The organism is Xanthomonas sp. BRIP62409, assembly GCF_003992965.1.
GTDB lineage: Bacteria > Pseudomonadota > Gammaproteobacteria > Xanthomonadales > Xanthomonadaceae > Xanthomonas > Xanthomonas euroxanthea.
Map to the genome: position 1 here is coordinate 1 of NZ_QEZJ01000008.1, position 57,671 is coordinate 57,671.

The following is a 57,671-nucleotide window of genomic DNA, read 5'->3' on the forward strand; positions in this document are numbered from 1 at the left end:
GCGCCAGCCCGCAGTTCGCAACCCGCTTTTCCCGATTCCCGATTCCCGATTCCCCGCCCCACCAATATGCGAAACTGACACGATGACAATCGTTCTCATCGCGTTCGCCTTGTATCTGCTGGCCACGGCGCTGCTCACCCGGTCGGTGCTGCGTGATGGCAACCAGGCGCCTGCACGCTGGCTGATCCCGGCGCTGGCGGCCGTGGCGGTGCACGCCGGGTATCACGTGCTGGTGGCACTGCGCACCGCCGGCGGGCCGGACATGCATTTCTTCGCAGCGCTCTCGCTGAGCGGCCTGGGCATGGCCGCGCTGACGGCGGTGTTCGGCGCGCGCGGACGCATGGCGGCGGTGGGCGTGGTGGTGTTCCCGCTGTCGGCGATCCTGCTGGCCTGCTACCACGCCTACGGCCACGAACCGAGCTCGGACCTGGGCTGGCGGCTGGAACTGCATGCGTGGATGGCGCTGCTGGCCTATGCCACGCTGGGTATCGCCGCGTTGCTGGCGATCATGCTGTGGCTGCAGGAGCGGGCCCTGCGCCGGCGCGACTTCCACACCTGGCTGCGCGCGCTGCCGCCGTTGACCGAGCTGGAGACGCTGCTGTTCCGCACCATCACGGTGGGCTTCGTGCTGTTGAGCCTGACCCTGCTGACCGGCCTGCTGTTCGTGCAGGACTTCCTTGCGCAGCGGCTGCTGCACAAGACCGTGCTCAGCATCCTGTCGTGGATCGTGTTCGGTGCGCTGCTGATCGGCCGCTGGCGCAACGGCTGGCGCGGCACCAAGGCGGTGCACTGGACGCTGACCGCGATGGCACTGCTGGTGTTGTCGTTCTTCGGCAGCAAGTTCGTGATCGAACTGGTGCTGGGTCCGCGCTGATCGGCCTGGCTTCAGGCGCGCCGCGGCTTCACCGTCGCTGCGATCCCTGCGCTCAGGCGTCCAGCGCAGCGCTCACCACCGCCCACGGCTGATCCGGCCCCGGGTCGGCGAAGTGATAGGCGATGCGGCGGCGGTAGACCTGCCCGGGCCGCAGGATCGTCGACGGGAAGTTGGGGTGATTGGGCGCATCCGGGTAGTCCTGCGGCTCCAGGCAGACGCCGCGGCCGAGGCCGGGATGGTGGTCGTCCAGATGCTGGCCTTCGTAGAGTTGCACCGCCGGTGCGTCGCTGCTGATGCGCAGCGCCACGCCACTGTGCGGCGAGTACAGCTCGGCAACGCACTCGGCCCCGGCGGCCAGCACCAGGCATTGGTCGTAGCCCTTGCCCAGCACCACCTGCGGGTGCGATGGGTCGATATTGTCGGCCAGCGCCGCCGCATGGCGGAAATCGAACGGCGTGCCGGCGACCGAGGCGATCTCGCCGGTCGGGATCGATTCGGCATCCACCGGCAGATAGCGATCGGCCGGCACGCGCAGCACCTGCAGCGCGGCGCGCCGATGCGGGTTGCCGGAGAGATTGAAGTAGGGGTGATGGGTCAGGTTCAACGGGGTGGCGGCATCGCATTGCGCCTCGAAGTCCAGCTGCAGGCGGCGTCCTCGCAGCTGCAGCCGCGCGCGCACCTGCAGATTGCCGGGATAGCCTTCTTCGCCGTCGGGCGAGTGGTAACCGAGCAGCAGCTGGTCCGGCGCCTGCTCCAGCACGCTCCACACGCGCCGCCCGAAGCCGCGCAGGCCGCCGTGCAACTGGTTACGCCCTTCGTTGGCGGCCAGTGTGTAAGTGACGCCGTCCAGCGTGTAGCGCGCACCGGCGATGCGGTTGCCGAAGCGGCCGACCAGGATGTTGAGGCTGTCGCCATCGGCGGCGTAGGCCGGCAGATCCGGCAATGCCAGCAGCAGCGGCACCACCCCGCGCGCGGTGGTCAGCCGCAGCGCATGCAGGATGCCGCCGTAGGTGAGCACTTCCGCCTCCAGTCCGGCATCGCTGCGCAGCGTGAGCGCATGGACTTCGACACCGCCTGGCAACTGCCCGAACACTCGCTGCATGGATCGTCCCGCCGATACTGGAAGCTGGCGAGCATAGCGGGGGAGCGCGGTCGACGACCATGCCCCGGCGCACATCCCGGCGCGCGGCGATGGCGATGGCGGCAAGGCATGCACCAGCGTTCGGCGGCTTGATCGCGATGCAGCAATACAAGCCGAGGTTGCAGGCACTAGGCTAGCAACGCGCCCGCCCATGCTGCGGCGTGCGACCACCTCGATCGATCAGCACAGGAGCGCCAAGCCGATGCAGTGGACTCTTCCCGCCTTGCGGATATCGCCCAGACGGCTGTTGCAGGCTGTCGTTGGCGCGGCCTTGGTCGCCAGCGCGCTCGCCGCCTCTGCCGCCGAGGTCGAGGTGACCGGCACGCTGCGCGCGGACCAGCCCGGCGCGCAGGTGTCGCGGCAGCTGTTCGGCCAGTTCGCCGAGCATCTGGGGACCGGCATCTATGGCGGGGTGTGGGTCGGCGAGGACTCGGCGATTGCCAATACGCGTGGCTATCGCAACGATGTGCTGGCCGCGCTGAAGGCGATTGCCGTGCCCAACATCCGCTGGCCCGGCGGCTGCTTCGCCGACGAATACCATTGGCGCGATGGCGTCGGCGCGCCGGCCCGGCGCCCGGTCAGCGTCAACACGCACTGGGGCGGCGTGGAAGAATCCAACCGCTTCGGCACGCACGAGTTCATGGACTTCACCGAACTGCTGGGCACCCAGGCCTATATCGCCGGCAACGTGGGCAATGCGGCGCCGGACGAAATCGCGCAGTGGGCCGAATACATGACCGCACCCACCCGCTCCAGCCTGGCCAACGAGCGCCGCGCCAATGGCCGTGACGCGCCGTGGCAGGTGCCCTACTTCGGCGTGGGCAACGAGTTGTGGGGCTGCGGCGGCAACATGCGCGTGGAATACGCGGCCGACGTCTATCGGCGCTACCAGACCTTCGTCAAGGCACCGGCCAACCAGAAGATCCTCAAGATCGCGCCCGGCCCCAACAACGACGACTACCACTGGACCGAAGTGATGATGCGCGAGGCCGGCACGCTGATGGACGGCCTGAGCCTGCACTACTACACCGTGCCCGGTGGCTGGCCACCGCGCGCCTCCTCCACCGACTTCGACGAAACCGCCTGGATCGACACGCTGTCGCGCACGCTGGTGATGGACGAGCTGATCAGCAAACACAGCGCGATCATGGACCGCTACGACCCGGGCAAGAAGGTCGCGCTGGTGGTGGACGAATGGGGCACCTGGTACGCCGGGCTGCCGGATGCGAACCCGGGCTTTCTGCATCAACAAAACAGCCTGCGCGATGCACTGGTGGCGTCGTTGAACATCGACATCTTCAGCGCACATGCCGAACGCGTGCGCATGGCCAACATCGCGCAGATGGTCAATGTGCTGCAGGCGATGATCCTCACCGACGGCGACAAGATGGTGCTGACGCCGACCTACCACGTGTTCGCGCTGTACAAGCCTTATCAGGACGCCACCCAACTGCCGCTGCAACTACGCACACCCGAGTATCGCCACGGCGATGTCCACGTGCCCGCAGTGCACGGCTCGGCGGTCAAGGCCAAGGACGGGCACGTCTACATCGCGCTGACCAATCTGGCGGCCAACGCAGCGGCGAGCGTGAGCGTGCAGGTAGAAGGCCTGTCACCGAGCAGCGTGGACGGGCAGATCCTCACTGCGCCGGCGATCACCACGCACAACACCTTTGCCCAGCCGCATGCGGTGGAGCCGAAGGCGTTCAAGGGCGCACGGGTACTAGGCAAGACCTTGACGGTGGCCTTGCCGGCGCGTTCGATCGTGATGCTCAAGCTGGAGTGAGTGATGGCGGCGGCACCAGCTGCCGTCGCCGCAGTGGCTGGCGAGCGATGGCTGCGCAAACGGTGTTGCAAGGCGAATGCTCTCGACGCATCGCACGCCCGCCCAGGACGCCTGCGTGCGCCTTGTGGACCAGGGCACGCTACCGGGCGGTCTCCAGATGTCGAATGCCGGCTATACGCCGGTTGCCGCCTGGGCGGGCGCAGGCGCCAGCGTGGGTTCGGCGATACGCCATTGCACGGGCAGGCGTTCGAGCACGTGCTGCATGAAGGCACGCACCTTGGGGGTGAAGTCGCGGCGGTCGGCGACGCAGAGGTAGATCCGCAGCGGTTCCGGCAATGCCTGGGCGCTGCTGCCGAGGGCGGAGACAAACAGCGGCTGCAGCTGGCCGCGCTGCAGATAAGGCTGCACCACATAGGCGGCCAGGCGCGCGATGCCGCCGCCGGCGGTGGCCATGGTAGCGAGCGCATCGATATCGTCGCTGACCATCGCCTTGCCCAGCTCCGGCTGGAAGCGCACGCCATTGCGCACGAAATTCCACGGCAGGCAGCGTCCGTCGACCGGGTAACGCAGCAGCAGGCAATCGTGATACTTCAAGTCGTCCGCGGTTTGCGGCGTCCCGCAGCGCGCCAGATACTCGGGCGCTGCGCAGACCACCAGCGGCACCTGGGCGATGCAGCGCGCCACCAGGCCGTCTTCCAGCTGCGCTTCGATGCGCAGGCTGACATCCACGCTTTCCTGGGCGTGCTGCACAGCCCGGTCGGTACACAGCAGCTCGATCTCCAGCTGCGGATACTGCTGACGCAGGGCCGGCAGCGTCGGGGCGAGCACGTGCCGCGCGAAGGCCGCGGTGCTGGCCACCCGCAATCGCCCCGCCGGCGCCTGCTGCAGCCCGGCCACCGATTGCCGCGCGCGCTCCAGATCGCGCTCCAGCTGCCGCACCTGTTCGAAGTACAGCGTGCCGCGCTCGGTCAGCGCCAGGCTGCGCGTAGTCCGGTGCAGCAGACGCACGCCCAGATGCTGTTCCAGACGCGCGATGTTCTGGCTGACCGCGGCGGCACTGATCCCCAGCAACTTGGCGCCTCCGGCAATGCTGCCGGCATCGACAGTGCTGACAAAGCTGCGGATGGACTGAAGAATGTTCATTGATTAGGCAAGTATTACCAAACGATTCGTAAGTTTTTCTTACGTAAGCCGCAAGGCTACGCGATCTACCCCGGCCGCGGTGGCGTCCCTACAGTGCTGCCCATCGTGCCGATCCGCGGCAACCGAGGCCATTGCATGTCGACATCTCCCTCTTCCTCCCCGTTGATGCGCCCGCGCTGGAAACTCGACGTGCGCACCACCCCGTTCGTGTTCGCGTTCTACATGGCCGCGATCATGGCCCTGCTGATGTGCCTGGTGATCACGGGCGCCAATACCGGCCTGGCTCCCGGCTACCTGTGGCGCGTGCTGGATGCCTACCGCATTGCGATGCCTACCGCATTCTGCTGCGTGCTGGTGGTGCGCCCGCTGGTGATACGACTGGTGGCGTGGACGGTGCACGCCGGGCATTGAGTCAGGCGTGCGCGAGCATTTCCGGAAACGGCCGTACGGCAAGCGTACCGATGCGTCTGCGCAGCCATCGATGCGCAGCAGCATGCGCCTTGCCTGACGCAGTGGCATCCAGGGCGGGGCATTGCGGCAGGTGCTGCACGCGCTCGCATGCATCGTCGACCCGCCATCCCCCCGCTTGAATGTTCCGACCTGGACGCTGCGCATGCCACCTGCCGGCAGCGGACATTCGCAGCCAGCTGCTGCCGCGCAACATCCGGTGCATGCAGTCTGCGACCGCCGTCATGCCAATGCTGGACTATTCCGGAATGAACACCACGGAACTGAAACGCGCCACACAATTGCTTTGACACTGAAGTAGCCGCTGCGCAGCGTCACGTCTCCATGGACATCGGTCCACTTTCTGGAGAAGCACGCATGAACACGCGACGCAGTGCCGCTGTGCAGCTCGCCCTGCTCTGGGCCGTGGCGATGCCACCAGGCGCGCACGCGCAAACCCTGGTGTGGGAGGACAACTTCAATGGGCCCGGCATCGATGGCAACAAGTGGACCTACGATGTCGGCAACGGCTGCCAGATCGGCTTGTGCGGCTGGGGCAATGGCGAGATGCAGTACTACACCAGCCGCGCCGAAAACGCGCGCATCGAGAATGGCCGGCTGCTGATCGAAGCGCGGCGCGAAGCGTTCCAGGGCATGCCGTTCACCTCGGCGCGCCTGAAGACCGAAGGCCGCATGCATTTCAAGTACGGCACGCTGGAAGCGCGCATCAAGACGCCGATGGTGGGCAACGGCCTGTGGCCGGCATACTGGATGCTGGGCACCATCGGCGTGTGGCCAGGTCGCGGCGAGATCGACCTGCTGGAAGCCGGCATGGCCGCGGCGATCGCCAATGGCACCGCCAATCGCCGTATCGGCGCCGCGGTGCACTGGGACTACAACGGCCAGCAGGCCGACTACGACACCAGCTACACCAGCCCGGTGGATCTGCATGCCGACTTCCATGTGTACCGCATGACCTGGGACCCGCAGTTCATCCGCGTGTCGATCGATGGCCAGCAATACTTCGAGTTTGCGATCTCCAATATCGAAGGTGCCTCGCTGCACGAATTCCATCAGCAGCAGTATCTGCTGCTCAATCTCGCCGTGGGCGGCACCTATACCGGCATCACCTCGCCTGCGGCGGTGACCGCGCCGCTGCCGGGCAGGATGGAGGTCGATTACATCCGCCTGTATCAAAATCCCGGTTCGCAGCTGTACGTGGGCGCGCAACATGCCACGCCGGCAGGGCGCTTTGGCGTGTTCACCGAGCAGGCCGACACCAGCGGGCGGCTGCAGTTCGGCCAGGATGCCGAGCTGTATCTGTGGAACAACCTCACCCCGATTGCGCAGGCGCCGTTCGAAGGCAGCAACGTGATGGCGTACCGCGCCAACGCCGGTGCCTGGTATGGCCTGGGCATCCAGACCGACTATCGCAACATGGCCGCCTACGCCGGCGGCGCGCTGAAGCTGCAGCTGAAAACCACCACGCCGTCGACGTTCAAGATCGGCATCAACACCAGCTTCGGCGACAGCTGGGTGGATTTCGCCGCTGGCGGCAATCAATACGGCCTGGTGCGCGACGGCGCCTGGCACGAGGTGAGCATTCCCTTCAGTGCGTTCTACGATCTGGACCTGCAGGCGGTCAAACAGATGTTCATGCTGGTGGCCGATCCACCCGCCGCGCCGGTGGAGATCGCCATCGACAAGGTGTATTACCAGAGCCGTTGAGCGGCATCCATGCAGCAATCCCGGCGAAGGCGCCACACGATGGCCGCGCAATTCCATGCAGCGGCTTCGGCAGCGCGCGACCGGCGCAGCCAGTGCTCAGGCGTTGGCTGCAACGCCTTTCAACACGTCGATCAGCTGACGCAGGCGATACGGCTTGGGCAGGAAATCCACCCGCGCCGGCAGCGGTGGCAACTGCGCCTTTGCGAATCCCGAGGCCAGGATCACCCGCGCCTGCGGCAGCAGTTGCGCTACGTGTTCGCTCAGTTCGATGCCCGACATGCCGTTGGGCATGCGCACATCGCTGAAGACCACATCATAGGGGCCATTCTCGCGCAGCATGCGCAAGGCGCTATGGCCGTCGTCGGCGGTCTCGACGGTGATGCCTGCATCGCGCAGCGCCTCGCCGATCAGTTCGCGCAATTCCTGCTGATCTTCCACCATCAACAGACGCAGGGGTTCAGTCATGCTCAGCCTCCTCGATGGCCGGGAGAAACAGGGTAACGGTGGTGCCGCGGGCGGGAGCGGTGTCCAGCTCGACGAAGCCGCCGGACTGGGAGGCGAAGCCATACACCTGGCTCAATCCCAGGCCCGAGCCCTTGCCCACGTCCTTGGTGGTGAAAAACGGCTCACTGGCGCATCGCGCCACGTGCGCGGACATGCCGGGGCCGTCATCGCGCACGGCGATACTGACGTAATTGCACGGCTGGCCATGCGGATCGGACGGCGCAGCACGCTGCTGTACGGCCGTTTCCAGCACGATATTGCCGCCGCCGGGCATGGCATCGCAGCTATTGAACACCAGATTGAGCAAGGCCGCTTCCAGTTGGCCAGGGTCCACGCGGATATCGGGCAACTGCTCGGCGAACGCCAGCGACAGCACGATCCCGGCCGGGCAGGCACGCCGCAGCAGCTCCAGCGAGCGCGTCACCACCGCGTTGGCGCCATGGCGCTCGGGAATCAGCCGCTGCCCACGTGCGAAGGACAGCAGTTGGCGCGTCAGCAAGGTGCCACGATCGACTGCGGTCTGCGCTGCTTCCACCAGCATGCGCGTGCGTGCATCGTCGCCGGCACGCAGCGCGATCAGATCCAGGCTGGTCACCATCACGGTCAGCAGATTGTTGAAATCGTGCGCCATGCCGAGCGTCAGGCGGCCCAGCGCATCCACCTTCTGCGACTGCAGCAGGGCGTGCTGCGCCTGCTGCAACAGCTGCTGCGCCTGGTGTCGCTGGTCGATGTCGCAGGTGACCTTGGCAAACCCGACCAGGACGCCGAATTCCAGCACCGGTTCGATCGCCACGCTCGCCCAGAAGCGGCTGCCGTCCTTGCGCAGCCGCCAGCCTTCGGTGGCAAAGCGCCCTTCGCGCTTGGCGGTGTCCAGATTCTGCGCCGGCTCGCCGCGTTGCACGTCCTCGGGCAGGTAGAAACGCGAGAAGTGCGAGCCAATGACCTCGGCGGCGGTATAGCCCTTGATGCGCTCGACACCGGGATTCCAGCTGCACACATGGCCGCCCGTATCGAGCATGTAGATCGCGTAATTGGACACGCTCTGCACCAACAGCTGGCACTGCCGGCTGTCGTGAGAAAGCGGCCCCGCACTGTCGACGGCCGTCTCCGCATCCATCGCGCGACTTTTTCCCGGAAAAGCGCGCGACCATAGTGACGGGTGCGTGAAGGCTGCGTGCAAGCCGACCCGACTGCAAAGCGTCAAAATACCGGCGATTTGCGCGTGAAACTTATCGGCTACCATGACCGCCCCCCAGTCAGGTCCGCGCCGTCATGCAGAACATCTCGACCACACGCGACCGCTGGGTGTGGGTGATCGCGGGGGCCCTGATGGCGGGAACACTCGGCGTGGAGTTGGTCACCCCACTCGGCTATGCAGTGTGGCTGACCTACTTCGTCGCAGTGGGCGTGACGGTCTTCCAGAATCGCGTGCAGGCGCCACTGGTGGTCGCCGCGCTGTCGTGCCTGCTGCTGGCAGTCGGTTTCAAGCTGGCGCCGGCCAGTACCAGTTCGAGTTTCTCCTCGATCAACCGCAGCATCGGCGGGGTCTCGTTCCTGGCGATGGCGCTGGTGGTGATGCAGGCCATCCGCGCGCGCCGTCAGGCCGAACTGGCGTTATGGCTGCAGCAGGCCGAAAACACCGTCGAAGCCAGTCTGCGCGGCGACCACAGCCCGGACGATCTGGCCAATGCGGCCGTGCAGGCACTGTGCGACACGCTGGATGCCCAGGTCGGCGCGTTGTATCGCATCGAAGGCGACCGCCTGCGGCTGACCGGCGGCACCGCGCTGCCGGCCGATGTATCCAGGACGCTGCCGACCGATGCCGGCCAGCTCGGCGAGGCCTTGCGTGGCGGCACGGTACGCCGGGTGCGCGGCGTGGACGCCGGACATCTGCAGATCGCCTCCGGCCTGGGCCGCAGCGCCTGCCAGGAACTGCTGCTGGCGCCGGTCATCGCCGATGGGCGGGTGATCGGCATTCTCGAGCTGGGCCGCGCCGCCGCACCGGGCATCGCCCGCACGCGCGAAGAAGAGCTGCTCGCACGCTGCGGCGAAAACATCGGCCTGGCCTTGCGCACGGCATTGCTGCGCGCACAGCTGGTGGCCCTGCTGGAAGAAACCCAGCGTCAAAGCGAAGAACTGCAGACCCAGCAGGAAGAGCTGCGCGTGGCCAACGAGGAGCTGGAGGAACAGAGCCGCAGCCTGCAGCAATCGCAGAGCGATCTGGAGATGCAGCAAGCCGAACTCGAACAGACCAATGTGCAGCTGGAAGAACGCACCCAGGCACTGGAAGCGCAGAAGCAGGCCTTGCTGGTGGCGCAGAATCAGCTGGTGCGCAACAGCAACGAGCTGTCCACCGCCTCGCGCTACAAATCCGAGTTTCTGGCCAACATGTCGCACGAGTTGCGTACGCCGCTCAACAGCGCGTTGATCCTGGCCAAGCTGCTGGCGGACAACAAGGACGGCACGCTCAGCCCCGAGCAGGTGAAGTACGCACAGGCGATCCTGTCGTCCAACAACGATCTGCTGGCGTTGATCAACGACATTCTCGACCTGTCCAAGATCGAGGCCGGGCATGTGGAACTGGCCGACGAAACCATCGCCACCAACTCGGTGGTACAGCGCCTGCGCGAAACCTTCGAGCCGCTGGCGCGCCAGAAAGGCCTGGCCCTGCAGCTGGCTGCCGAATCCGATGCACCAACGCAACTGGTCGTCGACAGCCAGCGCCTGCAGCAGATCCTCAAGAACCTGCTGGCCAATGCGATCAAGTTCACCGAGCACGGCAGCGTCAGCCTGTCGATCCAGGCGCATACGCCGGGCCGGGTGCTGTTCAAGGTCAACGACACCGGCATCGGCATCGCGCACGAACAGACCGAGATCATCTTCGAAGCGTTCCGTCAGGCCGATGGCAGCACCCGCCGCCGCTATGGCGGCACCGGCCTGGGCTTGTCGATCTCGCGCGACCTGGCCCAGCGCATGGGCGGCAGCATCCGCGTGGACAGCCAACCGGGGCGCGGCAGCTGTTTTACGCTGGAATTGCCGATCGACGGCGCACCGGCCGAGCTGGCGATGGCCGCGCCGGCAAACGCAGGCGCAGCACTCGGCGGCACGCCGTCGCCGCAGTTCGCCAGCGGCACGGCCATGGCCTCGCGGCTTGATGGGCGCGCCACGGTGGCCTCCACCGGGATGCCGCTGCCGCTGCCGATTCCGGCAACCGCCACTGCGCCGCTGCAGCGCGCCGACGACGATCGCGACCAACGCACCCGCCCCGGCCGGCTGATCCTGGCAGTGGAAGACGAAGCACGCTTTGCGCAGGCGCTGGTCGACCTGGCGCACGAACTGGATTTCGACTGCGTGGTGGCGCCCAGCGCCGAAGAAGCGCTGCGCCTGGCAGCCGAACTGCGCCCCAGCGGCATCCTGCTCGACCTCGGCCTGCCGGATGCGTCCGGACTGAGCGTGCTCGAACGCCTCAAGCGCGATCCGGCCACGCGCCATATTCCGGTGCATGTGGTATCGGCGCTGGAGCGCAGCCAGATCGCGCTGGAACTGGGCGCGGTGGGCTATTTGATCAAGCCGGCCACGCGTGAGCTGCTGGCAGGTGCGATCCGGCAACTGGAAGACACCAACGCACGCGCGGTGCGCCGCCTGTTGATCGTCGAAGACGACAGCGCCCTGCGTGCGAATCTGCAATTGTTGCTGGCGCGCGACCAGCTGGACATCATCGCGGTGGGCAGCATTGCCGACGCGATGCAGCAGCTGGCCGGCTCGACCTTCGACTGCATGGTCACCGATCTGGCGCTGCCCGACGGCAGCGGCTACGACCTGCTCGAACGCATGGCCGGCAACGACGCGGTGGCGTTTCCGCCAGTCATCGTCTACACCGGGCGCGCGCTCACCCGCGACGAGGAACAGCGCCTGCGCCGTTATTCCAAGAGCATCATCATCAAGGGGGTGCGCTCGCCCGAGCGTCTGCTCGATGAGGTGACGCTGTTCCTGCACAGTGTGGAAGCCTCGCTGCCCAGCGACCAGCAACGCCTGCTGCGCGAAGCGCGCCGCCGCGACGCGGTGCTGGACGGCGCCACCGTGCTGCTGGCCGAAGACGATGTGCGCAACATCTTCGCGCTCTCCAGCGTGCTCGAACCGCTCGGCGTGACGTTGCAGATCGCCCGCAACGGCCGCGAGGCGCTGGAACATCTGGCCAAGCACGAGGTGGACCTGGTGTTGATGGACATCATGATGCCGGAGATGGACGGGCTGACCGCGATGCGCCAGATCCGCGCCAATCGCCAATGGCAGGATCTGCCGATCATCGCGCTGACCGCCAAGGCCATGGCCGACGATCGCGAACGCTGCCTGGAAGCCGGCGCCAACGACTACATCGCCAAGCCCATCGACGTGGACAAGCTGGTGTCGCTGTGCCGTGTGTGGTGCTCGCGGCAATGAACGCGGTGGAGCTGTTCGATCTGGAGCTGCGGGTGCTGCTGGAAGCGGTCTACCAGCGCTATCACTACGACTTCCGCGATTATGCGGTGTCCTCGCTGCGCCGGCGCATGCGCCACGCGATGGCGCGCATGGAGTGCACGCGCGTGGCCGACCTGCAGCACCGCCTGCTGCACGAACCGGACACCTTCGCGCAGGCGATGCAGTTCTTCACCGTGCAGGTGTCGGAGATGTTCCGCGACCCGGCCTACTTTCGCGTCCTGCGCGAACATGTGGTGCCGGTGTTGCGTACCTATCCGTCGATCAAGCTGTGGGTGGCCGGCTGCAGCACCGGCGAGGAAGTCTGGTCGCTGGCCATCCTGCTGCACGAAGAAGGCTTGCTGGAAAAGGCGGTGATCTACGCCACCGACATCAATCCCGAAGCCTTGGGCATGGCCGAAGCCGGCGCCTTCGGCATCGACCGCATTGCGCAGTTCAGCCGCAATTATCTGGACGCCGGCGGCCGCAGCTCGCTGTCCGACTACTACACCACCGCCTACGATGGCGCGGTGTTCGACCGCCGTCTGAAGCGCAATATCGTATTCGCCGATCACAGCCTGGCCACCGATACGGTGTTCTCCGAAGTGCACCTAGTGTCGTGCCGCAACGTGCTGATCTATTTCAACCGCAGCCTGCAGGACCGTGCAGTGGGCCTGTTTTACGATGCGCTGGTGCATCGAGGCTTCCTGGGCCTGGGCAGCAAGGAGTCGCTGCAGTTCGGCGCGCATGCGCAGGCGTTCGAAACCGTGGCGCGCGAGCAGCGCCTGTTCCGCAAGGCGGCCGCATGAACGTCTTGCACACGGCGGCAACTCAGTTCGACGCGATGGTGATCGGGGCCTCGGCCGGCGGTGTCGTGGCCTTGCAGGCGCTGTTGTCCAGCCTGCCTGCGGATCTGCCGATGCCGGTGCTGGTGGTGCTGCATCTGCCGCGCGACCGCACCAGCCACCTTGCCGAGCTGATGGATGCACGCTGCGCCTTGCCGGTGCGCGAGGCCGAAGACAAGCAGCCGCTGCTCGCCGGCAGCGTGACCATCGCCCCGCCCGACTACCATCTGCTGGTGGAAACGCGCGACAGCCTGGCGTTGTCGATGGATGCACCGGTGCTGTTCTCGCGTCCGGCGATCGACCCCTTGTTCGAATCGGCTGCCGACGTGTTCGGGCAGCGCCTGCTGGCGATCCTGCTCACCGGCGCCAGCAGCGACGGCAGCGCCGGGGTGGCGGCGGTGCGCGCGGTCGGCGGCAGCGCCTGGATCCAGCGCCCCGACGATGCCGCCTCACCGCTGATGCCCGCCTCCGCGCTCGCCCATGCCGGCGCCGATGCGGTGCTCACCCTGCAGGCGATCTGCAGCCGACTGGAAACCTTTCACCCATGAACCTCACCGCGACCGGCCTGGCGACAACCAGCAACGATGACGAACCGGCCAAGCTGCTGATCGTCGACGACGTGCCGCAGAACCTGGTGGCGATGGAAGCGCTGCTGCAGCGCGACGGCATCCAGGTGCTGTGCGCCGCCTCCGGTGCGCAGGCGCTGGAGCTGTTGCTCGAACACGATGTGGCGCTGGCATTGCTGGATGTGCACATGCCGGAAATGGACGGCTTTTCGCTGGCCGAGCTGATGCGCGGCTCGCAGCGCAGCCGGCATGTGCCGATCATTTTCCTGACCGCCTCGCCGAACGATCCGATGCGCGCGTTCCAGGGCTATGAAACCGGCGCGGTGGATTTCCTGCACAAGCCGATCGAGCCGCACGTGATCCTGAGCAAGGTCAATGTGTTCATCGAGTTGTACCAGCAGCGGCGCCTGCTCAAGGCACGCAACGCCTCGCTGGAGCGCGCGCTCACGCTCAACGAAACCATGATGGCCGTGCTCACCCACGACCTGCGCACGCCGCTGTCGGTGATTTTGCTGTGCGCCGACAAGCTCAGCCTGGATGTGGACGCCGATGGCTCGGCCGCGCGCACGCTCGATCACCTGGAAAACAGCGCGCGGCGGATGGCGCGGATGGTCGAGCAGCTGCTGGATTTCTCGCGCCTGCGCAGCGACGGGCTGTCGATGCAGTTCGGCCCCTGCAATCTCGGCGACGTCACCCACAGCGTGGTGGGCGAAGTGGCACAGGCCAATCCGCACACCCCGATCGACCTGCGTACCGAGGGCGACCTGCACGGCGATGGCGATGGCGATCGCCTGGCACAGGTGGTCTCCAATCTGGTCGGCAACGCGGTGCTGCACGGTGGCAGCGAGCCGGTGCGGGTGCACCTGGACGGACGCGAACGCGACACGCTGCGGCTGTCGGTGCGCAACGTCGGGCGCATCCCCGACAGCCTGATGCCGCGGCTGTTCGAGCCGTTCAAGGCCAGCTTCCATGCCAGCCAGGGCCTGGGGCTTGGCCTGTTCATCGCCGACCAGTTCGTCAAGGCGCACGGCGGCACGCTGCAGGCACGCAACGAAGACGGCGACGTGGTGTTCGAAGCCATCCTGCGGCGCCACAACCTGGCCGCGTAATTGCACCGGACCGCCCACCGAGCGTCTGCCGCGGCGGGGCCTTCGGTCTGATCCAGGCCCACGCAATGCCGATGCCGGCGGCCTTCCGCAACGCCGCCCATCGCGACGGGATACCCCTACCTGACGAACTCATCCAGGACGCGTCAGACGGCGTGCCTGCGGGTGCGATCCGGCAAAGAAAACCGGGCACAACGCCAGTGTGGATCGCCATGCGGGCGCGAGCAGTGCTTGCCATCCAGATGCACCGTATGCTCGCAATCCACGCGGGCAACACGCACCCTGGCGCGGCTTTCCAGCGTGTTCCGATCGCACCAACATCTGTTCGCCGTCATCAGGTGCACGCCGTGCGCCATGTCTGAGGAGGTGCTTATGTCGTATGTGGATGGGTTTGCACTCGCGGTGCCCACGGCCAACAAGGCCGCGTTTCTGGAACATGCCCGCATGGGCGATGCCATCATCATCGAATACGGCGCACTGCGCGTGGTGGAGTGCTGGGGCGATGATGTCCAGCATGGACAACTGACCGACTTCCATCGCGCGGTCGCTGCCGGCGAGGACGAAACCGTGGTGTTCTCCTGGATCGAATGGCCGGACAAGGCGACCCGCGATGCGGGCATGCGCAAGATGATGGACGACCCGCGCATGGACCCGTCGGTCAACCCGATGCCGTTCGATGGCAAGCGCCTGATCTACGGCGGCTTCGTCCCGATCCTGAGCCTGGGGCAAGCGGGCTGACCACGGCAGCGCGCTGCGGCGCGCCTGTCTGTCTGTTGCGGCATTGCGGCACACCCGGTGCGGCGGCGGCAGCCTTCGGCATCGGGTCCTTGGCGATGGCCGTTACACTGGCCGCATGCCGCCGCGCCCGCCGCCCATGGGATGCGGGCGCGGCGACTGCATTGCCTGCCACCGGAGACCGCCAGATGCCCGACGCACCGCTCCTGATCGCCTGCCCGAGCTGCGCGGCGATGAATCGTGTCGCACACGCGCGTCTGCGCGATGCGCCCAACTGCGGCAGTTGCCATAAACCATTGTTCCTGGGCACGCCGGTGGCGTTGTCGGCGGTCGACTTCGACAAGCATGCGGTACGCAGCGCGCTGCCATTGGTGGTGGATTTCTGGGCGCCGTGGTGCGGGCCGTGCCTGAGCATGGCGCCGCACTTTGCCGCCGCCGCGGCGATGCTCGAACCGCAGGTGCGGCTGGCCAAGGTCGATACCGATCTGCATCCGGCGCTGGGCACGCGCTTTGGCATCCGCAGCATCCCGACCTTGCTGGTCATCCGCGGCGGCAGTGAGCTGGGCCGTCATTCCGGTGCGGTGAGCAGCGTGCAGATCGTCAGCTGGGTACAGTCGGTATTGCGCAGCCGTTGATACAAAAAAACCCGCTGCGTGATGCACGCAGCGGGCCTGGTTCTACGATTGGCATCACTGCGACACATGCGCGGTGATGCGGTCGATCGACCAGCAACCGGGAGCGGCTGACAAGATGACCGTGCAGCCGCTCGCTACTGGTTCAACCGCTCTTACTGCCAGTTGACGTTGACCGACACACCCACGATGCGCGGCTCGTTGTAGACCGCCGCCATGTAGTTTTCGATCACGCCCTTGACGTTCTTCTCGTTGGTGATGTTGCGCGCGAACGCCGCCACTTCCCATGCACCGTAGCCGCCGGTGTAGCCAAGCTTGAAGCCGCCTTCGAAATTGCCGTCGGCGCGGAACTCGGTGGAGTCGTACAGCACGAAGCTGGTTTCGCCCTGCTTGTTCCAGTCGGTGGAGACGAAGAAGGCGCCATCGGTGCCCACCGGAATGTCGTAGCGCGCCGCCAGGTTGAGGTTGTACTTGGGCGCGTTGGGCAGCGGGTTGCCGTCGATCTGCGCAAAGGTGTTGGCACCGACGCGGATGGTCGGGTCGTTGACCGTGCACACCACCACGCCATTGAGCGCACAGGCCTGCGCGTAGACGCGATCGTCGTGGATTTCGCTATGCAGCAGGCTCAGGCCGGCGGTCAGCGACAGGTTGGAGATCGGGCGCCAGTCCAGGTCTGCTTCCAGGCCGTAGGCCTTGGCCTTGTCGGCATTGAACAGTACGCCGTTGCCGTCCGAATCGTTGCCGTTGAGCTGGATGTCGTCCACCGTGTAGGTGAAGCCGCTGACATTCAGACGCAGGCGATTGTCGAACAGGCTGCTCTTGATGCCGGCTTCCCACGAAAGGATGGTTTCCGAATCGGCAGTGGTGAAATCGGAATTGAACACCGCGCTGCGGCCCTGGATGGTCGGGCCGCGGAAACCGCGTGCCACGCGCGCGTAGACGCTCAGCTCCGGATTGATTTCATACATCGCGCTGAGGTCCCAGCTGGGCTGGGTGTCGGACAGGCGCACGTCGCGACGGCCGCGATAGGTCACCGCGCCAGCGGCGGTATCGGCGGTCTTGAGCAGGCGGGTTTGCTTGGTGTCCTTGGTCTGGCGCAGACCGGCGGTCAGGGTGAGCGCGTCGGTGGCCTTGTAGCTGAGCTGCCCGAAACCGGCCCAGGAGGTGTTGGTGTTGCGCAGGCGCACCCAGTTGTTGGGGTTGCGCGCGGCGGTCTGCAGGAAATACGCACGCTGATAGAAATCGGTGGTGTCGCGCCCGTCGAAGTAGAACGCGCCGACCTGCCATTGCAAGGCATCGTCGCCTTCGCTGGCCAGGCGCAGTTCCTGGGTGTACTGATCCAGGTCGCGGATCTGCCCCATCGACTGGCCGAAGCCGTTCGGCACGCCGTTGACCGGGTAGTTCGCCGCCGCACCGCCATCGGTGTCGCCACGGCTATAGCCGGAGGTGGTTTCGTAGGCGGTGATGGAGGTCAGCGACACGCCACCGAAATCGTAGATCGCCTTGATCGAGCCGCCATCGGTCTGATACGCCTGCGGGTTGTCGTGTGCCTCGTCATAGGCCACGCGATCGCGCGGCACGTCGACCTTGTCGCTGCCGCGCGTCACTGCATTGCGCAGGAACAACGTGGAGGTGCCGTCGTAGTCGCGCGTATGCACCGAGCCCAGCAGCGAGAATGCGTCGTTGGGCTTGAGCAGCAGCTGCAGGCGCGCATTGCGGTCGTTGTAGCCGCCCATCGCATCCTTGCGCGGCGTGCGCGTCCCGTCGGCGCTGCTGCCGGCGAAGGTGTTGTCCACCCAGTCGTCGCGGTGCTGGTACAGCGCCGACACGCGGAACGACAGCACCTCGTTGATCGGGCCGCCGAAGCCGCCATCCAGCGACACCGTGTTGTAGCTGCCGTAACTGGCATCGACACGGCCGGTATAGGTCTCGCTGGGCTTGACCGTGTCGAACTTGACGATGCCGGCGGTGGTGTTGCGGCCGAACAAGGTACCCTGCGGGCCGCGCAGCACTTCGACCTGGTCCACGTCGTAGACCGGGTTGGACTTGAGCACCACGTGTTCCAGTACCACGTCATCCTGGATGATGGACACCGGCTGCGAGGCGCCGAGGTAGAAGTCGATGTTGCCCAGGCCGCGGATATAGAAGCGCGGGAAGATGCGCCCGGTGGTGGTCTCGGCGTAGAAGCCCGGCACGCGGCCGGACAGCGCCAGCAGCGTGTCGTCGCCACCGGCGGTGAACTCGCGCATCGCCGCGCCCTGCACCACGCCCACCGACACCGGCACCTCCTGCAGGTTTTGCTCGCGGTGCTCGGCAGTGACGGTGACTGCATCCAGCGCCGTCGGGCTGCCCTCGCCCTGGCGCGCCGGCACCTGCTGCGCAGCGGCCGCTGCCGCCAGCGAGGCGAGCAGCAGGCCGGCGCAGGCGCGCGCCAGCGGCGTGCGCTGCAATGCGGCGCGACGGGGTGCGGTTACGTGCGTGGCGGCGGGCGTCAGCGACGCGGAGACAGACGAGGACAACGACATGCGAGATGATCCTTGGGTAGGTGACGCGAGGGGTGAGACAGGGGCAATAGCGGCGATCAACATGACTGCGCAGCCATCAGGCGCGCGCGGCCGGCGCTCGGAACCGGGTGCACCACCGGCACCCGGTTCCTCTGCGCCATCCGCGCCATCTGACAGCCGCGCTACGTTTTGTTTCCCCCACCAACATCCGTCGGCATCGAACATGCCGGCCGGAGGCGCAACGTGGCGCCGCGCGCACGATATGTCAGCAATGTTGCAGCTCTATGGCAAGCGTGCCGCCACGCACATGGCAGCCGCCGCAGAGCCACGGTCGCCGTGGCGTGTTCAACGCATAAGCGGGTCGCCACACCGTGCGATCGGCAGGCGTCGGCAGCAGGCCCCAGGCGCGCAACCCCCGCGTCAGGCGCGGGCGGCCAACACGCTGCTGTCGAGCATCTGCCCGACCATGTTCAACAGATCGTTGAGGCTGAAGGGCTTGGGCAGCAACGCCATGCCGTCGGCCAGGAATTCCTGGCGGGTGGCGGCGTTTTCGGCGTAGCCGGTGATGAACAGGATCGGCAGGCCAGGCCGCAGCGCGCGCGCCACGTCTGCCATGTCGCGCCCGTTCATGCCGGGCAGGCCGACATCGGACACCACCAGATCGATCTCCACGCCGGCACGCAATTGATCCAGCGCGCCGTTGGCATCTTCGGCTTCGACCACGTGGTAGCCGGCGTCGCTGAGCACCTCGCTCACCATCATGCGCACCACGTCGGTGTCGTCCACCAGCAAGATGCGCTCGCTGCGGGTACGGGGCGAATTCGGTACCGGTGCCGGCGGCAATGCGCTGGCAGTGAGTCCACGCGGCAGCAGCAAGGCCACCGTGGTACCGCGCCCCACCGTGCTGGTGATGCGTGCGGTGCCGCCGGACTGGCGCGCAAAGCCGTAGGTCATCGACAGGCCCAGGCCGGTGCCCTCGCCGATCGGCTTGGTGGTGAAGAACGGCTCGAAGACCTGGTTGAGAATGGCCGGCTCGATGCCGCTGCCGTTGTCGATGACGTTCACCGCCACGTACTCGCCATCGTCCAGTTCCGGATCGCCCTGCGCGGTATGGGCCGCGCTCTGGATGCGGATGGTGCCCCTGCCCTTCAACGCGTCGCGCGCATTGATCACCAGATTGAGCACCACGTTTTCGAGCTGGTTGGCATCGGCCACCGCCACCAGCGGCGTGTCCGCCAGGTCCAGCTCCAGCACGATGTTCTCGCCGATCGAGCGGTGCAGCATATCTTCCAGCGAGCGCACGCGTGCGTTGATGTCGAAGGCCTGCGCATCCAGCGATTGCTTGCGTGCGAAGGCGAGCATGCGCTGGGTCAGCGCGGCAGCGCGATGCGCCGAGCCGGTGGCGATCTCGGCCAGCCGCGGCACACGCTCGATGCGATTGGACTCGACCGCCAGCTGGATCATGTCCAGGCCGGAAATGATGCTGGTCAGCAGGTTGTTGAAGTCGTGCGCGATGCCGCCGGTGAGCTTGCCCAGCGCTTCCATCTTCTGTGCCTGCAGCAACTGGATCTCGGTGCGCTGGCGCTCGGCGATCTGGTGGGCCAGCTCGGTGGTGGCGGTATCCAGTTCCTGGCGCTGCTCACGCTCGCGCATGCGTTGTTCGGTGACATCCTCGACCAGCAGCAGGCCCAGGTCCGGTTCGCGATACGGCGACACGCGCCACTCGGTTTCGCACACCTTGCCCTCGCGCAGGATCGACAAGGCACCGCTCCAGCGCTCGCGCTGCGCCAGCGCGTCGATCAGCGCGTGCACGGTGGCGGCCTGGTCCACGCCCGGCACGGCCAGCGCCTCGCCGGGTGTGGCGGTGCCGATCAGGCGCTGGAACGCGGCATTGGCTTCATGCGTGTGCAGCCTGGCGTCGACCACCGCAATCGGTGCGCTGATGTGCTCGAAGATCTCGCGGAAGCGGGCCTCGCTGATGCGCAAGGCGTCCTCGGCCTGGCGCGCGCGCAACAAGGTGCGCAACGTGGCGACCAGCACGCTGGGGTCGACCGGATGAATCAGGTAGGCATCGGCACCGGCTTCCAGGCCGGTGATCATGTCGCCGGTGGCGATCGAGGCGGCCGACACATGCACCACCGGCAGCAACGCGGTGCGCGGCTCGGCGCGTAGCGTGCGCACGATGTCGAAGCCGCTCATGTCCGGCAGATTGACGTCCAGCACCACCGCAGCAAACGCCTGCTCGGCCAGCCTGGCCAGGCCGTCGGTGCCGGTACCGGCTTCTTCGACCATGAACTGATGGTGTTCGAGTACGCGCCGCACCGAATAACGCGTCACCGCGTTGTCGTCGACGACCAGAATGTGTGGCTTACTGCCCAAGTGCATCCTCCGCTGCCAGCGTGACCGGCAGCACCACGAAAAACTCCGAGCCCTGCCCGACCACGCTGTTGATTCCCACCCTGCCGCCCAGCAGCTCGGCGAAACGCTTGCAGATCGACAGCCCCAGACCGGTGCCGGTGAGGCGTTTCTGCAACGGTGAATCCACCTGTACAAAATCCTCGAACAAGGCGTCGTGAAGCTCGGCCGGGATGCCGATGCCGGTGTCCTGCACGCCGAAGCGCACATGGCTCTCGCCTTCCATCTGCGCGAACACGCGCACATGGCCTTGCGGGGTGAACTTGAGCGCGTTGGAAATGAAGTTGCGCAGGATCTGCGCCAGCTTCTTGTCGTCGGTATAGAGCATCGGCAGCACCGGCGGATCCTCGAAGATCAATGTGGTGCTGCTGACATCGGTGAGCGGGCGGAACATGCCGCGCAAGGCCGCAAACAGGTCCATCAGATCGAACCAGCCCGGCGAGATGGTGATGCGCCCGGCTTCGATCTTGGCCAGATCCAGCAGGTCGTCGACCATCTCGGTGAGCTCGCGCGCCGAGGCGCTGACAAAGCGCACCTGCTTGGACTGCTCGGCAGTGAGCGGTCCGTCCATGCCGTCCTCGAGCAGCCGCGTGATGCTCAGGATCGAGCTGAGCGGGGTGCGGAACTCGTGGCTCATGTAGGACAGGAAGCGGCTCTTGAGCTCGGACACGTCGCGCAGCTGCTCAGCCTGCTGATCGAGCTCGGCATACAGCGCCAGCACGCCCTGGTTAGTTTCTTCCAATTCTTCGCGCAGGGCCTGGTTCTGCTGCCGCAGCGCGTCCAGTTCGGCCAGCGGATCGATGGGCGATGTCTCACCGGAAGCATTCATTGCAGGCCTCCCAGCCGCATGACAAACACGCCGCAATCGTCGCGGCCCCGCGTGTAATCGCGCAGCAGCACGGCCGCAATCAGGCGCGGATGGCGCGACAGCAGACCCGGATGATCGCGCAGGCTCCAGCGTGATTGCAGACCATCACTGTGCATGACCAGCAGTTTGCCGGCGGCGTCCGGAAAATCGAACGGCTGCGCCTTGCGAAACTGCACCCCGACGATGCCCGGATGCGAGGGCATGCCACGCACGCCGTCGCCATCGCACAGCGACGCGACGATATTGCCCACGCCGGCAAAGCGTACCCGGCCGGTGCTGCTGTCGAATTGCATCACCGCCGCCGCGCCGCCGCGGGTGCCGGACATGCCCGCATGCAGCTGCGCGATGCGCTCGCCGGGCTCGCCGCTGGCCGCGGCTGCAGCGCGCGTGCCGGCATCGGCAGCGTCGGCGGCGCCTGGACCGTGGCCCAGGCCATCGATCACGGTGACGGTCACGCGCTGCTCGCCAATGGCCAGATGCCAGGCATCACCGCACACCGTTTCGTTGTGCAGCGGCAGGCGGATCGCGCCGTACGGCAGGTCCAGTTCGGCGCGTTGCTGCGCAAACAGCCGTGCCATCACCACCGCGCCCTTGGCATCGGAATACGCGTCCAGCACCTGCGCCTGGCGCTGGATCGCGCCCAGCCCGGTGCCCGGCGTCCCGGCGGTGGAATAGCCATCGCGCAGGCCGTCCACGAGTGCGAAGCCCGGCCCGCCGTCGATGGCGCAGATCTCCACGCCCATGCCCTGGCGTGTGGCCACCGTGGACAACTGCAGGCAGCCGCCACGTCCATGCTTGACCATGTTGGTGGCCAGCTCGGTGGCCACCAGTGCCACGCGGCCGCAGGCGGCCTCGTCGAAACCCAGCGTCTGTGCCAAAACCGTCGCTTCGCGACGTGCCTGCCCGACCTGGCTGATTTCGTCGACACGAAACGCGCGCGTGACCTCGCCGGCGAGCGTCACTTCCATTTGGTGATGGTGATGCGCGTGCCCTTGCCGGCTGCGGTATCCAGGACGAAGTCATCCACCAGCCGCCGGCTGCCGGACAGGCCCAGTCCCAGCCCGCTGCCGGAGGTCCAGCCATCGGTGAGCGCCAGGTCCAAGTCGGGAATGCCGGGACCTTCGTCGCGGAAGGTCAGCTGCACGCCCTTGCGGATGCCGCTTTCCACCAGGGCCCAATCCATCTCGCCGCCACCGCCATAGATCACGGTGTTGCGCGCCAGTTCGCTGGCTGCGGTGACCAGCTTGGTCTGGTCGACCAGACGCAGGCCGCACTGCACCACCAGCTTGCGTACCGTCTGCCGGGCCAGCACCACATCCTGTTCGGTACGCACCGATTGCGAACCGGTCGTCATGAAGTGCGATCGGGCTGCTGCAGCAGGCGCATGCCGCGTTCGACATCGAGCGCGGTGCGCACCGATGGCAGGGTCAGCCCCAGCTCGACCAGTGTGATCGCCACGGCCGGCTGCATGCCCACCACCACGGTCCTGGCATCCATGATCGCCGCCAGCCCGGAGATGGTGCTGATCATGCGGCCGATGAAGGAGTCGACGATGTCCAGTGCGGAAATGTCGATCAGCACGCCACGCGCGGAGGTGGCGCTGATCTTTTCCGACAGGTCCTCCTGCAACGTCATCGCCAATTGATCGTGCATGTCCACCTGGATGGTGACCAGCAGCAGGTCGCCCATCCGCAGGATCGGGATGCGCTCCATGTCAGCCTGCCTTGTTCACGGTCACGCCGATGCGCTTGAGCGCCAGCGCCAGCGCATCGGACAGGTTGGCCTTGGTGACGATACCCTGCAGGTCCAGCCCCAGATGCACGATGGTCTGCGCGATCTGCGGGCGCACGCCGCTGATGATGGCATCGGCGCCCATCAGGCGGATCGCGGTGACGGTCTTGAGCAGGTGCTGCGCAACCAGGGTGTCCACGGTGGGCACCCCGGTGATGTCGATGATGGCGATTTCCGAGCCGGTATCGACGATGCGCTGCAGCAGCGACTCCATCACCACCTGGGTGCGCTGCGAATCCAGCGTGCCGATCATCGGCAGTGCCAGCACGCCGTCCCACAGCTTGACCACCGGGGTGGACAGCTCCAGCATTTCTTCCTGCTGGCGCACGATGATGTCTTCGCGGGTCTTCTGGAACGCCTTGACGGTGTACAGGCCCAGACGGTCCAGCAGCTCGGACAGCGCCCACAGCTGCTGGCCCAGATCCTCCGGCGTGTCGGCGTATTCGCGCTGCACCAGCGCAAACAGCACCCGCTTCAGCGAGAAGATGAAGTTGGCGGTTTCCTGCGAATCGAAGCCACGGGTGGCGCGATCGCGCGACAGGTTTTCCAGGAAGCGACGCACCTCGCTCCAGTCGGCGCTGTCCAGGCTGCTGCCACCGTCCTTCAGGGAGGCGACCAGCAGGTGCAGGAAATCCGCGCTCTGGGTTTCGACGTCCTGTCGGGAAATGCGTCCATCGCTGCCCAGGCTGGAGCCCAGCCATGCCGCCAACAACGCAGCTTCCTGGCCACGAATCGCATCGATCGAGCGCTGCTGCAATGCCACCATGAGATCACCCGCCAAGAGTTAGAAGAGAGAAGGCTGGGCATGCGGGGCGATTGCGCCCCCCTGACTGGCGCGGCGCCCCCACGCCGAAGCGCTGCAGAGTAAAGCAATTCAGTTTCGGCAACCAGCGACGAACCTGTAGCGGTCAGAGGAGGATCCGTACGGAGTTTGACATTGCCGCGCACGCCGCGAACGTGAGCGCGACCACGCCTGGACAGATGCGCTTGCCGCTGGCCCGCCACCCTGCTCTCGGCGCGACGGCGCCCGGTTACAGACTGCCGCCGGACCGGCCGTGATGCGGTCACCGACCGCTGCGCGAAGGTGGTCCAACTTGTGGGAAGACCGCCTGACGCCGGCCCGGACCGATCGCAACGCCCCTCCCATGGCGGCGGACGCGCTCGATGTGCCGGCAGGCCGGTTTGCCCACGCCCGGCGCCGCATGCACGCACCAAGTCACGCCACTGCGGGTTCAGCCTGCAGTGCGTACTGAAGCCATCGCTTGCCGATCGGCACTAGCGATACCGGGAGCATGGTGCCGCGTCCGGGGGGCGGGACCGTGTGGCGGCATGGATGCCGCCACCGAGCCTACACGGACGTACTTGCGGCGTGTCCCGACACCGGATGCGGCGCCGCGCCGCCGACCGACTCCGCACACCGATCAATCTTGTGCACCACATCTAGAGTTCCACGCGAATGCTTCGGTCTGCTGCGGGCGCTCGCCCGCGTACCGGCGTGGGACACGCCGCAAGTACGTCCATGTAGGCTCTGGCGCGGCATCCATGCCGCTCAAGGTCCCACACCGGCACGCGCGCAAGCACCACCGGTTGCTATCGGTTGCGGAAGGAAGAGCACTGCTTGGTCGAGTGGGCGTGGCTCGGATCGTGTTTTTAGCTGCCACTGCAAAGATCAAATGTTGAGGTGGTCTCAACGACATGAAGCGCCAACTCCGCAGGCACGATGACTTCCTGAAAGCAGTGCTCGCCGATCAGCGGTAGCAACGTTGGAAGCGTGGTGCCGCGTCCGGGGGCGGGACCGTGTGGCGGCATGGATGCCGCCACCGAGCCTACAAGGACGTACTTGCGTCGTGCCCCGACACCGGATGCGGCGCCGCGCCGCCGACCGACTCCGCACACCGATCAATCTTGTGCACCACATCTAGAGTTCCACGCGAATGCTTCGGTCTGCTGCGGGCGCTTGCACGCGTACCGGCGTGGGACACGCCGCAAGTACGTCCGTGTAGGCTCTGGCGCGGCATCCATGCCGCTCAAGGTCCCACACCGGCACGCGCGCAAGCGCCACCGATTGCTATCGGTTGCGGAAAGAAATGCGAACAGCCAGACGGGCTGCACGTTCTTCCGAGCGTCACCATTCCTGACGACATACCAGCAGTTGGCACGCAAACCACACATGCCAATCCCGAATGCCCAATCCCCAATCCCGGCGGCAACGGCGACCGCATCAGCAGCCGCTGCGCGACGAGCCTGATCGCCGCCCTACAGCCCGTAGCGCTCCACCGCCTCCAGATGCGGGCGCGGGTCCTGATCGCAGGCCTCGGCCAGGCGCAGCCAGCACATCGGGTGCGCCCACTGCGCGGTTGTGGCCAGCAGGACGCGATGCAGTTCCAGCGGCGCCGCCGCTTCCGGCAGCGCCACGGTGAACAGCACGCCCGGCAGACCCGTGCTTGCATCTTCCGGGTCGAATGCGTCCGCGTGTGCCGGATCGACCACGCGATAGTCGTCGCGGCTGTGCAACCACAGCTTCCAGCCGCGCGCTTCGACGTCCTGCCGCAAGGCCTCGATCGCCTCCTCGCCAGGATGCACGCCATCCACCAGCCAGCTACTGCCGTAACCGCCTGGCTCCAGCACATGCACCTGCGCATAGGTCGGCACGAACCGCTCGCGCTCGGCCTCGTCGTCCGGTGGCGGATACAGCAACTCCGCGTCGAACACCACCCAGTCGCCGACATGCTGGCGCCGATGTGCCGGTGCATTTTCGACGATACGCGCGGTGACCGGGCCGGTGCGCCGTGCGTAGTACTCGGCTACCTCGCCGTCGTCCACGCAACGCACGATCACCCACCCCCAGGTTTCTTCGACCACGCCACTGGTGCTGCTCAGCTCCATGCCGAGCGCCAGCGCCGAGGCGCGCACCGCGTCCCACTGCTGCGCCGCGCTGGCCGCGGTCATGTGATCCCAATGCGCGGAGCGCGGCTCCTCCATCAACTCGGTCAGCTGGCGATACACCTCGGTGGCTTCGGCGAAGCGGCCGGTGTTGAGATACATGCGCCCCAGCAACCCGCGCGCGCCATGCGAGCCGGGCGACAATTCCAGCAACGCGGTGCAGGCCTGCTCCAGCGCCGGCCAATCGGCCAGCCGCTGGGCCAGCTGCGCCTCGCACCACAGCGCCGCCACCGGCACCAGCGGGCGATACAGCTGCGCCAGCCGCCGCAGGCCGGCTTCATCGCCGCGGCCCAGCAACAGGTTCATCAGCCGGAAGGTCGGGCTGGTCTCGCGGTCGGCATGCCGCTGCACGAATGCCCACAGCAGCGCGATCGCCTCGTCGTCGGCCGCACACGCGCTCAGCGCCGACGCCGTGGTGTCCACCAACTCGGCGTCGTCGGGACGCTCGGCCACTGCCTGCAGCAACCACTGCGCCTCGCGCTCGGGATTCCGTGCCACGTCTTCGGCTTGTGCATCCAGCCACTGCAGCAACTGCTCAGCGGGCACCGGTGCCGGCTCGCCCGCCGGTGCGGCCTCGATGCGCGCAGCCAGGCCGTCCAGCAGTTGCGTGGCGCCACGGTCCTGGCGCAACTTGGGCACATGCGCACGCGCAAGCGCCAGGTGCCGGCGCGCGGTCCACACCGCACCACGCTGCAACGCCAGCGCGATCGCCATCTCGGCCGCTTCGATCAGGATGCGATGCGCACCCACCTGCGCGTAATGATCGAGCATCACCTGCAGGCGGCTGCCCAGATCCCAGGTGTTGCGCTCGGGCTGGCGCGATACCAGCACCACCACCGCACGCAACCAGTGCAGGCGGTAGCGCGGCGCAACCTCGCGCCACGGCAGAAAGGCTTCCAGTGCTTCGTCGTCGCGATTCAACATTGCCAAGGCACGGGCTTTCTGCAGGCGCCGCGGCTGACTGCAGTTGGCCCATTCGGCCCCTTCGCGCGCGGCTTCGCGTTCGCGCTGTTCGATCAGCGCCAGCGCCTCTTGCGCGCGGCCCAGCGAGAGCAGGATCGAGATGCGCATGTCCGGCACGCCGTCGTAGATCTGCCCGCCATGCGCAACGATGGTCTGCGACTGCTGTTCCAGATAAGTCAGTGCCGCCTCGCCGCGTCCATCGTCGAGCAGGGCATCGGCTTTTTCGCAGCTCAGGCACTGGTAGCACGACCAGCTCGGATCGATGCGGCCCAGCGTTTCCTCGCACACCTCGATGCGCTCTTCCACCCAGCCCGGACCATCGATATTGGCGTAGCAGGCGGCCAGGTCCTGGGTCACGCACACCGACTGCGGGCACTCCACCGCATCGGCGCGATGCGCGCGTTCGAACAACGCCACCGCGTCGCTGAGCGCACGCTCGCCTTCGCAGAGATTGCCGACGCGGTTGCGCATTTCCCAGTGCCCGACGAACACCTCCAGCCACGGATTGGCCAGCGTCTTGCCCAGCGCACGCGCCTCGGGCAACAGCGCTTCGGCGCGTTCGATCTGCAGATCGCAGATATGGTCGGTCAGGCGTGTCAGCAGCTGCGCATTCTGCGGCTGCCCGGCTTCGCCCAGATCGTCCTGCAGCTTCTCCACCCAGTTCCAGATTTCCATCGTGTTGCTCCTTCGATGCGGCGCTCAGCGCGCCAGCAGTTGGGTCACGGCCTCGGCAAGATCGCCAAAGGCCCGGTTCAAATCCGATCCGCCCGATGCGTTGGCGCCCGGCTGCGGCTGGCTGCGCCCCTGCGTCGACACGATCACCTTGAGTGAGCGCAGCAACCGCGCCGCCACCGCCGCCTGCGGATTGCCGGCGCGCTGCGCCGCCAGCAGTGCCTGCAAGGCCGGGTTGTCGAGATTCAGATACAGCCGCTGGGTCTGCCGCGCCTGGATCCCCGCCGTGAATTGCCGGGCCAGCCGCAACGCGGCGGTGGACACGCGCTTGTCGTTCTCGTCCTGCTCCAGCCGGCGCTTGAGTTCGGCCTCGCGGTCGGGCACCACCACCAGCGGCAATGCCTCGGGACTGAAACGTGCCGGCACCAGCGCCTCGCCATCGCCCAGGTGCTGTTCCAGCCAGGCCAGTTCGTCGGCCGGCAACGTATCCAGCTGGAACAACTGCCGGTTGCCCTGCTCGGTGCCCAGCTCGACCAGGCGCACGCCCTTGGCCTGCGCCCAGCGGCGCAGGAACGGCACCACCGCATAGCGGTTTCCGTAGGCCACCGGCACGCCCATCGCGCGGAACAGCATTTCCTCGAAACCGCTGTCGCTGTCCAGGATCACATGTACCGCGCCACGCGCGGGCAACTGCTGCGCGGGCAGGTCGCCCTGCGAGGTCGGCACCCGCACGTGTTCCATCAGCAGCGCGAACAAACGCTCGTCGCACAGCGCCGCGCCCAGCAATGCCTCGTTGTGCCGCAGCAGGATGCGCCGCCAGGCTTCCGGCTGCTGACGCGCCACATCGGCCAGGCCTTGCACCAGCGCTTCGGACAGCGCGTGCTGCACGGCCGTGTAGGTGGCATCGCGTTGCAGATCTTCGCGGCTGGCGGTGGGCGTCAAGCGATTGGACTCGATCACGCCCCCGATAAAGCCCGCCCAGGGTGGCAGCAGTTCGCGCGCGTTGTCGTCCAGCAGCATGCCGCGCAGGAACACCGACAGGTTGCGGTTGTCGCTGGTGCCGTAGGTGGCCCCGTCCTGCACCCACAGCAGGCCGACCGCATCGCTGCCCTCCTCCGCGCGCACCGGCATGCAGCACAAGGGCTCGAAGTTGCGCTCGAAACGCGCGGCAAACTCGCGCTGACGCCGCCAGGCCTGCACCGGATGCAACGGCACCGCATCGTGCATGCGCCACGGCGGCGGCTCGGGATTGATCGCCTGGGTATCGCCGCCGATCCAGATCGGCTCGCGCAACAGCGCGCAATAACGCGACAGGATCTCGCGCAGCCGTGCCTCCTGGGCCAACGGCAGATAGTCCTCGTGCAGCTCCAGCACCACTTCCGTTCCGACCTGGGCACGTGCCGGGATCGGACTCACCGTGTATTGCTCGGCATTGCTGGAGATATAGCAATGCCCCAGCGTCGGGCTCTGGTAGGAGGTGGTGCGCACGGTGACGCGGCGCGCCAGCACGAAGGCCGACAAAAAGCCCAGCCCGAACATGCCGATCAGGCCGCTGTCCTCATGCCCGCCCTGACGCAGGCCACGCGTATACCCCACGCCGACGGTGGCCAGGTAATCGTGGATTTCCTGTTGGGTCAGCCCGGCGCCGGTATCGACGATGCGCACGATGCCCTGGGCAGCATCGGCATGCACTTCGATGCGCGATTGGCCTTGCCAGTCGGGTTGTTCCAGACGGCGACGCAGGATCGAGTCGTGCGCGTTCTGCACCAGCTCGCGCAGCGCGACCACCGGCGTGGAATACAGATGCTTGCTGAGAACGGACATCAATCCGTTGAGATCGACGCCTGCGCGGCGGATCTGGGAGGCGTCCGTCGCCTCGGAGGTGTGATCTTGCATGATCGTTCGTCGTTTCCTTGGCGGCCACGCCCATCCTCGGACGCGCCTTCCTGGGTGGCAGTGCGAGCCGCACAGGATAGCCGCAAGCCGCCCCACACGCACGCACGTCACACTATGACGGCGTCTCGCGCGTGGCCGGCGCGCGGCCGCCACGGCAGCGCCCCCCTTGCAGAAACGACGCGCCACGGCCTGCGTCGACGCATGGCCGTGGCGCGCAACGGCTTACCGCTGCAAGGTTTCCATTGGCGCCTCATTGAAATGCTGGCGATAGCCCTTGGCCAAGGCCGACCGGCTGCCCACGCCCCAGCGGCTCGCCGCCTGCAGCACGCTGCCGCAGCCGCCTTCGGCCAACAGTTCGTCGCGGATGCTCTGCATCCGGTAACGCCGCAGCACCTGGGTCGGCGACAGCCCGGTGGCGGACTTGAACGCCTGCTGCAAGGCGCGCCCGGTCACGCCGATCTGCGCGGCCACCTCGTTGATGGACAGGTCCGAACGGTGCGCATTGGTGATCATGTAGGCGTAGGCGCGCCGATACTTGGCCGGCAGCCGCGCGGAGATGTCATCGCTGACATGTGCCGGCGTGCCGCTTTCCAGCAGCCGCGGCGCCTGCACCTCGCTGCGCAGGCACTGCACCGCGCCCAGCGCGTACCGGTTGTACAGCAACAGCGCCTGCTCGGTCTTGCCCAGCGCCTGGCTGATCTTGGCCTGGCAATACTCGAACTCCAGATTCCAGCGCGGCGCGTGGTGACGTCCGGCGCCGGCCAGGGCGCGCTCTGCCAGATCCGCGCGCCCCACCGCCAATGCGGCAAGCGCCAGTTCCACCTGCGCATCCTGCCGGGCGCATGGCGGGCACCCGGTGGCAGCGGCCGGCAGCGCATCGATCTGCGCATCGAAACCGAAGGTGTCGCCACCGGCAATGCGCAGCAGGTTGCGCACGTGGCGCATGCGCTGGGCGAGCACCGGCATGCTCTCGGCCAGGTCGGCGATGCAGGCGCGCAGCTCGTTGGGCTCGAACGCATGCGCCGCATCCTCCTGGCGCAGCGTGGCCTGCCAGAACACGTGGTCGCTCATCCGGTCGGCACGCCGGATGCGCAGCTGCGCGATCATGTCCAGACGCAGCGCGTTGGCGATGCGCTGCCACTCGGTTGCGCCGTTGTCCAGTTCCCCCAGCGCTTCGTTGGCACGCTCCAGCGTCTGCAGCGCCAGCGTGCTCTGGCCCAGATGGAAGTGAGTCAGCGCCTTGCCCAGCAGACTCTCCCCGCATAGGCAGGGCGGCGTTTCGCGGTCCATCGCCAGCTGTGCGAAGCAATTCAATGCAGCGCTCAGGCGGCGCTGGCTCAGCATCAACCAGGCGGTGTTGCGGCAGGACAGCAGCCGCAGTTGGCGCTGATGCCCGCGCATCGCCTTCAAGGCGTGGCGGTAGGCATCTTCGGCCTCCTCCTGGTATTCGAGGATCAACAATGCATCGCCGCTGGCACCGAGCAGGCTGACTTCATCCTCTGCACCATCCGGGGCGGCCTGGCCGTCGCGGCGTTGTTGAAGATGTTGCAGACCTTGCGGCCAGGCACCAACCAGCATCCTGCTTGTATAGATAGGAAGACGGTCTGCGTACGACAACGCAGAGATTGCCGCGAAGTAGGTTGAAAGGATCATGCCGGGCTCTCTCATAGGGGGACGAGCAAAAACAACAATGCGCCGGTTTGGCTGGCGCAAACGATTGTATGCAGCGGATCCAATGGAATTTCTCACTCCAAGGCACTAAGAAAATCAAAAATCCTCACTCTGTCTGTCGGCGAACCAGTTAAGCGGCGTGCAGATAAAGGGCACTTTTTGCATACCGCCACCGCATGCGTGCATAGGACATTCCGCGCCATGCGAAGCCGTATTGAAGACAGGACGCCAGCCAAAAAAGCAATCGTCGGCCATTCGAGCACCTGAGCCCGTGCGCAGCTGGACCATTGTCCTGGCATGTCGCGGCGATGGCCGCGTGCAAGGTATTTCAGTAAATGAAAGATGCACTTCAAACCAATGCTGCCGCGTTCCATGACATCAACCGATGGCCCACATATTCCATGCGCGCTTCGCGCACGTGCAAATCGCAATACCGTGGTATAGACCTGGCATTGCATTCAACGACCTGGCGATCGTGCGTATTGTTTTCCGCCGGAACCATCGGCCCGCGTACCGCGCGATGTCGGAATTTTGTTAGTCGCCGTCGACGCATGCCCTGGATGTAAGAGCTGCGTTGCGCCTAAATGAGCGTACGTTAAAGCCGGCCCGCCCGAAGCCGAAGAAAAGTACGCAGCAGTGAAACTTTCTGGCTCCGCAATGGTACATACCATTCGTCCGGCCTCAGGCCGGATCCCCTGGCAGCCGAAGGCGATGGCGATGCACTTATCTATACATGTGGGTTTTGTATTGGCGCCTGCTGTCCACAACAGGCATCCAGCACACGACTGGTACGTGGGCAGACATGGGACGGCCGGCTGATGCACGGCAACCCTACCGGCAAGCAAGGATCGGCTTTCCTGTTGACGCAGGACGCGCGTCTGGCATCGCAGGTCAATGCGAGCCTTGCACCGCTGGCCCCGAGTTTTGCGGTGTTTTCCGACGAACTCGAACTCCTGCGCTCGCTGCGACATTCCCCCTGCGAGCTACTGGTCTTCGACGCGACCTGCGTCGCGTCGGACGACAGCTCGCTGCTGGCCTGGCAACGCTGCCACAGCGGTCATCCCACGCCCTTGATCGTGCTGGGGCGTTTCGACTGTGCGCACGACATTCTGGCCTGGTACCGCGCCGGCGCACACGATGTGCTCGCCCTGCCGTTCAATTCCCACGAACTGCATGTACGCGCGGCATTGGCGCTTTCGCCGGTGGCCGAGGCGTGCTCCGAGAGCCAGCAGCTGAGTGTTGGTCCCTACCACCTGATTCGCGACGAAAATACCGTGTACCTGCACGGCAAGCCGATCGTGCTGACCGCACGCGAGTTCTCTATCGCCTGGCTGTTGTTTTCCAGCCCCGGCGTATGTTTCCGCCGCTGCCAGTTGGCCAAGGCGGTGTGGGGTAGCCACACCGAGTTCACCGACCGCACGATGGAGCAGCACATCTACAAGCTGCGCAAGAAGCTGCAGCTATGCAACCACAGCGGCGTGGTGCGCATCAGAACCGTGTATTCGCATGGGTACAAGCTGGAACTTGCTACGCCCGACAAGCACGCGCCCAGCAAGGCCGTCAGCCCCAGCACCGCCCATCACGCCGCGGCCTGTTGACCAACGCGGGCTCGCAACAGCGGCAGCGCGGCGAACGGCGGCGAGCCGCGCTTGCTGCATGCCATCGGCGCCTGCAGTGCAGTGAGCCGTCCGCTGTCATGCGTTGATCTGGTCGGGCATTGGCTGGACTGCTTTCGCCTGCTCCCACGCCGGGCGGAAAACCTGTCCACCTGGTAGTTCAATCATGTAGTGAACACACGAGCAGGCTCTTGGCCTATTGCCGCTCGACCGCTTCCCACGCCCTGGCAAGACGGATACGTTTTTGCGGTCGGCCCAAAATGCCCCTATCGCACCCAGTGCCGCACTCGAACAGGTGCGTGCCCTTTGGCAACTTCCGCCGGCGGCTCTCCAGAAACGACAATGGCGCGGAGGACTCCCCGCGCCATTGTTCGATCAGGCATCGCACCCGGTTACTGCTTGGGATTCTCGCCGTACTCGTTCGGGCCGGGCGTGCCTTCCAGGCACATGAAGACCAGCACGATGAAGCCACCGACGTAGGGCACCAGACTGATCAGATAGAACCAGCCGGACTTGCCCTGGTCATGCAAGCGACGCACGGTCACCGCAATGCTCGGCACGATCAGTGCCAGTACGAAGATCCCCATGATGGCAAGCACCAGCCATGCCAGTGCGCCGGGACCGTTCTCGCCGCCCATCACTGCCGCCGCGATGCCGAACAAGCCGCCCAATACCAGCAGGACGATCGCCTGCAGCAGCATGAACATCCAATATTCCTTGCGGCGCGAGCGGCCATTGAAGTCGGCGTAGCGCTTGAGTGGCAACAACATCCATTCCATCGTGTTCTCCTGGTGACGCGCAGTGGGCGCTGTCTGTGATCCGGTGCACCGTGCAACGGGCCGCGCATGTTGCCATAGCCGCCCTCTGCTGAAAACGGTTTCTTATCGGCTGGCGGCATCTCGCGACTGCTGGCCGACCAACGGTCGCCGCAGTTGCCGGCGGCCAACCCGACAACGTCACTGCTGCAATTCCGCCATCGCGCGGCGCAATGTGTGCAGCCCTGCACCGGGGCGTGCGATCAGCTCACCGCGTGCAGCGCGATGCCCTGCGCACGCGCGCTCCCATACACGCCGGCATCACTCGGCCGCCGCTTCCAGCGCCTGGCTCAGCCGCTCCACGGCGACGATCTCCATGCCCTTGATGCTGGCAACCTTGGGCGCGTTGGCCTTGGGCACGATCGCGCGCTTGAAGCCGTGGGTGGCGGCTTCTTTCAGACGATCCTCGCCGTTGGGCACCGGCCGGATCTCGCCCGACAGCCCCACTTCGCCAAAGGCAATCGTCTTCTCCGACAGCGGCCGGTCGCGCAGCGAGGACAGCACTGCCAGCAGCACCGGCAGATCGGCAGCGGTTTCCTGCACGCGGATGCCGCCGACCACATTGACGAACACGTCCTGGTCGCCCACCACGATGCCGCCATGGCGATGCAGCACCGCCAGCAGCATCGCCAGCCGGTTCTGCTCCAGCCCCACCGCCACGCGCCGCGGATTGGACAGCGGCGAGGCATCCACCAGTGCCTGCACCTCCACCATCAGCGGCCGGGTGCCTTCGCGGGTGACCATCACGCAACTGCCCGGCTGCTGGGTGCTGCCGCCGGACAGGAAGATCGCCGACGGGTTGGAGACCTCCTTGAGGCCCTTCTCGCCCATCGCGAACACGCCCAGCTCGTTGACCGCCCCGAAGCGGTTCTTGAACGCGCGCAACAGGCGAAACCGGCTACCGCTCTCGCCTTCGAAGTACAGCACCGCATCGACCATGTGTTCCAGCACGCGCGGGCCGGCGATGCCGCCCTCCTTGGTCACATGGCCGACCAGGAACACGGCGGTGCCGGTCTCCTTGGCATAGCGCACCAGCCGCGCCGCGCTCTCGCGCACCTGGCTGACCGAGCCCGGCGCCGCGGTCAGCGACTCGGTCCACAGCGTCTGGACCGAGTCGGCCACGATCAGCTTCGGCCGCGCCACGCTGGCATGCTGCAGGATGTTTTCGATGCCGGTTTCGGCCAGCGCATTCAAGCCTTCCAGCGGCAGATCCAGCCGCACCGCGCGCCCGGCCACCTGCGCCAGCGATTCCTCACCGGTCACGTACAGCACCGGCAGCGTGCTGGCCATGCTCGCCAGCGCCTGCAGCAACAATGTGGACTTGCCGATGCCCGGGTCGCCACCGATCAGCACCACCGCGCCCTCGACCAGCCCGCCCCCCAGTACCCGATCGAACTCGCCGATGCCCGTGGACACACGCGCCTGCTCGGACTGCTGCACATCCTTGAGCGCGGTGATCTTGGGCGCCTCGGCCTTGCCGGCCCAGCCGCTACGCCGCGAGGCCGCAGGCGAGGCCTTGCCGCCGGGCATGGCGCTTTCGAGCACGATCTCGCTGAGCGTGTTCCAGACCCCGCATTCGGTGCACTGCCCCTGCCACTTGTTGTACTCGGCGCCGCACTCGCCGCAGACATAGGCCGTTTTCGCCTTCGCCATCGTCAGTTAACCCATCGCTTCTGGAGCGACAGGATAGTCGGCGTCGGTCTCAAGATGCGCGACGCTGGCTCGGGAATCGGGAATCGGGAATCGGGAATCGGGAATCGGGAATCGGGAATCGGGAATCGGGAATCGGGAATCGGGAATCGGGAATCGAACAGCTGACGCCGCCGCAGGAAGGGATGCAAGCACCCATTCCTGCGGCGGCGTTTTCACCTGGCCGCATTGATGAGCGGACCAGTCGGCTGGCGCGCTGTCTTTCGATCGGTCGGCACCGGCATCGGTAGCGACGAAAACCGGCGCCTGGCGCTGCATGATCGATCGCAACCGGTCATGCAGACACCAGATCCTGCCATTGTCCGCTCGAACGGCTGCTGGCAGACAATCGCCGCTCAGCGCGGCTTGTACAACTCGCTCAGGCGGTCCGGCTTGCCGGGGATACGTTCCAGATGCGGATACAGCAGGCCGCCGTGGTAATCGATGCGCACGGTGTCGTAGCGGTCCAGGCGCTTGACCAGCAGTTCGATCGGCGCGGTGGTGCCCTTGGCCGCCTTGATCGCGTCCTTGATCACCTCGCTGCTGAAGGCGCGGCCGTTGACCGCCACGATGGTGTTGCCGGCGATCAGGCCGGCATTGAAGGCCGGGCCGTCCCAGAGCACATCACCGATGTCGCCAGAGGCTTTCAAGGACACGCCAAGCGAATAGGCCAGGTTGGCGTCCTTGTCGTCGCTCTCGTCGGCCTTGGTGGCCAGATTGGGCTCGTCGTTGTAGACCAGCTTCCAGCCATTGGCCTCGATGCCCCCGTTCAACGAGCCATGCCCGTCCATGCGGCTGCGCAACAGGCTGGCCCAGTCGTAGGCGGCAATGCCGTTGAGCGTGGCGACGATGTCGTCGAAGGTGTACGGGTTGACGTCCCAGTCGCCGTTCTTCATGCCGAAGAACGCCTTGCCGAAATCGTCGATGGAGCGCTTGTTGTTGGTCAGCGCGCGCAGCTTGCTGTCCACTTCCAGCCACATCATCTGGCCGCCGGAATAGTAGTCCTCGCTCATCTGATAGCTGCGGTACGCCTTGGGCCGGCGCATCGACATGGTCGGGTCGTTGGTGGTGTCCTGCACGGTGCGCCAGGCCATGCCGGGGCGCCCGCGCTCATAGCTCGCCGCCACGCCGGCCAGCATCTCGCGCGCCTGGTCCTGCGTCCAAAGGCCCGAACGCGCGGCCATCACTTCGCCCCAGAACTGGGTCTGGCCCTCGTACAGCCACAGCAGGCTGTCGCCCATCGGCACATTGAAGTTTGGCGTGGCCAGGTCGGCACCGCGACGGTACTTGCCGTTCCAGGAGTGGTTGAACTCGTGCGCGAGCAGGTCGCGCCCGGTCCAGCTCTTGTCCCACTCGGTGAAGTACGTCGGCACGCCGCTGTTTTCGCTGGAGCGGTGATGCTCCAGGCCGATGCCACCCAGTTTCTTGGTCAGCGCCAGCAGGAATTCGTAATGATCGAAATGGCGCGCGCCGTAGAGCTTGTCCATCTGCTGCACCAGCGACGCATGCGCCTTGATCTGCTCGGGCTTGGCCTCCAGCGACTTGGCTTCGTCGGCGAACACGTTGAGGTAGACCGGCTGCTTGCCGGCGCTCAGCTCCACGCGCTTGTAGTACTTGCCGGCGAACATCGGCGAATCGACCAGGTCGTCGAAATCGATCGGCTTGAAGGTCACCGTGTCGCCGACGCGGCGGTCGGTTTCCAGTGCCGTGGCATAGCTCCAGCCGGCTGGCAAGGTGACGCTGGCCTGGGCCTTGATGTTGCGTGCGAACACGCCGGCCGGATACAGCGCGGTGGTGTTCCACTGCAGGTTGAGCATCTCCGGGGTCATCATCACCCGGCCCTGGTTGGGGGCCTGCGGCGAGAGGAACTTGAACTCGGCCACCAGCTCGCTGGCGCCCTGCGGCACGTCCACGGTGAAGGCGTACACATCGAACTGGTCGCGCTTCCACGGCACCACCTTGCCATCGACCTTGATCACCAGACCGGCCAGCTTGTCGATCGGCCCGGTCGGCGAGTGATTGCCGGGAATCCACTGCGGATACAGCAGCGTCATCGGGCCGGGCTTGGCCGGCATGGTGGTTTTGACCTTGAAGATGCGGTGGGCCAGATCGGTGGCATCGACGTCGATCTTCAAGGTGCCGTCGAACGGCACGTCCTGCGGCGCAGCGGTTTGTGCGGCCGCAGGCAACGACAGTGCCGCCAGCAGCGACACGGACAACAAGGTGGGGATCTTCATCGCAACTCCGCAGGGACCTGGAACAGGCAAGCCCACGATGCTAAGCGCCTGCCTGCGCTTCCCCCGTATGCCATAGGTCATGCTGCGCGCCGATTCGCACGCAAAAAAAAGCCGCCAGTGACCTGGCGGCTTCGTTCTGTCCGGTATGCGTCGATCCGGCGTGCCGGGATCGGGCGCCGTGCCGTCTCAATGCATCATGTTGACGTTCATGTTGTGCAGCACCCACAGCGAACCCACGATCACGATGCCGATGATCAGCAGCGAGAACAGGCCCACCTGCACGTTGGAACGCTGCTCGGGCGAGCGGTCCATGTGCAGGAAGTACACCATGTGCACCAGCATCTGCACCGCGGCCATCAGCGAGATCACGATGACGGTGACACCCTTGGAGAACGCTCCGCTCATCACCATCGCAAACGGGATGACGGTGAGGATCACGGCCATCACAAAGCCGATCAGGTAGGACTTCAGGCCGCCGGCATGTGCGTCGACAGCGGTTTCATGCGCGTGGTGATTGGCCATTACAGCGCTCCCAGCAGATAGACGACGGTGAACACACCGATCCAGATGATGTCCAGGAAATGCCAGAACAGGCTCAGGCAGGCCAGACGCGTGCTGTTGCGCGGGGTCAGGCCGTTCTTGGAGATCTGGATCACCAGCACTGCCATCCACAACAGGCCGGAGGCCACGTGCAGGCCGTGCGTCCCCACCAGGGTGAAGAAGGCCGACAGGAACGCGCTGCGTCCCGGACCCGCCCCTTCGTGGATCAGATGGTTGAACTCCCAGACTTCCATGCACAGAAAGCCGATGCCCAGCAGCGCGGTGACGCCCAGCCAGGCGTACAGCCCGGTCATGTTGCGCTTGTGCGCGGAAATCATCGCAACGCCGAAGCTCAGGCTGCTGAACAACAGCAGGAAGGTTTCCACCAGCACGAACTTCAGGTCGAACAGCTCCTTGGCCGTCGGTCCGTCCACCGTGGCGCCGGAGAGCACCGCATAGGTGGCGAACAGGCCGGCGAACAGCAGGCAGTCGCTCATCAGGTAGACCCAGAACCCGAAGACGGTGTTGCCACCGGCATCGTGATGTTCGTGGTCGTCGTGGCCGCCCGCGTGGGCGGCGTGGTCTAGCGTGGTCGAGGAAGACATGGTCATACCACCTTCGCGGCCTGCGCCGCATGTTGCTGTTCGAGCAGGGCAAAGCGCGCGTTTTCGATACGCTCCACTTCGTCGGCCGGCACCCAGTAATCGATGTCGTCATCGAAGGTACGGGCGATGAAGCTGCCGATCATGCCGACCAGGCCGACGATGGCCAGCCACCAGATGTGCCAGATCAGACCGAAGCCCATCAGCACGCTGAAGGCGCCGATATACACGCCTGCACCGGTGTTGCGCGGCATGTGGATGGCCTCGTACTTGGACGGACGCACCCAGCCCTTGCCGTTCTGCTTGTCGGCCCAGAACTGATCGCGGTCGTCGATGTGCGGCAGCACGGCGAAGTTGTAGAACGGCGGCGGCGAGGAGGTGGCCCACTCCAGCGTACGGCCATCCCACGGATCGCCCGTGTAGTCCATGTGCTCCTTGCGCTTCCACACGCTGTAACCGATCTGCACCAGGTTCAGGAAGATACCCAGGCCGATGATCGCAGCACCCGCCGCGGCGACATACAGCCACGGCGCCCACTCGGGATGGTTGTAGGTGTTCATGCGACGGGTCATGCCCATGAAGCCGAGCACGTACAGCGGCATGAAGGCCACGAAGAAGCCGATGATCCAGCACCAGAACGAGGCCTTGCCGATCTTCTCGTTGAGCTTGAAGCCGAACGCCTTCGGGAACCAGTAGGTCAGGCCGGCCAGGTAGCCGAACACCACGCCGCCGATGATCACGTTATGGAAGTGCGCGATCAGGAACAGGCTGTTGTGCAGCACGAAGTCCACTGCCGGGATCGCCAGCATCACGCCGGTCATGCCGCCGATGGTGAAGGTGATGATGAAGCCGATCGTCCACAGCACCGGCGAGGTCATGTGCACACGACCGCGGAACATGGTGAACAGCCAGTTGAAGATCTTCACGCCGGTCGGGATCGAGATGATCATCGTCGTGATGCCGAAGAAGGCATTGACGTTGGCACCCGAGCCCATGGTGAAGAAGTGGTGCAACCACACCACGAACGACAGCACGCCGATGCACGAGGTGGCGTAGACCATCGAGGTGTAGCCGAACAGGCGCTTGCGGCTGTAGGTGGCGATCAACTCGGAGAAGATGCCGAACGCCGGCAGGATCAGGATATAGACTTCCGGGTGACCCCAGATCCAGATCAGGTTGACGTACATCATGGCGTTGCCGCCACCGTCATTGGTGAAGAAGTGCGTGCCCAGGTAACGGTCGGCGCCCAGCAGCGCCAGCGCCACGGTCAGGATCGGGAATGCGGCGATGATCAGGATGTTGGTGATCAGCGCGGTCCAGGTGAAGATCGGCATGCGCATCAGGGTCATGCCCGGCGCGCGCATCCGCATGATCGTCACGAAGAAGTTGATGCCGGTCAGCAACGTGCCCAGGCCTGAGACCTGCAGCGCCCAGATGTAGTAGTCGACGCCGACCCCCGGACTGTATTCCAGCCCCGACAACGGCGGATACGCCAGCCAGCCGGTCTGGGCGAATTCGCCGACACCCAGCGAGATGTTGATCAGCGCCGCACCGGCCACGAACAGCCAGAAGCTCAGCGAGTTCAGGAACGGGAACGCCACGTCGCGCGCACCGATCTGCAGCGGCACGATCAGGTTCAACAGGCCGGTCATGAACGGCATGGCCATGAAGAAGATCATGATCACGCCGTGCGCGGTGAAGATCTGGTCGTAGTGATGCGGCGGCAGCACGCCTTCGCCGCCGTTACCCGCCAGCGCCTGCTGGGTGCGCATCATCGCCGCATCGGCGAAGCCGCGCAGCAACATGACCAGCGCCACGATGATGTACATCACGCCGATGCGCTTGTGGTCAACCGAGGTGAACCACTCGTTCCACAGGTAGCCCCACAGCTTGTACTTGGTGATGGCGCCCGCGATGAGCAGGCCGAGCAGGCCTGCACCACCGAGTGCGACCATGATGATCGGCTCGTGGTACGGAACCGCCTCGATCGTAAGTTTGCCTAGCATCACTTGTCTCCAGAAGTGCACATGGCAACCGGCTCTGCAGCCGCTGCCTGATGGTCGCCATGGCCTTTGTTATGGCCCGGACCATTCATGTATTTGTCGACGAGCGAGCGGAACATGCCGTCCTGCACCGACGAGTAGTAGGTGACCGGATACTGTTCCTTGTCGTTGCGATTGGCTGCCAGCACCTGGTACTCGGCGGCGTTCAACGCGGTCGGCGATGCCTTGACCTTGGCCACCCATGCATCGAAGCCGGCCTGATCGACGGCATGCGCCTTGAAGCTCATCTTCGAGAAACCGTGACCGCTGTAGTTGGTCGACAGGCCGAAGTATTCGCCCGGCTCGTTGGCCACCAGGTGCAGCTTGGTTTCCATGCCGGCCATCGCGTAGATCATCGTGCCCAGGTGCGGGATGAAGAACGAATTCATCACCGTGTCGGAGGTGATCTTGAAGTTCAGCGGCGTATGCACCGGGAAGGCGATTTCGTTGACCGTGGCGATGTTCTGGTCCGGGTAGATGAACATCCACTTCCAGTCCAGCGACACCGCTTCGATGGTGATCGGCTTGACGTCCGAATCCAGCGGCCGGTACGGGTCCAGCGCGTGCGAGGAGCGCCAGGTCAGCACCGCCAGCACCAGGATGATCACGCACGGGATCGACCACACCACCACCTCGATCGCGGTGGAGTGCGACCAGTCCGGCTCGTAGCGTGCCTTCGTGTTGGACGCGCGGTATTTCCACGCGAACGCAATCGTCATCACGATCACCGGGATGACCACGATCAGCATCAGCACGACCGAGGTGATCAGCAGCTGCTTCTCGTCGTGGCCGATCTGGCCTTTCGGATTGAGAATGGCCGAACTGCAGCCTGCCAACAGCAGGAACGGCAGCATCAGGCCTGGACGAAGTACACGCCCGAGATGTTTCAACGGAATCATCGGTCGATCCAAGTGCGAAGGAACGCCAGCCTCGTTCGTCGTATCCAGGTGGAACTTGTCCTGACGGCACGCTTCCTGAAGGAAGGTGGCCACGCAGACCGAAGACACGAGTTAGCTCCCTGATTTTAGACTTTGCTGCACCTGCACGAAACCCATCGGCAATGATCTGTCGCAATTAATGCGCACAAAACTGTGCGACATGTTGTCGCAGCGCTGCGCAGGACGACAAAGACGCAGCCGCGGCCATCGATTGCGGACGCCACGATGTGTGGCGTATATGGCCGGGCCAGCGGCAAGATGCGCGTGCTTCGGCCCAAACGCAGCTGGGCCGACCAATGGTCGACCCAGTGTTGAAGCAATGGTGCCGGAAATAGGAATCGAACCTACGACCTACGCATTACGAATGCGCCGCTCTACCAACTGAGCTATTCCGGCGAGCCGTGCATTGTAGGAGCGGAGCCGGTGCCCGGTCAATCGCCGCCAGGCGCCGCACTACGTATCCCGGCCCCGGACCTGTGGACCATGGCCGGCGGAGGGCGACCACCTGCAGCTGCGAAGCAGCCGGGCTTGCCGCAGGGACCCGCCACCGCAAGCAGCCCGGAGCGCCCGCTGTCAGCTGACCAGGCGCAACCGCAATTCCTTGGGGAGCGCGAACACCATCGATTCCGGCTCGCCTTCCAGCTCCGACACACTGCTGGCGCCCAGCTCGCGTAACCGCGCCAGCACGCCATCGACCAGCACCTGCGGCGCGGAGGCGCCGGCGGTCAGGCCGATGTGCTGCTTGCCCACGATCCAGGCCGGGTCGATCTCGCTGGCGTTGTCGATCAGGTAGGACTCCACCCCGTCGCGCCGGGCCAGCTCGCTGAGGCGATTGGAATTGGAGCTGTTGGGCGAACCGACCACCAGCACCAGATCGCATTGGCGCGCGAGATCGCGCACCGCGTCCTGGCGGTTCTGGGTGGCGTAGCAGATATCGTCGTGGCGCGGCCCCTGCATGGCCGGGTAGCGCGCACGCAGGGCCTCGATGATGCCCATGGTGTCGTCCACCGACAGCGTGGTCTGGGTGGTGTAGGCAATGTTCTCCGGCTGGCGGATCTGCAGCGTGGAAACCTGCTCGATGTCCTCGACCAGATAGATCGTGCCCGCGCCGCGTTCGCGGCTCCACTGCCCCATCGTACCTTCCACCTCCGGGTGTCCGGCGTGGCCGATCAGCACCACGTCGCGGCCGGCCCGGCAATGCCGCGCCACCTCGAAATGCACCTTGGTCACCAGCGGGCAGGTTGCGTCGAACACCTTCAGCCCGCGGCGCTCGGCTTCCTGGCGCACCGCCTGCGAGACGCCGTGTGCGCTGAAGATCACCGTGGCGTTGTCCGGCACCTCGTCCAGCTCTTCGACGAAGACCGCGCCGCGCTGCTTGAGGTCGTCGACCACGAAGCGGTTGTGCACCACTTCATGGCGCACATAGATCGGCGCGCCCAGCGTTTCGATCGCGCGCTTGACGATCTCGATCGCACGGTCGACACCGGCACAGAAACCACGGGGATTGGCGAGCAGGACATCCATGGCGGGCATTCTACGGGAATGGGGAATGGAGGATGGAACCGGGCGATGCCGGTACGCCGCGACTTCAGCGACGATTCCTACTTCCGGATCCCCGCCTCCCGCTTGCCGGACCTGTCGAACAGGCCGAATACCGCGATGCCGATGGCGCCGCCCACGATCGCCGAGTCGGCGATGTTGAACGCAGGCCAGGTGTGGCTGCCGATATACCACTGGATGAAATCGACCACGTGGCCGTGCATCAGGCGGTCGATCACGTTGCCGATCGCCCCGCCGATCACCAGCGCATACGGCACCGCGCTGCGCCATTCGCCGCGCGCGGTGCGCGAGAGCCAGAATGCCAGCAGCCCGCTGATGCCCACTGCCAGCGCAGTGAAGAACCACAGCTGCCAGCCGCCGGCATCGCTCAGGAAGCTGAAGGCCGCGCCGGTGTTGTAGGTGCGGTACCAGTTCCAGAAGCCGTCGATCACCGGCACCGGGGTGTACTCGGGCAGGCTGGACAGCACCCAGGCCTTGCTCCACTGGTCCAGCCCGACCACCAGTGCCGACAGCAGCAACCAGATCAGGGCGGAGGGTTTGGGGCGTTGACTCATGTCGAAAGATCGCAGTTGGTGGTGACTTCTCCGACGCCGGAGAAGATGCCTGAATGGCGTTGGGGATGGCGGTGAGCAGAACAAAAGCTGAAAGACAGGCAGGCAAGGATGGCATGGACGTCCGGGCCAGCCGCCCTGCCCCGCATTGCCGCGTGCGCCACGCTTCAGCAAGCGAGGGACTGCGGCGCCGGGGCCATCTACGACAGCGGTGAATGCCGATGAGCTCGCGCGCAGGCGCACGCCCGGCCCATCCGGGTCTCGATCACGCGTGGCAGGATCGGCCCGCCACACGCAATCATGCGCACCCCATCAGAACCAGCGACGCTCCTCGCCGGGGCCTTCGATATTGCTGACGCAGCGGCTGCACAGTTCCGGGTGACGCGGATCGCTGCCCACGCTGGCCTGGTGGTGCCAGCAGCGCGCGCACTTGGCCTTGCTGGTCGGCTGCGCGCTGACGAAGATGTCGTCGGTGCTGGCCGCGGTGACGGTGACATCGCCACTGATGAACAGGAAGCGCAGCTCCTCGGCCAGCGGCTGCCAACGCGCGGCAGTCTGTGCATCGGCAGCCACGGTGATCTCCGCTTCCAGCGCCGCACCGATCGCGCCATTGGCACGCATCGGCTCCAGCACCTTGGCCACCTGCTCGCGCAAGGCCAGCAGCTTGTCGACATCCGCACCGGTCAATGCAGCATCGGCCGGCAGCGGCGCCAGGCCGTCGTACCAGGTGGCGAACAGCACGTTATCGGTGTGCTTGCCCGGCAGGTAGCCCCACAGCTCTTCGGCGGTGAAGCTCAGCACCGGTGCGATCCAGCGCACGAACGCCTCGGCCACGTGATACATCGCGCTCTGCGCCGAACGGCGGCCGCGTGCATCCTCGGCCATCGTGTACAGACGGTCCTTGGTCACGTCCAGATACAGCGAGCCCAGATCCACGCTGCAGAAATTCAGCAGCGCCTGCACGATCTCGGCAAAGTCGTAGCGCGCATACGCGGCGACGATCTTCTCCTGCAGCTCGTGCGCGCGATGCACGATCCAGCGGTCCAGCAGCACCATGTCGTCCAGCGCCACCAGATGCTGCAGCGGATCGAAGCCATGCAGGTTGCCGAGCAGGAAGCGCGCGGTATTGCGCAGGCGACGGTACGCGTCGGCATTGCGCTTGAGGATTTCCTGCGACAGCGACATCTCGTTGCTGTAATCGGCCGAGGCGATCCACAGGCGCAGGATGTCCGCACCCAGGGTCTTCATGATGTCCTGCGGCTCGATGCCGTTACCCAGCGACTTGGACATCTTGCGGCCGTGCTCGTCCACGGTGAAGCCGTGGGTCAGGCACTGCTTGTACGGCGCCGCCCTGTCCATCGCCACGCCGGTCAGCAGCGAGGACTGGAACCAGCCACGGTGCTGGTCGGAGCCTTCCAGGTACAGGTCGGCCGGCTTGGGCAGGCCGCGGTCCACCAGCACCGCCTCGTGGGTCACGCCGGAGTCGAACCACACATCCAGGATGTCGGTGATCTTGTCGTAGTCGGCAGCCTCATCGCCCAGCAGTTCGGCCGCGTCCAGCGTGTACCACACGTCCACGCCGCCCAGCTCCACGCGGTCGGCGACCTGGCGCAGCAGCTCGGTGCTGCGCGGATGCGGCTCGCCGGTTTCGCGATGCACGAACAAGGCGATCGGCACGCCCCAGGTGCGCTGGCGCGAAATCGTCCAGTCCGGACGCCCGTCGACCATGCCGGCGATGCGTGCCTGGCCCCAGGACGGATACCAATGCACGTTGTCGATGGCCGCCAGCGCATCGGCGCGCAGGTTGGCCTGCTCCATCGAGATGAACCACTGCGGCGTGGCACGGAACGCGATCGGCGTCTTGTGCCGCCAGCAATGCGGATAGCTGTGCTCCATCTTGCTGGCCGCCAGCAACACGCTGGTGTCGCGCAGCGCCTCGATGAGGATGTCGTTGGCCTTCCAGATGTGCAGCCCGGCCAGCACGGTCTCGCCCAGCGGCGGCGTCGACGGCAGGTACACGCCGCGCCCGTCCACCGGGTTGATCTGCGCAGCGCCATAGCGCTCGAGCAGGCCGTACTGCTTGGAGACCTGGTAGTCCTCCTGGCCATGGCCCGGTGCGGTGTGCACCGCGCCGGTACCGTCCTCGGCCGACACGTGGTCGCCCAGCAACAGCGGGATTTCGCGCTCGGCATAGAACGGGTGGTTCAGCAGCATCTGCTCCAGCGCCGCACCCTTGGCATGCCCGTGCACCACCACCGTGTCCACGCCGTAGCGCGCCAGCGCCTTGCCGGCCAGGGCTTCGGCCACCACCAGCCAGCGCGGCTGGCCGCGATCGGCGGGGCCTTCGACCAGCACGTAGTCCAGGTCCGCGCCCAGGCTCACCGCCAGCGACGCCGGCAGCGTCCACGGGGTGGTGGTCCAGATCGGCACCGCCACGCCCACGTCCGCCGGCAGGCTCGCGCCGAATGCAGCAGCCACGGCCGCCGGATCGCGCGCCGGATAGGCGATATCCACCGTCGGCGACACCTTGTCGGCGTATTCGATCTCGGCCTCGGCCAGCGCCGAGCCACAGTCGAAGCACCAATGCACCGGCTTGACGCCGCGGGTCAGATGGCCGTTGTCGACCACCTTGGCCAGCGCACGGATCTCGTTGGCCTCGAAGCGGAAATCCAGCGTCTTGTACGGGTTGTCCCAGTCGCCGATCACGCCCAGGCGCTTGAAGTCGCGCCGCTGCAGGTCGATCTGCTCGGTGGCGTATTCACGGCACTTCTGGCGGAATTGCGCCGCATCCAGCTTCACGCCGACCTTGCCGTACTTTTTCTCGATCGCGATCTCGATCGGCAGGCCGTGGCAGTCCCAACCCGGGATGTAGGGCGCATCGAAGCCAGCCAGGTACTTCGACTTGACGATGATGTCCTTGAGGATCTTGTTGACCGCGTGGCCCAGATGGATCTGGCCATTGGCATACGGCGGGCCGTCGTGCAGCACGAACAGCGGGCGCCCGGCCGCATTGGCGCGCAGTTGCGCGTACAGCCCCTCGCGCTCCCAGCGCTCCAGCATCGCCGGCTCGCGCTTGGGCAGGTCGCCGCGCATCGGGAATTCCGTCGCGGGCAGATGGAGAGTGGCTTTGTAGTCTTGGGTCACAGGTCTCTACCGTTGCGCTGCGTTGTCTGAAGTGTCTGCACTTACATGTGCAGACGTTTGCGAGGAACTCGCGTGTCCATTGTCCGCACACGGATGTGCGGGCTCCTGCGAGGGACTCGCATCATAGGCGGGCTGTTGCGAGGAATTCGCGTGTGTCGCAGAAACTGCATGCCTGTCCAGCACCGCACGCGCCTGCTCGGCATCGCGGTGCATCTGCACCGTCAGCGCGTCCAGGCCGTCGAACTTCTCTTCGTCACGCAGCTTGGCGACGAATTCGACGGCGATATGCCGGCCATACAGATCGCCCTGGAAGTCGAACAGGTGCGCCTCCAGCAGCGGCTCCACGCCGGCCACCGTCGGCCGCGTGCCGAAGCTGGAGACCGACGGCCACGGCCGCTCGGCCACACCATGCACCCAGGTCGCGTAAATACCCGACAGCGCCGGCGTGCGGGGAAACCGCAGATTGGCGGTCGGATAGCCCAACGTGCGTCCAAGCTGCTTGCCGCGCACCACCCGCCCGCCAATGGCATACGGCCGGCCAAGCAATTGCCCGGCGTGCGCGAACTCGCCTGCACCCAGCAGCTCGCGGATGCGCGTGGCCGAGATGCGCTCACCGTGCAGATGCACCGGCGCGATTTCGCCCGCTTCGAAACCGTAGTGCGCACCGAGCGCGCGCAGAAGACCGATATCGCCACCACGCCGATGGCCGAAACGGAACTCCGGGCCGATCCAGACCTCCTTGGCGCATAGCCGGCCGACCAGGGCCAGCCGCACGAAATCCTCGGCGCTCATCGCCGACAGGCGGCCGTCGAAACGGATCATGCCCACGCTGTCGGCACCGAAGCCGTGCAGCCCTTCGATCTTGGCGCGGGCCAGGGTCAGCCGGGGCGGCGGCGCGGCCGGGGCGAAAAATTCGCGCGGCAGCGGCTCGAAGCTCACCGCCACCGCCGGCACGCCCAGCGCGCGCGCGCGCGCGACTGCGTGCTGCACCAATGCCCGATGCCCCAGGTGCAGGCCATCAAAGGCGCCGATGCAGACCACGCTTCCGTGCGGGAACAGCGTCCCGCCCTCGACGTCTCTAAACAGCCTGCTCATTCCTCGATCCAAACAGATGCCGGCCTGCCGGCCGACCCTCGTTGATGCATAACCCGCAAGTATAGCCGTGCCTGTCAACCCGCATGGGCGCGGCCGGGCCGGTGCCGCGCCAGCTGCGTCCCGGAAGCGGCCAGGCGATTGCGCGCCCGCCTGGCCCGGCATCAACCCCCACCGTCTGACCGATGGCTCTGCACCCGCTCGGCCAGCCTGGCAGGCGACTAGCCTTCGCGCAGATGCCGCGGCCGCAAACCGAGCGCCACCTGCGCCACCAGATACGTCGTCCCGCCGCTACCGACCAGCACTGCCAGCCAGCCGATGCGATCCCACTTGTCCATCACGGTGAACGATGGCAGCCACCACAGCAGGCTCAACAGCACCGCCACCATCGCCGCGCACGCCAGCAGCAGGCGCAGCGCATAGCCGGTCCAACCCGGCCGGCGCTGGTAGACGCCGGACTTGCCCAGCCAGTACCACAGCAAGCCCAGGTTGAGGTAACTCGACAGCGCGCTGGCAATGCCCAGCGCCAGATGCAGACCCGGCTGCTTGCCCAGCGCCTGCATCACGCCCTGCGCCTTGAGCTCGGGCGGCACCATGACCTGGTAGACCACCGCCAGCAACGCGAAGTTGAACACCATGTTGGCGATCAACGCCGCCACGCCGGCCCGCACCGGGGTACGGGTGTCCTGGCGGGCGTAGAAGGCCGGCAGCAGCACCTTGAGCATGGCGTAAGCCGGCAGGCCGAAGCTCAGGCCATAGACCGACATCGCGGTCATCCGCGTATCGAAGGCAGTGAACTGACGGTACTGGAACAAGGTCGCCACCAGCGGCTCGGCCAGCAGCAGCAAGCCGAGCATTGCCGGCACTGCGATCAACAGCGTGGTGCGGAACCCCCAGTCCAGCGCGCCGGAGAACGCGCTGCGGTCGGTCTTGACGTGATGGCGCGCCAGCGCCGGCAGGATCACCGTGCCCAGCGCCACCCCGAACACGCCCAGCGGCAGCTCCAGGAAGCGGTCGGCCAGCGACAGCCACGACTGCGAGCCATCAGCCAGGCGCGCGGCGATGACCGTGTCCAGCATCAGGTTGATCTGCGCAATCGACGAACCGAACAGGGTCGGGATCATCAAGGTCAGCACCTTGCGCACGTCCGGATGCATCCAGCCCCAGCGCGGCAGCGTCAGCAGATCGATGCCTCTCAACGCCGGCAGCTGAAACAGCAACTGCAGCGCACCGGCCACCAGCACCGCCCAGCCCAACGCCAGGATCGGCACCTCCAGCCGCGGCGCCAGCCACAGGGCACCGGCGATCATGCACAGGTTGAGGATCACCGGCGTCAGTGCCGGAATCGCAAACCGCTGAAAGCTGTTGAGCGCCCCGCCCGCCAGCGCGGTCAACGACACGAACAGCAGAAACGGAAACGTCAGCCGCAGCAGATCCACCAGCAGGCCGTACTTGTCCGGATCGGTGGCCGCGCCATCGGAAAACACCGATGCCAGCTGCGGGGTGAAGATCAGCCCCAGTGCGGTGATCACAAGCAACATCCCACCCAGCGTGCCGGACACCCGCGACATCAGCTCGCGCAGGTCCGCATGCGGGCGGGTTTCCTTGACTTCGGTGAACACCGGCACGAAGGCGGTGGCGAACGAGCCCTCGGCGAACAGGCGACGCAGGAAATTGGGGATCCGGAACGCCACCCAGAACGCGTCGGTCACCGCATTGGCGCCAAAGGTGGTGGAGATCGCCTGGTCGCGGATCAGGCCCAATACCCGCGACACCATGGTCATACTGCTGAATGAGAGCAGGCCTCTCAACATGCCGGGCTTGCTCACGCAGCCTCCCTCTTGACAACTGACTTGACGTACATAACTAAGCCCATCATACTTTCCCGCTTGCTTTTTCCACTACACCGATTTTTCAGGAACCCACCACCGTGGCCAATATCAAGTCCGCCAAGAAGCGCGCCAAGCAGACCGTTGTGCGCAATGAGCGCAACACGGGCCAGCGTTCGATGCTGCGCACCGCCGTCAAGAAGGTGATCAAGGCCCTTGACGCCAACGATGCTGCAGGCGCCGAAGCTGCTTTCGCCGTCGCTCAGCCCATCCTCGACCGTTTCAGCGCCCGTGGCCTGATTCACAAGAACAAGGCTGCGCGTCACAAGAGCCGTCTGACCGCTCGCATCAAGGCCATCAAGGCCGCGTAAGCGCGCCGTGTCGGCATCACCGCAGGCCTGGCTTGCGGTGGCATAGAAAAACCCGGCCTTGGCCGGGTTTTTTGTGTGCCTGCGCATGCGCTCAGCCGGCATTGCGTGCCTCGAGCTCGTCCTCGCGCTGACGGTCGAAGAACGCCATGACGTCCTTCATGATCGGGAAGGTGCCATCGCGACCCAGCGCCGAGACCAGATACCACGGCGCGGTCCAGCCCAGTTCGGCCACGATCGTCTCGGCCGCGGCGCGCGCCTCGTCCTCGAACATCAGGTCGGCCTTGTTGAGCACCAGCCAGCGCGGCTTCTTCAGCAATTCGGGATCGTGACGCTCCAGCTCGCGCTCGATGGTGCGCACCTGGTCCACCGGTGACGCCTCCACACCACCATCCATCGGCGAGATGTCCACCAGATGCAGCAGCAGGCGGGTGCGCTGCAGATGGCGCAGGAACTGCGTGCCCAGCCCGGCACCGTCGGCCGCGCCCTCGATCAGGCCCGGCACGTCGGCGATGACGAAGCTGCGATACGCCTCGACACTGACTACGCCCAGATTCGGATACAGGGTGGTGAACGGATAGTCGGCCACCTTCGGGGTCGCCGAGGACACCGCGCGGATCAGCGTGCTCTTGCCCGCGTTGGGAAAGCCTAGCAGGCCGACGTCGGCCAGCAGCTTCAGCTCCAGCTTGAGCAAGCGCTCCTCGCCCTCTTCACCGGTGGTGGACTGGCGCGGCGCACGGTTGACCGAGCTTTTGAAATGCATGTTGCCCAGGCCGCCCTTGCCGCCCTTGGCCACCAGCAGGCGATCGCCATGCTGGGTCAGGTCGCCGATGACTTCGTCGGTCTGCACGTTCATCACCACGGTGCCGACCGGCACCACGATGATGCGGTCTTCGCCACCCTTGCCGTAGGCCTGGCGGCCCATGCCGTTCTCGCCGCGCTGTGCCTTGAAGGTGCGCTCATGCCGGAAGTCGACCAGCGTATTGACGTTCTCGTCGGCCACGATCCACACGCTGCCGCCGTTGCCGCCATCACCGCCGTCGGGCCCGCCGAGCGGGATGAACTTCTCGCGGCGAAAGCCGACACAGCCATTGCCGCCATTGCCGGCACTGACCAGGATTTCTGCTTCGTCGACTAACTTCATGAGATTTGAGATTCGTAATTTGGGATTGGTAACACCACCGCAGGACGCCGCTAGGCCGCTGCGGAAACAGCAGGAAGCAGCGGTATCAGGACTATCGAGATCCGCCGTTGCGAATCCCCAATCCCGAATCCCCACTCCCGGCCGTCAAACGAAAAACCCCGCAAAAGCGGGGCTTTCCGTCTCGTCCACCGGGCAGCGATGCCTGGCGGACTGGCCTGCATGGAGCGGGCGATTACGCCTCGGCAACCACGCTGACGGTACGACGCTTCTTCGGGCCCTTGGTGGAGAACTCCACCTTGCCGTCGACCAGCGCAAACAGCGTGTGGTCACGGCCGAGGCCGACGCCGGCGCCCGGATGAAACTGGGTGCCGCGCTGACGCACGATGATGTTGCCGGCATCGATGGCCTGGCCACCGAAAATCTTCACACCCAGGTACTTCGGGTTGGAATCGCGACCGTTGCGCGAGGAACCTACGCCTTTTTTATGTGCCATGACTGGTTCTCCTTTACTTCTTATCGCCACCGGCAATGCCGGTGATCTCGATTTCGGTGTAGTACTGACGGTGTCCCTGACGCTTCATGTGGTGCTTGCGGCGACGGAACTTGATGATGCGCACCTTATCGGCGCGGCCATGGGCCACGACCTTGGCGGTGACCGAGGCGCCCTTCAGCGCATCGCCCAGCTTGATGCCATCGCTATCGCCCAGCATCAGGACGGTGTCGAACTTGATCTCGTTGCCAGCTTCGACTTCGAGCTTTTCCACGCGGAGCGTTTCGCCCTGCGCGACGCGGTATTGCTTACCGCCGGTTACCAGAACTGCGTACATGACCAGGTTTTCCTCTGTAGTTATTATGGTCGCACTGACGTGCCCTAGGGCAGACAGGAGCGGGATTGTACGGGCTGACGGGGTTTGGGGTCAACCTGCCGGGCGCCGGGCCGCAGCCATGCCCGATTCGCCCGTGCAACGCATCATCCGGCCGCCACAGCGGCCCGGTCAGACTGGCATTTGGGGCAATTGCCCTCACCTAGGTCGGCGGGTAGGCTGATCGACTGCCACTCATTCCTGCTGAGCACGCTCGCACCACTGCCGGTTCGCCGGCCCGACATCGGATCCCCCATGGCGATGGATTTCATCCGCATCCGCGGCGCGCGGACGCACAACCTCAAGAACATCGACCTCGACCTGCCTCGCGACAAGCTGATCGTGATCACCGGCCTGTCCGGCTCGGGCAAGTCGTCGCTGGCGTTCGACACCATCTATGCGGAGGGTCAGCGCCGCTACGTCGAGTCGCTGTCGGCGTATGCGCGCCAGTTCCTCAGCGTGATGGAAAAGCCGGACCTGGACCACATCGAAGGCCTGTCCCCGGCGATCTCGATCGAACAGAAATCGACCTCGCACAACCCCCGTTCCACGGTCGGCACCATCACCGAGATCTACGACTACCTGCGCCTGCTGTACGCGCGTGTCGGCCAGCCGCGTTGCCCCGATCATGGTTTCCCGCTGGAGGCGCAGACCGTCAGCCAGATGGTCGACCACATGCTCACGCAGGACCAGGAGCAGCGTTACATGCTGCTGGCGCCGGTGATCCGCGAGCGCAAGGGCGAACATGCGCAGGTCTTCGAGCAACTGCGCGCGCAAGGCTTCGTGCGCGTGCGCGTGGATGGCGAGTTGTACGAGATCGACGCGGTGCCGCCATTGGCGCTGCGCCAGAAGCACACCATCGAGGCGGTGATCGACCGCTTCCGGCCGCGCGAGGACATCAAGCAACGGCTGGCGGAAAGCTTCGAGACCGCGCTCAAGCTCGGCGAAGGCATGGTCGCGGTGCAGTCGCTGGACGACCCGGCCGCCGCGCCGCACCTGTTCTCGTCCAAGTACAGCTGCCCGGTCTGCGATTACTCGCTGCCGGAGCTGGAGCCGCGGCTGTTTTCGTTCAACGCACCGGTGGGCGCCTGCCCGAGCTGCGATGGCCTGGGCGTGGCCGAGTTCTTCGACCCGGATCGCGTCGTGGTGCATCCGGAGCTGTCGCTGTCGGCCGGCGCGGTGCGTGGCTGGGATCGGCGCAACGCCTATTATTTCCAGCTGATCGCCTCGCTGGCCAAGCACTACAAGTTCGACGTGGATGCGGTGTGGAATTCGCTGCCGGCCAAGGTGCGCCAGGCAGTGCTGTTCGGCAGCGGCGATGAGGTGATCAGCTTCACCTACTTCACCGATGCGGGCGGTCGCACCACGCGCAAGCACCGGTTCGAAGGCATCCTGCCGAACCTGGAACGCCGTTACCGCGAAACCGAATCGCCGGCCGTGCGCGAGGAGCTGAGCAAGTACGTCAGCCAGCAGCCCTGCCCGGCCTGCAACGGCACGCGACTGAATCGTGCCGCGCGCAACGTGTTCGTGGCCGACCGCCCGCTGCCCGAACTGGTGGTGCTGCCGGTCAACGAGGCGCTGAGCTTTTTCCGTGGCTTGTCGCTGCCGGGCTGGCGCGGCGAGATCGCCAGCAAGATCGTCAAGGAGATCGGCGAGCGGCTGGGCTTCCTGGTCGATGTCGGCCTGGATTACCTGACGCTGGAGCGCAAGGCCGACACCCTGTCCGGCGGCGAGGCGCAGCGCATTCGCCTGGCCAGCCAGATCGGTGCCGGCCTGGTCGGGGTGATGTACGTGCTGGACGAGCCGTCGATCGGCCTGCATCAGCGCGACAACGAACGCCTGCTCGGCACGCTGACGCGGCTGCGCGACCTGGGCAACACCGTCATCGTCGTCGAGCACGACGAGGACGCGATCCGCCTGGCCGACTACGTGCTGGATATCGGCCCCGGCGCCGGCGTGCACGGTGGCGAGATCTGCGCGCAGGGCACGCTGCAGGACATCCTGGATGCGCCCGGCTCGCTGACCGGCCAGTACCTGTCGGGAAAGCGCCGCATCGAGATCCCCAAGCAGCGCCACAAGCCCAACCCGAAGATGATGCTGCATCTGCGCGGGGCCACCGGCAACAACCTGAAGAATGTCGATCTGGACATTCCGGCCGGCCTGCTGACCTGCATCACCGGCGTGTCCGGCTCGGGCAAGTCCACGCTGATCAACGACACCCTGTTTTCGCTGGCCGCCAACGAGATCAACGGCGCCTCGCATCCGGTGGCCGCGCATCGCGAGGTCGAGAACCTGGATCTGTTCGACAAGGTCGTGGATATCGACCAGTCGCCGATCGGGCGCACCCCGCGCTCCAATCCGGCCACCTATACCGGCATGTTCACGCCGTTGCGCGAGTTGTTCGCGCAGGTGCCGGAAGCGCGCGCGCGCGGGTATTCGCCGGGCCGTTTCAGCTTCAACGTGCGCGGCGGACGCTGCGAGGCCTGCCAGGGCGATGGCCTGATCAAGGTGGAGATGCACTTCCTGCCCGACGTCTACGTGCCCTGCGATGTCTGCCACGGCAAGCGCTACAACCGCGAGACGCTGGAGATCCGCTACAAGGGTTTCAACATCAGCGACGTGCTGCAGATGACCGTCGAGGACGCGCTGCGGCTGTTCGAGCCGGTGCCGTCGATCGCGCGCAAGCTGGAAACGCTGGTGGATGTGGGCCTGAGCTACATCAAGCTGGGCCAGAGCGCCACCACGCTGTCCGGCGGTGAGGCGCAGCGCGTCAAGTTGTCCAAGGAGCTGTCGCGCCGCGATACCGGACGCACCCTGTACATCCTCGACGAGCCGACCACCGGCCTGCACTTCCACGACATCGAGGCGCTGCTCGGCGTGCTGCACAAGCTGCGCGACGAGGGCAACACGGTGGTGGTGATCGAACACAACCTGGACGTGATCAAGACCGCCGACTGGATCGTGGACCTGGGCCCGGAAGGCGGCCATCGTGGCGGCAGCATCCTGGTCTCCGGCACGCCGGAAGATGTGGCTGCGCACAAGGCGTCCTACACCGGACAGTTCCTGGCCAAGATGCTGCCGTCGGTGAAGGCGCGCGAGACCCGGCCGGCGGCGATGGCCAACAAGCCCGACGCGCGTCCGCCACGCAAGGTCAAACCGGAGAAGGTGGCGAAAGTCGCCAAGTCCGCCACCAAGAAAACCGCGAAGAAGAAGGCAAGCTGATGAGCGAAGAGCACAAGGTGTTGGCACGCATCCCGATCAGCGTGCGCTGGCGCGACATGGACAGCATGGGCCATGTCAACAACGCCAAGTACATTTCGTATCTGGAAGAAGCGCGCGTGCGCTGGATGCTGGGCGTGCAAGGCGTGTCGATGACCGACCGTATCGCGCCGGTGGTCGCCGCCACCAACGTCAACTACAAGCGCCCGCTGGTATGGCCGAACGACATCCTGGTGGAACTGTTCGTCGAGCGCCTGGGCAGCAGCAGCATCACCATCGGCCACCGCATCCTCGACCAGAAGGACGAGGGCGTGCTGTATTCCGATGGCAACGTGGTGGTGGTGTGGATCGATACGCAGACCGGCAAGAGCGCATCGCTGCCGGACGCAGTACGCGCCGCCAGCAGCTGAGATTTGCCAGTTGCGCGCTGGATCTCCGGCGCCAGACAGCGACGGCGGCTCTCCCGGGAGCCGCCGTTTTTGTTTGCAGCGATCCTGTCATGCCGCTGCGTGATATCACCGACAGGCCGCGTGATCGGGAACGGACCGACACAATGAAGTGACAGCCTGCTCGCCACCACGCATCGCGTTTAATCGGCTACATCGCGCAGTGGGCTCTGCAAGGACTGCAGCCTGCGAGGCTACAGCCTCGCTCAGCCACGCCCTGCGCGCGGTTACGCCCCCGGCGCGCGCTTGCGCGCCTGCAGCGTGGTCTTGATCTGGCGGCCATCCTGCAGGGTGAAGGTCACCGGCACCTGCGCGCCTTCCTGCAGCGGCGCACGCGCTTCCATCAGCATCAGATGCAGACCGCCCGGCGCAAGCGGGACCGACCTGCCGGCCGGCAACGCCAGCTCCGGCACCGCGCGCATGCGGCTGACACCGTTGGTCTGCGTGGTCTCGTGGATGGACACATCGGCAAACGCGCTGCTCCTGGCCGCGGTGACCTTCGACGGCTGCGCACAGCCGTTGTGGAACTGCCCGAATCCCGCTGCCATGCCCATGCCACCAGGCGGCGGAATGCGGATCCAGCCGTCCTTGAACTCGGGCAGGCACTGCGCGCCAGCGCCTGCACTTGCCAGTACCACCAACGCACCCAGCAGCAGGCGTCCCTGCATGCGCCGCCTGCTTCGACTGCCGTCTATCATGACCCAACCTCCAGGAGCCCCGAATGAGCATCCAGATCTTAGACCATGGCCGTCTTCGCGAAATCCGTCTGGCGCGCCCGCCGGTCAATGCACTGGACAGCGCGTTGTGCCAAGCGCTGAGCGTTGCGGTGCAGCAGGCCGGCGAGGAGACCGACGGCATCGTGCTGTCGGGTAGCGAGCGGATCTTTTCCGGTGGCATGGACGTGCCGCACCTGCTGGCGCACGGCACCGACCGCGCCGCGTTGCTGGCCAGCTGGACGGCCTTCTTCGAGGCCGCACAGGCGCTGGCCAACAGCCGCGTGCCGGTGGTGGCGGCCATCGGCGGGCATGCGCCGGCCGGCGGCTGTGTGCTGGCGCTGTGCTGCGACTACCGGGTGATGGCGCGCAGCGCCGATACCGCCAGGCCCTATGCGATCGGCTTGAACGAGGTGCAGGTGGGCCTGGCCGCACCGGAAGGCATCCAGCGCCTGTTGCGCCGCGTGGTCGGTGCGCACCGCGCCGAGCGCCTGCTGATCTCCGGCCAGTTGCTGCCTGCCGAACAGGCGGTCACGATCGGCCTGGTCGACGAACTTGTCGATGGCGACCTGGTCACC

The 57,671-nt window shown here is 65.9% G+C and carries 46 protein-coding genes and 1 tRNA gene (1 of these 47 running past the window's edge); 15 read left to right on the top strand and 32 right to left on the bottom strand.

The features are described from left to right. Nucleotides 1–82 precede the first annotated feature (82 nt). Nucleotides 83–874: a cytochrome c biogenesis protein CcsA gene (gene ccsA, locus EO170_RS00795; RefSeq protein WP_104582471.1), complete on the top strand. Its 792-nt coding sequence runs from the start codon at nucleotides 83–85 to the stop codon at nucleotides 872–874. 52 nt (nucleotides 875–926) lie between these two features. Here the strand turns inward: ccsA and EO170_RS00800 are convergent, their stop codons facing one another. After that, nucleotides 927–1,976 (bottom strand): aldose epimerase family protein, encoded by a 1,050-nt coding sequence (locus EO170_RS00800; protein WP_126941829.1) that lies wholly within the window; start codon nucleotides 1,974–1,976, stop codon nucleotides 927–929. Between the two features lie 241 nt (nucleotides 1,977–2,217). Here EO170_RS00800 and EO170_RS00805 point away from each other — a divergent pair, with 241 nt between their 5' ends. Next, the gene (locus EO170_RS00805) at nucleotides 2,218–3,801 is read left to right on the top strand and encodes an alpha-L-arabinofuranosidase C-terminal domain-containing protein (protein ID WP_164740857.1); all 1,584 of its coding nucleotides are present in this window, start codon (nucleotides 2,218–2,220) and stop codon (nucleotides 3,799–3,801) included. 171 nt (nucleotides 3,802–3,972) lie between these two features. On the opposite strand, the gene EO170_RS00810 is transcribed toward EO170_RS00805, so the two are convergent. Continuing rightward, nucleotides 3,973–4,944, bottom strand: a complete 972-nt coding sequence (locus EO170_RS00810) for a LysR family transcriptional regulator (RefSeq protein ID WP_126941831.1) — start codon at nucleotides 4,942–4,944, stop codon at nucleotides 3,973–3,975. Nucleotides 4,945–5,079: 135 nt separating this feature from the next. On the opposite strand from EO170_RS00810, the gene EO170_RS00815 reads away from it, so the two are divergent. After that, nucleotides 5,080–5,355: a DUF2798 domain-containing protein gene (locus EO170_RS00815; protein ID WP_126941833.1), complete on the top strand. Its 276-nt coding sequence runs from the start codon at nucleotides 5,080–5,082 to the stop codon at nucleotides 5,353–5,355. Nucleotides 5,356–5,769: 414 nt separating this feature from the next. Beyond that, a complete protein-coding gene (locus tag EO170_RS00820) occupies nucleotides 5,770–7,119 on the top strand; it encodes a glycoside hydrolase family 16 protein (RefSeq protein ID WP_126941835.1) in 1,350 nt (449 codons plus the stop codon). A gap of 96 nt (nucleotides 7,120–7,215) precedes the next feature. On the opposite strand, the gene EO170_RS00825 is transcribed toward EO170_RS00820, so the two are convergent. After that, nucleotides 7,216–7,584, bottom strand: coding sequence for a response regulator (locus EO170_RS00825; RefSeq protein ID WP_104582466.1), 369 nt, complete (start codon nucleotides 7,582–7,584; stop codon nucleotides 7,216–7,218). Next, the gene (locus EO170_RS00830; protein WP_126941837.1) at nucleotides 7,577–8,740 is read right to left on the bottom strand and encodes a PAS domain S-box protein; all 1,164 of its coding nucleotides are present in this window, start codon (nucleotides 8,738–8,740) and stop codon (nucleotides 7,577–7,579) included. Before EO170_RS00830 ends, EO170_RS00825 begins: the two co-directional genes overlap by 8 nt. 155 nt (nucleotides 8,741–8,895) lie before the next feature. Between EO170_RS00830 and EO170_RS00835 the strand changes: the two genes are divergently transcribed. The 6 genes from EO170_RS00835 (at nucleotide 8,896) to trxC (ending at nucleotide 15,965) form a co-directional block, all read left to right on the top strand. Further along, a complete protein-coding gene (locus tag EO170_RS00835; RefSeq protein WP_126941839.1) occupies nucleotides 8,896–12,063 on the top strand; it encodes a response regulator in 3,168 nt (1,055 codons plus the stop codon). Continuing rightward, nucleotides 12,036–12,887: a CheR family methyltransferase gene (locus EO170_RS00840; protein ID WP_180496911.1), complete on the top strand. Its 852-nt coding sequence runs from the start codon at nucleotides 12,036–12,038 to the stop codon at nucleotides 12,885–12,887. The genes EO170_RS00835 and EO170_RS00840 overlap by 28 nt, the downstream gene beginning before the upstream one ends. Further along, nucleotides 12,884–13,471: a chemotaxis protein CheB gene (locus EO170_RS00845; RefSeq protein WP_119132585.1), complete on the top strand. Its 588-nt coding sequence runs from the start codon at nucleotides 12,884–12,886 to the stop codon at nucleotides 13,469–13,471. The genes EO170_RS00840 and EO170_RS00845 overlap by 4 nt, the downstream gene beginning before the upstream one ends. After that, nucleotides 13,468–14,598 (top strand): hybrid sensor histidine kinase/response regulator, encoded by a 1,131-nt coding sequence (locus EO170_RS00850; protein WP_104582461.1) that lies wholly within the window; start codon nucleotides 13,468–13,470, stop codon nucleotides 14,596–14,598. Before EO170_RS00845 ends, EO170_RS00850 begins: the two co-directional genes overlap by 4 nt. A gap of 369 nt (nucleotides 14,599–14,967) precedes the next feature. Further along, on the top strand, nucleotides 14,968–15,333 hold the full coding sequence (locus EO170_RS00855; protein ID WP_104582460.1) for a DUF1428 domain-containing protein: 366 nt from the start codon (nucleotides 14,968–14,970) through the stop codon (nucleotides 15,331–15,333). A 185-nt stretch (nucleotides 15,334–15,518) separates the two neighbouring features. Continuing rightward, a complete protein-coding gene (trxC, locus tag EO170_RS00860; RefSeq protein ID WP_126941841.1) occupies nucleotides 15,519–15,965 on the top strand; it encodes a thioredoxin TrxC in 447 nt (148 codons plus the stop codon). Nucleotides 15,966–16,117: 152 nt separating this feature from the next. On the opposite strand, the gene EO170_RS00865 is transcribed toward trxC, so the two are convergent. The 10 genes from EO170_RS00865 to EO170_RS00915 all read right to left on the bottom strand — a co-directional run bounded on the left by EO170_RS00865 (nucleotide 16,118) and on the right by EO170_RS00915 (nucleotide 31,592). After that, nucleotides 16,118–18,487, bottom strand: a complete 2,370-nt coding sequence (locus tag EO170_RS00865; protein ID WP_126941843.1) for a TonB-dependent receptor — start codon at nucleotides 18,485–18,487, stop codon at nucleotides 16,118–16,120. Between the two features lie 399 nt (nucleotides 18,488–18,886). Continuing rightward, nucleotides 18,887–20,845, bottom strand: coding sequence for a response regulator (locus tag EO170_RS00870; protein WP_206513960.1), 1,959 nt, complete (start codon nucleotides 20,843–20,845; stop codon nucleotides 18,887–18,889). Then, nucleotides 20,835–21,710, bottom strand: coding sequence for an ATP-binding protein (locus tag EO170_RS00875; RefSeq protein WP_126941847.1), 876 nt, complete (start codon nucleotides 21,708–21,710; stop codon nucleotides 20,835–20,837). The genes EO170_RS00870 and EO170_RS00875 overlap by 11 nt, the downstream gene beginning before the upstream one ends. Further along, complete coding sequence (locus EO170_RS00880) at nucleotides 21,707–22,717, bottom strand: ATP-binding protein (protein WP_126941849.1); 1,011 nt, start codon at nucleotides 22,715–22,717, stop codon at nucleotides 21,707–21,709. The genes EO170_RS00875 and EO170_RS00880 overlap by 4 nt, the downstream gene beginning before the upstream one ends. Beyond that, nucleotides 22,708–23,103, bottom strand: a complete 396-nt coding sequence (locus EO170_RS00885; protein ID WP_104538234.1) for an ATP-binding protein — start codon at nucleotides 23,101–23,103, stop codon at nucleotides 22,708–22,710. Before EO170_RS00885 ends, EO170_RS00880 begins: the two co-directional genes overlap by 10 nt. Then, nucleotides 23,100–23,462, bottom strand: a complete 363-nt coding sequence (locus tag EO170_RS00890; RefSeq protein ID WP_104538235.1) for an STAS domain-containing protein — start codon at nucleotides 23,460–23,462, stop codon at nucleotides 23,100–23,102. The genes EO170_RS00885 and EO170_RS00890 overlap by 4 nt, the downstream gene beginning before the upstream one ends. A 1-nt stretch (nucleotide 23,463) precedes the next feature. After that, on the bottom strand, nucleotides 23,464–24,306 hold the full coding sequence (locus EO170_RS00895; RefSeq protein WP_104582453.1) for an STAS domain-containing protein: 843 nt from the start codon (nucleotides 24,304–24,306) through the stop codon (nucleotides 23,464–23,466). A gap of 1,490 nt (nucleotides 24,307–25,796) precedes the next feature. Continuing rightward, complete coding sequence (locus EO170_RS00905) at nucleotides 25,797–28,121, bottom strand: hypothetical protein (RefSeq protein ID WP_126941853.1); 2,325 nt, start codon at nucleotides 28,119–28,121, stop codon at nucleotides 25,797–25,799. Between the two features lie 24 nt (nucleotides 28,122–28,145). Beyond that, entirely contained in the window at nucleotides 28,146–30,014 is a 1,869-nt protein-coding gene (locus tag EO170_RS00910) for an ATP-binding protein (RefSeq protein WP_164739871.1), read from the bottom strand. Nucleotides 30,015–30,236: 222 nt separating this feature from the next. Further along, on the bottom strand, nucleotides 30,237–31,592 hold the full coding sequence (locus EO170_RS00915; protein ID WP_180496996.1) for a helix-turn-helix transcriptional regulator: 1,356 nt from the start codon (nucleotides 31,590–31,592) through the stop codon (nucleotides 30,237–30,239). A gap of 911 nt (nucleotides 31,593–32,503) precedes the next feature. Here EO170_RS00915 and EO170_RS00920 point away from each other — a divergent pair. Further along, on the top strand, nucleotides 32,504–33,283 hold the full coding sequence (locus EO170_RS00920) for a response regulator transcription factor (protein WP_104582449.1): 780 nt from the start codon (nucleotides 32,504–32,506) through the stop codon (nucleotides 33,281–33,283). Nucleotides 33,284–33,693: 410 nt separating this feature from the next. Here EO170_RS00920 and EO170_RS00925 read toward each other — a convergent pair whose 3' ends face one another. The 14 genes from EO170_RS00925 to murJ form a co-directional block, all read right to left on the bottom strand. Continuing rightward, nucleotides 33,694–34,080, bottom strand: coding sequence for a DUF805 domain-containing protein (locus tag EO170_RS00925; RefSeq protein ID WP_104582448.1), 387 nt, complete (start codon nucleotides 34,078–34,080; stop codon nucleotides 33,694–33,696). A gap of 297 nt (nucleotides 34,081–34,377) precedes the next feature. Then, nucleotides 34,378–35,769, bottom strand: a complete 1,392-nt coding sequence (gene radA, locus EO170_RS00930) for a DNA repair protein RadA (RefSeq protein ID WP_104582447.1) — start codon at nucleotides 35,767–35,769, stop codon at nucleotides 34,378–34,380. Between the two features lie 6 nt (nucleotides 35,770–35,775). Further along, the gene (locus EO170_RS00935; protein ID WP_126941855.1) at nucleotides 35,776–36,084 is read right to left on the bottom strand and encodes a hypothetical protein; all 309 of its coding nucleotides are present in this window, start codon (nucleotides 36,082–36,084) and stop codon (nucleotides 35,776–35,778) included. A gap of 77 nt (nucleotides 36,085–36,161) precedes the next feature. After that, entirely contained in the window at nucleotides 36,162–38,042 is a 1,881-nt protein-coding gene (locus EO170_RS00940; RefSeq protein ID WP_164740858.1) for a tetratricopeptide repeat protein, read from the bottom strand. A 186-nt stretch (nucleotides 38,043–38,228) separates the two neighbouring features. After that, nucleotides 38,229–38,564, bottom strand: coding sequence for a cytochrome o ubiquinol oxidase subunit IV (gene cyoD, locus EO170_RS00945; RefSeq protein ID WP_126941857.1), 336 nt, complete (start codon nucleotides 38,562–38,564; stop codon nucleotides 38,229–38,231). After that, a complete protein-coding gene (gene cyoC / locus EO170_RS00950; RefSeq protein WP_180496907.1) occupies nucleotides 38,564–39,193 on the bottom strand; it encodes a cytochrome o ubiquinol oxidase subunit III in 630 nt (209 codons plus the stop codon). The genes cyoD and cyoC overlap by 1 nt, the downstream gene beginning before the upstream one ends. Next, nucleotides 39,190–41,190, bottom strand: a complete 2,001-nt coding sequence (gene cyoB, locus EO170_RS00955; protein ID WP_119132567.1) for a cytochrome o ubiquinol oxidase subunit I — start codon at nucleotides 41,188–41,190, stop codon at nucleotides 39,190–39,192. Before cyoB ends, cyoC begins: the two co-directional genes overlap by 4 nt. Continuing rightward, nucleotides 41,190–42,125 (bottom strand): ubiquinol oxidase subunit II, encoded by a 936-nt coding sequence (cyoA, locus tag EO170_RS00960; protein WP_104650267.1) that lies wholly within the window; start codon nucleotides 42,123–42,125, stop codon nucleotides 41,190–41,192. Before cyoA ends, cyoB begins: the two co-directional genes overlap by 1 nt. Nucleotides 42,126–42,484: 359 nt before the next feature. Next, nucleotides 42,485–42,560: transfer RNA gene (locus EO170_RS00965), tRNA-Thr, on the bottom strand. Nucleotides 42,561–42,737: 177 nt separating this feature from the next. Next, nucleotides 42,738–43,688, bottom strand: a complete 951-nt coding sequence (gene ispH, locus EO170_RS00970) for a 4-hydroxy-3-methylbut-2-enyl diphosphate reductase (protein WP_115676372.1) — start codon at nucleotides 43,686–43,688, stop codon at nucleotides 42,738–42,740. A 77-nt stretch (nucleotides 43,689–43,765) separates the two neighbouring features. Beyond that, complete coding sequence (gene lspA / locus EO170_RS00975; protein WP_119128905.1) at nucleotides 43,766–44,278, bottom strand: signal peptidase II; 513 nt, start codon at nucleotides 44,276–44,278, stop codon at nucleotides 43,766–43,768. A gap of 309 nt (nucleotides 44,279–44,587) precedes the next feature. Continuing rightward, entirely contained in the window at nucleotides 44,588–47,419 is a 2,832-nt protein-coding gene (gene ileS / locus EO170_RS00980) for an isoleucine--tRNA ligase (RefSeq protein ID WP_126941858.1), read from the bottom strand. 6 nt (nucleotides 47,420–47,425) lie between these two features. Further along, complete coding sequence (locus tag EO170_RS00985) at nucleotides 47,426–48,514, bottom strand: bifunctional riboflavin kinase/FAD synthetase (protein WP_126941860.1); 1,089 nt, start codon at nucleotides 48,512–48,514, stop codon at nucleotides 47,426–47,428. A 218-nt stretch (nucleotides 48,515–48,732) separates the two neighbouring features. Further along, complete coding sequence (gene murJ, locus EO170_RS00990) at nucleotides 48,733–50,325, bottom strand: murein biosynthesis integral membrane protein MurJ (protein WP_126941862.1); 1,593 nt, start codon at nucleotides 50,323–50,325, stop codon at nucleotides 48,733–48,735. 116 nt (nucleotides 50,326–50,441) lie between these two features. Here murJ and rpsT point away from each other — a divergent pair, with 116 nt between their 5' ends. Beyond that, nucleotides 50,442–50,711, top strand: coding sequence for a 30S ribosomal protein S20 (gene rpsT, locus EO170_RS00995; RefSeq protein WP_002807888.1), 270 nt, complete (start codon nucleotides 50,442–50,444; stop codon nucleotides 50,709–50,711). A gap of 91 nt (nucleotides 50,712–50,802) precedes the next feature. Here the strand turns inward: rpsT and obgE are convergent, their stop codons facing one another. From obgE to rplU, 3 genes are all read right to left on the bottom strand, one after another. Continuing rightward, nucleotides 50,803–51,852, bottom strand: coding sequence for a GTPase ObgE (obgE, locus tag EO170_RS01000; RefSeq protein ID WP_104582439.1), 1,050 nt, complete (start codon nucleotides 51,850–51,852; stop codon nucleotides 50,803–50,805). Nucleotides 51,853–52,084: 232 nt separating this feature from the next. Continuing rightward, the gene (rpmA, locus tag EO170_RS01005; protein ID WP_003484326.1) at nucleotides 52,085–52,345 is read right to left on the bottom strand and encodes a 50S ribosomal protein L27; all 261 of its coding nucleotides are present in this window, start codon (nucleotides 52,343–52,345) and stop codon (nucleotides 52,085–52,087) included. A 13-nt stretch (nucleotides 52,346–52,358) separates the two neighbouring features. Next, on the bottom strand, nucleotides 52,359–52,679 hold the full coding sequence (gene rplU / locus EO170_RS01010) for a 50S ribosomal protein L21 (protein ID WP_016901712.1): 321 nt from the start codon (nucleotides 52,677–52,679) through the stop codon (nucleotides 52,359–52,361). 291 nt (nucleotides 52,680–52,970) lie between these two features. Here rplU and uvrA point away from each other — a divergent pair, with 291 nt between their 5' ends. Together uvrA and EO170_RS01020 are read left to right on the top strand one after the other, a co-directional pair. Next, a complete protein-coding gene (uvrA, locus tag EO170_RS01015; protein WP_104650273.1) occupies nucleotides 52,971–55,937 on the top strand; it encodes an excinuclease ABC subunit UvrA in 2,967 nt (988 codons plus the stop codon). Further along, the gene (locus tag EO170_RS01020; RefSeq protein ID WP_119128901.1) at nucleotides 55,937–56,344 is read left to right on the top strand and encodes a thioesterase family protein; all 408 of its coding nucleotides are present in this window, start codon (nucleotides 55,937–55,939) and stop codon (nucleotides 56,342–56,344) included. The genes uvrA and EO170_RS01020 overlap by 1 nt, the downstream gene beginning before the upstream one ends. A 263-nt stretch (nucleotides 56,345–56,607) precedes the next feature. Here EO170_RS01020 and EO170_RS01025 read toward each other — a convergent pair whose 3' ends face one another. Beyond that, entirely contained in the window at nucleotides 56,608–57,036 is a 429-nt protein-coding gene (locus EO170_RS01025) for a copper chaperone PCu(A)C (protein ID WP_126941886.1), read from the bottom strand. A gap of 65 nt (nucleotides 57,037–57,101) precedes the next feature. Between EO170_RS01025 and EO170_RS01030 the strand changes: the two genes are divergently transcribed. Next, nucleotides 57,102–57,671, top strand: the 5' portion of a protein-coding gene (locus EO170_RS01030) for an enoyl-CoA hydratase/isomerase family protein (RefSeq protein WP_126941864.1). 201 nt of this gene lie beyond the right edge of the window; 570 of the gene's 771 nt are visible here — the first part of the coding sequence; the start codon lies at nucleotides 57,102–57,104; its stop codon lies off the right edge, out of view.

Coding starts and splice junctions, on each gene's coding strand:
- EO170_RS00920 (WP_104582449.1), top strand. CDS start 32,504: ATGCACGGCAACCCTACCGGCAAGCAAGGATCGGCTTTCCTGTTGACG.
- EO170_RS00825 (WP_104582466.1), bottom strand. CDS start 7,584: ATGACTGAACCCCTGCGTCTGTTGATGGTGGAAGATCAGCAGGAATTG.
- radA (WP_104582447.1), bottom strand. CDS start 35,769: ATGGCGAAGGCGAAAACGGCCTATGTCTGCGGCGAGTGCGGCGCCGAG.
- EO170_RS00940 (WP_164740858.1), bottom strand. CDS start 38,042: ATGAAGATCCCCACCTTGTTGTCCGTGTCGCTGCTGGCGGCACTGTCG.
- EO170_RS00925 (WP_104582448.1), bottom strand. CDS start 34,080: ATGGAATGGATGTTGTTGCCACTCAAGCGCTACGCCGACTTCAATGGC.
- EO170_RS00830 (WP_126941837.1), bottom strand. CDS start 8,740: ATGGATGCGGAGACGGCCGTCGACAGTGCGGGGCCGCTTTCTCACGAC.
- EO170_RS00810 (WP_126941831.1), bottom strand. CDS start 4,944: ATGAACATTCTTCAGTCCATCCGCAGCTTTGTCAGCACTGTCGATGCC.
- EO170_RS00800 (WP_126941829.1), bottom strand. CDS start 1,976: ATGCAGCGAGTGTTCGGGCAGTTGCCAGGCGGTGTCGAAGTCCATGCG.
- EO170_RS00910 (WP_164739871.1), bottom strand. CDS start 30,014: ATGCAAGATCACACCTCCGAGGCGACGGACGCCTCCCAGATCCGCCGC.
- EO170_RS00845 (WP_119132585.1), top strand. CDS start 12,884: ATGAACGTCTTGCACACGGCGGCAACTCAGTTCGACGCGATGGTGATC.
- EO170_RS00985 (WP_126941860.1), bottom strand. CDS start 48,514: ATGAGCAGGCTGTTTAGAGACGTCGAGGGCGGGACGCTGTTCCCGCAC.
- EO170_RS00850 (WP_104582461.1), top strand. CDS start 13,468: ATGAACCTCACCGCGACCGGCCTGGCGACAACCAGCAACGATGACGAA.
- rplU (WP_016901712.1), bottom strand. CDS start 52,679: ATGTACGCAGTTCTGGTAACCGGCGGTAAGCAATACCGCGTCGCGCAG.
- EO170_RS00880 (WP_126941849.1), bottom strand. CDS start 22,717: ATGGAAGTGACGCTCGCCGGCGAGGTCACGCGCGCGTTTCGTGTCGAC.
- obgE (WP_104582439.1), bottom strand. CDS start 51,852: ATGAAGTTAGTCGACGAAGCAGAAATCCTGGTCAGTGCCGGCAATGGC.
- EO170_RS00915 (WP_180496996.1), bottom strand. CDS start 31,592: ATGCTGGTTGGTGCCTGGCCGCAAGGTCTGCAACATCTTCAACAACGC.
- cyoB (WP_119132567.1), bottom strand. CDS start 41,190: ATGCTAGGCAAACTTACGATCGAGGCGGTTCCGTACCACGAGCCGATC.
- EO170_RS00805 (WP_164740857.1), top strand. CDS start 2,218: ATGCAGTGGACTCTTCCCGCCTTGCGGATATCGCCCAGACGGCTGTTG.
- EO170_RS00835 (WP_126941839.1), top strand. CDS start 8,896: ATGCAGAACATCTCGACCACACGCGACCGCTGGGTGTGGGTGATCGCG.
- EO170_RS00885 (WP_104538234.1), bottom strand. CDS start 23,103: ATGACGACCGGTTCGCAATCGGTGCGTACCGAACAGGATGTGGTGCTG.
- rpmA (WP_003484326.1), bottom strand. CDS start 52,345: ATGGCACATAAAAAAGGCGTAGGTTCCTCGCGCAACGGTCGCGATTCC.
- murJ (WP_126941862.1), bottom strand. CDS start 50,325: ATGTTGAGAGGCCTGCTCTCATTCAGCAGTATGACCATGGTGTCGCGG.
- EO170_RS00820 (WP_126941835.1), top strand. CDS start 5,770: ATGAACACGCGACGCAGTGCCGCTGTGCAGCTCGCCCTGCTCTGGGCC.
- EO170_RS00890 (WP_104538235.1), bottom strand. CDS start 23,462: ATGGAGCGCATCCCGATCCTGCGGATGGGCGACCTGCTGCTGGTCACC.
- EO170_RS00865 (WP_126941843.1), bottom strand. CDS start 18,487: ATGTCGTTGTCCTCGTCTGTCTCCGCGTCGCTGACGCCCGCCGCCACG.
- EO170_RS00935 (WP_126941855.1), bottom strand. CDS start 36,084: ATGCAGCGCCAGGCGCCGGTTTTCGTCGCTACCGATGCCGGTGCCGAC.
- cyoC (WP_180496907.1), bottom strand. CDS start 39,193: ATGACCATGTCTTCCTCGACCACGCTAGACCACGCCGCCCACGCGGGC.
- EO170_RS00895 (WP_104582453.1), bottom strand. CDS start 24,306: ATGGTGGCATTGCAGCAGCGCTCGATCGATGCGATTCGTGGCCAGGAA.
- cyoD (WP_126941857.1), bottom strand. CDS start 38,564: ATGGCCAATCACCACGCGCATGAAACCGCTGTCGACGCACATGCCGGC.
- ispH (WP_115676372.1), bottom strand. CDS start 43,688: ATGGATGTCCTGCTCGCCAATCCCCGTGGTTTCTGTGCCGGTGTCGAC.
- uvrA (WP_104650273.1), top strand. CDS start 52,971: ATGGCGATGGATTTCATCCGCATCCGCGGCGCGCGGACGCACAACCTC.
- trxC (WP_126941841.1), top strand. CDS start 15,519: ATGCCCGACGCACCGCTCCTGATCGCCTGCCCGAGCTGCGCGGCGATG.
- EO170_RS00905 (WP_126941853.1), bottom strand. CDS start 28,121: ATGGAAATCTGGAACTGGGTGGAGAAGCTGCAGGACGATCTGGGCGAA.
- EO170_RS00815 (WP_126941833.1), top strand. CDS start 5,080: ATGTCGACATCTCCCTCTTCCTCCCCGTTGATGCGCCCGCGCTGGAAA.
- EO170_RS00855 (WP_104582460.1), top strand. CDS start 14,968: ATGTCGTATGTGGATGGGTTTGCACTCGCGGTGCCCACGGCCAACAAG.
- lspA (WP_119128905.1), bottom strand. CDS start 44,278: ATGAGTCAACGCCCCAAACCCTCCGCCCTGATCTGGTTGCTGCTGTCG.
- cyoA (WP_104650267.1), bottom strand. CDS start 42,125: ATGATTCCGTTGAAACATCTCGGGCGTGTACTTCGTCCAGGCCTGATG.
- ccsA (WP_104582471.1), top strand. CDS start 83: ATGACAATCGTTCTCATCGCGTTCGCCTTGTATCTGCTGGCCACGGCG.
- EO170_RS01020 (WP_119128901.1), top strand. CDS start 55,937: ATGAGCGAAGAGCACAAGGTGTTGGCACGCATCCCGATCAGCGTGCGC.
- EO170_RS00875 (WP_126941847.1), bottom strand. CDS start 21,710: ATGAATGCTTCCGGTGAGACATCGCCCATCGATCCGCTGGCCGAACTG.